Annotated in this window: 41 protein-coding genes, 6 tRNA genes, 2 rRNA genes, 1 other RNA gene, 3 pseudogenes and 1 riboswitch (2 of these 54 cut by a window edge); of the genes and pseudogenes, 48 read left to right on the top strand and 5 right to left on the bottom strand. The window is 39.7% G+C overall.

The genetic code is table 11. The annotated features are described in order from the left end of the window. The 6 genes from G7084_RS08090 to G7084_RS08065 form a co-directional block, all read left to right on the top strand. Positions 1 to 1,791: ribosomal RNA gene (locus G7084_RS08090) — 23S ribosomal RNA — on the top strand; it begins 1,123 nt to the left of the window's first position. 93 nt (positions 1,792 to 1,884) lie between these two features. Beyond that, a 5S ribosomal RNA gene (gene rrf / locus G7084_RS08085) occupies positions 1,885 to 2,001 on the top strand. 9 nt (positions 2,002 to 2,010) lie between these two features. Continuing rightward, positions 2,011 to 2,083: transfer RNA gene (locus G7084_RS08080), tRNA-Asn, on the top strand. Between the two features lie 27 nt (positions 2,084 to 2,110). Next, positions 2,111 to 2,183: transfer RNA gene (locus tag G7084_RS08075), tRNA-Thr, on the top strand. Between the two features lie 274 nt (positions 2,184 to 2,457). After that, the gene (locus G7084_RS08070; RefSeq protein WP_166011630.1) at positions 2,458 to 3,858 is read left to right on the top strand and encodes a C69 family dipeptidase; all 1,401 of its coding nucleotides are present in this window, start codon (positions 2,458 to 2,460) and stop codon (positions 3,856 to 3,858) included. Between the two features lie 269 nt (positions 3,859 to 4,127). After that, on the top strand, positions 4,128 to 5,543 hold the full coding sequence (locus G7084_RS08065; protein WP_166011628.1) for an amino acid permease: 1,416 nt from the start codon (positions 4,128 to 4,130) through the stop codon (positions 5,541 to 5,543). 50 nt (positions 5,544 to 5,593) lie between these two features. Here the strand turns inward: G7084_RS08065 and G7084_RS08060 are convergent, their stop codons facing one another. Beyond that, positions 5,594 to 6,436, bottom strand: a complete 843-nt coding sequence (locus G7084_RS08060) for a MurR/RpiR family transcriptional regulator (protein WP_166011626.1) — start codon at positions 6,434 to 6,436, stop codon at positions 5,594 to 5,596. 180 nt (positions 6,437 to 6,616) lie between these two features. On the opposite strand from G7084_RS08060, the gene gnd reads away from it, so the two are divergent. The 10 genes from gnd to rpoC all read left to right on the top strand — a co-directional run bounded on the left by gnd (position 6,617) and on the right by rpoC (position 19,670). Next, entirely contained in the window at positions 6,617 to 7,525 is a 909-nt protein-coding gene (gnd, locus tag G7084_RS08055; protein ID WP_166011753.1) for a phosphogluconate dehydrogenase (NAD(+)-dependent, decarboxylating), read from the top strand. 265 nt (positions 7,526 to 7,790) lie between these two features. After that, positions 7,791 to 7,863, top strand: a tRNA-Asn gene (locus tag G7084_RS08050). 65 nt (positions 7,864 to 7,928) lie between these two features. Beyond that, positions 7,929 to 8,591 carry a hypothetical protein gene (locus G7084_RS08045; RefSeq protein ID WP_166011624.1) on the top strand — a complete coding sequence of 221 codons (663 nt, stop codon included), beginning with the start codon at positions 7,929 to 7,931 and terminating at the stop codon, positions 8,589 to 8,591. 72 nt (positions 8,592 to 8,663) lie between these two features. Next, positions 8,664 to 8,746 (top strand) — tRNA-Leu (locus tag G7084_RS08040). Positions 8,747 to 8,761: 15 nt separating this feature from the next. Beyond that, positions 8,762 to 8,834 (top strand) — tRNA-Thr (locus tag G7084_RS08035). Positions 8,835 to 8,873: 39 nt separating this feature from the next. Continuing rightward, a tRNA-Arg gene (locus G7084_RS08030) sits at positions 8,874 to 8,947 on the top strand. Positions 8,948 to 9,142: 195 nt separating this feature from the next. Beyond that, positions 9,143 to 9,625: a CtsR family transcriptional regulator gene (locus tag G7084_RS08025; protein ID WP_166011622.1), complete on the top strand. Its 483-nt coding sequence runs from the start codon at positions 9,143 to 9,145 to the stop codon at positions 9,623 to 9,625. Between the two features lies 1 nt (position 9,626). After that, entirely contained in the window at positions 9,627 to 12,083 is a 2,457-nt protein-coding gene (locus G7084_RS08020) for an ATP-dependent Clp protease ATP-binding subunit (protein ID WP_166011620.1), read from the top strand. Between the two features lie 288 nt (positions 12,084 to 12,371). Beyond that, the gene (rpoB, locus tag G7084_RS08015; protein ID WP_484606965.1) at positions 12,372 to 15,959 is read left to right on the top strand and encodes a DNA-directed RNA polymerase subunit beta; all 3,588 of its coding nucleotides are present in this window, start codon (positions 12,372 to 12,374) and stop codon (positions 15,957 to 15,959) included. 63 nt (positions 15,960 to 16,022) lie between these two features. After that, positions 16,023 to 19,670 (top strand): DNA-directed RNA polymerase subunit beta', encoded by a 3,648-nt coding sequence (rpoC, locus tag G7084_RS08010; protein ID WP_166011616.1) that lies wholly within the window; start codon positions 16,023 to 16,025, stop codon positions 19,668 to 19,670. 58 nt (positions 19,671 to 19,728) lie between these two features. On the opposite strand, the gene G7084_RS08005 is transcribed toward rpoC, so the two are convergent. Beyond that, on the bottom strand, positions 19,729 to 20,214 hold the full coding sequence (locus G7084_RS08005; protein ID WP_166011614.1) for a thiol peroxidase: 486 nt from the start codon (positions 20,212 to 20,214) through the stop codon (positions 19,729 to 19,731). A 267-nt stretch (positions 20,215 to 20,481) separates the two neighbouring features. Here G7084_RS08005 and G7084_RS08000 point away from each other — a divergent pair, with 267 nt between their 5' ends. The 18 genes and pseudogenes from G7084_RS08000 to G7084_RS07925 all read left to right on the top strand — a co-directional run bounded on the left by G7084_RS08000 (position 20,482) and on the right by G7084_RS07925 (position 44,317). Beyond that, positions 20,482 to 20,907 carry a GNAT family N-acetyltransferase gene (locus tag G7084_RS08000; RefSeq protein WP_166011612.1) on the top strand — a complete coding sequence of 142 codons (426 nt, stop codon included), beginning with the start codon at positions 20,482 to 20,484 and terminating at the stop codon, positions 20,905 to 20,907. A 205-nt stretch (positions 20,908 to 21,112) separates the two neighbouring features. Beyond that, positions 21,113 to 21,796 carry a deoxyribose-phosphate aldolase gene (gene deoC, locus G7084_RS07995; RefSeq protein ID WP_206212040.1) on the top strand — a complete coding sequence of 228 codons (684 nt, stop codon included), beginning with the start codon at positions 21,113 to 21,115 and terminating at the stop codon, positions 21,794 to 21,796. Positions 21,797 to 21,916: 120 nt separating this feature from the next. Continuing rightward, positions 21,917 to 23,101 carry a phosphopentomutase gene (locus G7084_RS07990; RefSeq protein ID WP_166011610.1) on the top strand — a complete coding sequence of 395 codons (1,185 nt, stop codon included), beginning with the start codon at positions 21,917 to 21,919 and terminating at the stop codon, positions 23,099 to 23,101. Between the two features lie 39 nt (positions 23,102 to 23,140). Continuing rightward, positions 23,141 to 24,439 carry a pyrimidine-nucleoside phosphorylase gene (locus G7084_RS07985; RefSeq protein WP_166011608.1) on the top strand — a complete coding sequence of 433 codons (1,299 nt, stop codon included), beginning with the start codon at positions 23,141 to 23,143 and terminating at the stop codon, positions 24,437 to 24,439. 30 nt (positions 24,440 to 24,469) lie between these two features. Next, positions 24,470 to 25,185: pseudogene (deoD, locus tag G7084_RS07980) on the top strand (purine-nucleoside phosphorylase). A gap of 231 nt (positions 25,186 to 25,416) precedes the next feature. After that, positions 25,417 to 25,746, top strand: coding sequence for a hypothetical protein (locus tag G7084_RS07975; RefSeq protein WP_166011607.1), 330 nt, complete (start codon positions 25,417 to 25,419; stop codon positions 25,744 to 25,746). 26 nt (positions 25,747 to 25,772) lie between these two features. Beyond that, positions 25,773 to 26,591 (top strand): SPFH domain-containing protein, encoded by an 819-nt coding sequence (locus tag G7084_RS07970; RefSeq protein ID WP_166011605.1) that lies wholly within the window; start codon positions 25,773 to 25,775, stop codon positions 26,589 to 26,591. A gap of 55 nt (positions 26,592 to 26,646) precedes the next feature. After that, complete coding sequence (locus tag G7084_RS07965) at positions 26,647 to 27,558, top strand: NADP-dependent oxidoreductase (RefSeq protein WP_166011603.1); 912 nt, start codon at positions 26,647 to 26,649, stop codon at positions 27,556 to 27,558. Between the two features lie 463 nt (positions 27,559 to 28,021). After that, positions 28,022 to 28,720, top strand: coding sequence for a Crp/Fnr family transcriptional regulator (locus tag G7084_RS07960; protein WP_166011601.1), 699 nt, complete (start codon positions 28,022 to 28,024; stop codon positions 28,718 to 28,720). 62 nt (positions 28,721 to 28,782) lie between these two features. Next, positions 28,783 to 32,973 (top strand): MucBP domain-containing protein, encoded by a 4,191-nt coding sequence (locus tag G7084_RS07955; RefSeq protein ID WP_166011599.1) that lies wholly within the window; start codon positions 28,783 to 28,785, stop codon positions 32,971 to 32,973. A 193-nt stretch (positions 32,974 to 33,166) separates the two neighbouring features. Next, positions 33,167 to 34,324, top strand: a pseudogene (locus tag G7084_RS08315) (BspA family leucine-rich repeat surface protein); the annotation flags it as partial. Between the two features lie 195 nt (positions 34,325 to 34,519). Further along, positions 34,520 to 35,419 (top strand): annotated as a pseudogene (locus G7084_RS08465) (MucBP domain-containing protein); the annotation flags it as partial. 306 nt (positions 35,420 to 35,725) lie between these two features. Further along, positions 35,726 to 35,923, top strand: a complete 198-nt coding sequence (locus G7084_RS07945; RefSeq protein WP_166011597.1) for a hypothetical protein — start codon at positions 35,726 to 35,728, stop codon at positions 35,921 to 35,923. A 599-nt stretch (positions 35,924 to 36,522) separates the two neighbouring features. After that, a riboswitch (purine riboswitch) is annotated at positions 36,523 to 36,619 on the top strand. Positions 36,620 to 36,689: 70 nt separating this feature from the next. Next, positions 36,690 to 37,265 carry a xanthine phosphoribosyltransferase gene (locus G7084_RS07940; RefSeq protein ID WP_166011595.1) on the top strand — a complete coding sequence of 192 codons (576 nt, stop codon included), beginning with the start codon at positions 36,690 to 36,692 and terminating at the stop codon, positions 37,263 to 37,265. 132 nt (positions 37,266 to 37,397) lie between these two features. Next, positions 37,398 to 39,287, top strand: coding sequence for a M13-type metalloendopeptidase (locus G7084_RS07935; protein ID WP_166011593.1), 1,890 nt, complete (start codon positions 37,398 to 37,400; stop codon positions 39,285 to 39,287). 289 nt (positions 39,288 to 39,576) lie between these two features. Further along, positions 39,577 to 42,279, top strand: a complete 2,703-nt coding sequence (adhE, locus tag G7084_RS07930; protein WP_166011591.1) for a bifunctional acetaldehyde-CoA/alcohol dehydrogenase — start codon at positions 39,577 to 39,579, stop codon at positions 42,277 to 42,279. A 365-nt stretch (positions 42,280 to 42,644) separates the two neighbouring features. Further along, a complete protein-coding gene (locus tag G7084_RS08370; RefSeq protein WP_281346932.1) occupies positions 42,645 to 43,094 on the top strand; it encodes an FAD-dependent oxidoreductase in 450 nt (149 codons plus the stop codon). After that, positions 43,028 to 44,317 carry an NAD(P)/FAD-dependent oxidoreductase gene (locus G7084_RS07925; RefSeq protein WP_281346931.1) on the top strand — a complete coding sequence of 430 codons (1,290 nt, stop codon included), beginning with the start codon at positions 43,028 to 43,030 and terminating at the stop codon, positions 44,315 to 44,317. Before G7084_RS08370 ends, G7084_RS07925 begins: the two co-directional genes overlap by 67 nt. A 98-nt stretch (positions 44,318 to 44,415) precedes the next feature. Here the strand turns inward: G7084_RS07925 and G7084_RS07920 are convergent, their stop codons facing one another. Further along, positions 44,416 to 45,015 (bottom strand): RNA methyltransferase, encoded by a 600-nt coding sequence (locus tag G7084_RS07920; RefSeq protein ID WP_166011589.1) that lies wholly within the window; start codon positions 45,013 to 45,015, stop codon positions 44,416 to 44,418. Positions 45,016 to 45,202: 187 nt separating this feature from the next. On the opposite strand from G7084_RS07920, the gene G7084_RS07915 reads away from it, so the two are divergent. From G7084_RS07915 to galE, 14 genes are all read left to right on the top strand, one after another. Next, positions 45,203 to 46,036: an energy-coupling factor ABC transporter ATP-binding protein gene (locus tag G7084_RS07915; RefSeq protein WP_166011587.1), complete on the top strand. Its 834-nt coding sequence runs from the start codon at positions 45,203 to 45,205 to the stop codon at positions 46,034 to 46,036. After that, positions 46,012 to 46,875, top strand: a complete 864-nt coding sequence (locus G7084_RS07910) for an energy-coupling factor transporter ATPase (protein WP_166011585.1) — start codon at positions 46,012 to 46,014, stop codon at positions 46,873 to 46,875. The genes G7084_RS07915 and G7084_RS07910 overlap by 25 nt, the downstream gene beginning before the upstream one ends. After that, a complete protein-coding gene (locus G7084_RS07905) occupies positions 46,868 to 47,671 on the top strand; it encodes an energy-coupling factor transporter transmembrane component T family protein (RefSeq protein WP_166011583.1) in 804 nt (267 codons plus the stop codon). Before G7084_RS07910 ends, G7084_RS07905 begins: the two co-directional genes overlap by 8 nt. 31 nt (positions 47,672 to 47,702) lie before the next feature. Further along, positions 47,703 to 48,452 (top strand): tRNA pseudouridine(38-40) synthase TruA, encoded by a 750-nt coding sequence (gene truA / locus G7084_RS07900; RefSeq protein ID WP_166011581.1) that lies wholly within the window; start codon positions 47,703 to 47,705, stop codon positions 48,450 to 48,452. A 29-nt stretch (positions 48,453 to 48,481) separates the two neighbouring features. Beyond that, positions 48,482 to 48,578: signal recognition particle sRNA small type (gene ffs, locus G7084_RS07895), an RNA gene on the top strand. A 127-nt stretch (positions 48,579 to 48,705) separates the two neighbouring features. Next, the gene (gene dnaX, locus G7084_RS07890; RefSeq protein WP_166011579.1) at positions 48,706 to 50,460 is read left to right on the top strand and encodes a DNA polymerase III subunit gamma/tau; all 1,755 of its coding nucleotides are present in this window, start codon (positions 48,706 to 48,708) and stop codon (positions 50,458 to 50,460) included. 32 nt (positions 50,461 to 50,492) lie between these two features. After that, on the top strand, positions 50,493 to 51,092 hold the full coding sequence (gene recR, locus G7084_RS07885; protein WP_166011577.1) for a recombination mediator RecR: 600 nt from the start codon (positions 50,493 to 50,495) through the stop codon (positions 51,090 to 51,092). Continuing rightward, a complete protein-coding gene (locus G7084_RS07880; protein ID WP_166011575.1) occupies positions 51,092 to 51,355 on the top strand; it encodes a YaaL family protein in 264 nt (87 codons plus the stop codon). Before recR ends, G7084_RS07880 begins: the two co-directional genes overlap by 1 nt. 9 nt (positions 51,356 to 51,364) lie before the next feature. Beyond that, on the top strand, positions 51,365 to 52,009 hold the full coding sequence (gene tmk, locus G7084_RS07875) for a dTMP kinase (protein ID WP_166011573.1): 645 nt from the start codon (positions 51,365 to 51,367) through the stop codon (positions 52,007 to 52,009). A gap of 3 nt (positions 52,010 to 52,012) precedes the next feature. Next, positions 52,013 to 52,342, top strand: a complete 330-nt coding sequence (locus G7084_RS07870) for a cyclic-di-AMP receptor (RefSeq protein ID WP_166011571.1) — start codon at positions 52,013 to 52,015, stop codon at positions 52,340 to 52,342. Between the two features lie 26 nt (positions 52,343 to 52,368). After that, a complete protein-coding gene (gene holB, locus G7084_RS07865; RefSeq protein ID WP_166011569.1) occupies positions 52,369 to 53,379 on the top strand; it encodes a DNA polymerase III subunit delta' in 1,011 nt (336 codons plus the stop codon). Between the two features lie 33 nt (positions 53,380 to 53,412). Beyond that, on the top strand, positions 53,413 to 54,297 hold the full coding sequence (rsmI, locus tag G7084_RS07860) for a 16S rRNA (cytidine(1402)-2'-O)-methyltransferase (RefSeq protein WP_166011567.1): 885 nt from the start codon (positions 53,413 to 53,415) through the stop codon (positions 54,295 to 54,297). An 11-nt stretch (positions 54,298 to 54,308) separates the two neighbouring features. Beyond that, complete coding sequence (locus G7084_RS07855) at positions 54,309 to 55,043, top strand: acyl-[acyl-carrier-protein] thioesterase (RefSeq protein WP_166011565.1); 735 nt, start codon at positions 54,309 to 54,311, stop codon at positions 55,041 to 55,043. Positions 55,044 to 55,118: 75 nt separating this feature from the next. Further along, positions 55,119 to 56,120 carry a UDP-glucose 4-epimerase GalE gene (galE, locus tag G7084_RS07850; protein ID WP_166011563.1) on the top strand — a complete coding sequence of 334 codons (1,002 nt, stop codon included), beginning with the start codon at positions 55,119 to 55,121 and terminating at the stop codon, positions 56,118 to 56,120. A 179-nt stretch (positions 56,121 to 56,299) separates the two neighbouring features. Here galE and G7084_RS07845 read toward each other — a convergent pair whose 3' ends face one another. Together G7084_RS07845 and G7084_RS07840 are read right to left on the bottom strand one after the other, a co-directional pair. Further along, complete coding sequence (locus G7084_RS07845; RefSeq protein ID WP_166011561.1) at positions 56,300 to 56,671, bottom strand: hypothetical protein; 372 nt, start codon at positions 56,669 to 56,671, stop codon at positions 56,300 to 56,302. A 55-nt stretch (positions 56,672 to 56,726) separates the two neighbouring features. Beyond that, positions 56,727 to 57,671: the 3' portion of an aldo/keto reductase gene (locus tag G7084_RS07840; protein ID WP_166011559.1), read on the bottom strand. It continues 9 nt past the right edge of the window; 945 of the gene's 954 nt are visible here — the last part of the coding sequence; the start codon falls outside the window, past its right edge — the gene reads right to left on this strand; its stop codon occupies positions 56,727 to 56,729.

The raw sequence follows: 57,671 nt of genomic DNA, 5'->3' as shown, positions 1-57,671 counted from the left end.
ATTTAAAGAGTGCGTAATAGCTCACTAGTCGAGTGATTCTGCGCCGAAAATGTACCGGGGCTAAACACACCACCGAAACTACGGGTGCCACGTAAGTGGCGCGATAGGAGAGCGTTCTATGGGCAATGAAGTCAGACCGTGAGGACTGGTGGAGCGCATAGAAGTGAGAATGCCGGTATGAGTAGCGAAAGACAGGTGAGAATCCTGTCCACCGAATGACTAAGGTTTCCTGGGGAAGGCTCGTCCTCCCAGGGTTAGTCGGGACCTAAGGCGAGGCCGAAAGGCGTAGTCGATGGATAACTGGTTGAGATTCCAGTACCAGGTGAACATGTTTGAACGATGGAGGGACGCAGAAGGCTAATGGATCCCAGCGACTGGAAGTGCTGGGTTAAATCACAAGTTTTGGGAGTAGTTAAATGCTTATCCCTATAAGAACAAGTGATGATGAGGATCGAAATAAAGTAGAGAAGTCCATGATGTCACGCTGCCGAGAAAAGCTTCTAGTTAGTGTTTACCTGCCCGTACCGCAAACCGACACAGGTAGTCGAGGAGAGAATCCTAAGGTGTGCGAGTGAACTCTCGTTAAGGAACTCGGCAAAATGACCCCGTAACTTCGGGAGAAGGGGTGCTCAGCGCAAGCTGAGCCGCAGTGAATAGGCCCAGGCGACTGTTTATCAAAAACACAGGTTTCTGCAAAATCGAAAGATGACGTATAGGGGCTGACGCCTGCCCGGTGCTGGAAGGTTAAAAGGAGTGCTTAGCAATAGCGAAGGTGCGAATTGAAGCCCCAGTAAACGGCGGCCGTAACTATAACGGTCCTAAGGTAGCGAAATTCCTTGTCGGGTAAGTTCCGACCCGCACGAAAGGCGTAACGATCTGGGCACTGTCTCAACGAGAGACTCGGTGAAATTTAAATACCCGTGAAGATGCGGGTTACCCGCGACAGGACGGAAAGACCCCATGGAGCTTTACTGTAGCTTGATATTGAGTGCTTGTGCAGCTTGTACAGAATAGGTAGGAGCCGTAGAAATCGGAACGCTAGTTTCGATGGAGGCAATAGTGGGATACTACCCTCGTTGTATGATCACTCTAACTCACACCACTAATCGTGGTGGAAGACAGTGTCTGGCAGGCAGTTTGACTGGGGCGGTCGCCTCCTAAAAGGTAACGGAGGCGCTCAAAGGTTCGCTCAGAATGGTTGGAAATCATTCGTAGAGTGTAAAGGCAAAAGCGAGCTTGACTGCGAGACTAACAGGTCGAGCAGGTACGAAAGTAGGACTTAGTGATCCGGTGGTTCCGCATGGAAGGGCCATCGCTCAACGGATAAAAGCTACCCTGGGGATAACAGGCTTATCTCCCCCAAGAGTCCACATCGACGGGGAGGTTTGGCACCTCGATGTCGGCTCATCGCATCCTGGGGCTGTAGTCGGTCCCAAGGGTTGGGCTGTTCGCCCATTAAAGCGGTACGCGAGCTGGGTTCAGAACGTCGTGAGACAGTTCGGTCCCTATCCGTCGCGGGCGTAGGAAATTTGAGAGGAGCTGCCCTTAGTACGAGAGGACCGGGGTGGACGTACCACTGGTGTATCAGTTGTTCCGCCAGGAGCATCGCTGAGTAGCTATGTACGGATGAGATAAACGCTGAAAGCATCTAAGTGTGAAACTCGCCTCGAGATGAGATTTCCCATTCGAAAGAAGTAAGACCCCTTATAGATGATGAGGTAGATAGGCTAGAAGTGGAAGTACCGTGAGGTATGGAGCGGACTAGTACTAATGGTTCGAGGACTTAACCAAGTTGAATACGACGTGGTGGTTCAAGGTATGTTGTTAAAATTTATAAAAATATGATTCAGTTTTGAGGGAATTAACTCTCAACAATTAAATCCGTGTCGTGACGATAGCACTGAGGTCACACCTGTTCCCATCCCGAACACAGAAGTTAAGCTCAGTAACGCCAAAAGTAGTTGGAGGATCGCTTCCTGCGAGGATAGGAAGTCGCGACGCATTTATTATTCCGAATTAGCTCAGTTGGTAGAGCACACGACTGTTAATCGTGCTGTCGTCGGTTCGAGCCCGACATTCGGAGTTGTGATTCAGCTTTGCTGACTGACATGCCGACTTAGCTCAGTTGGTAGAGCAACGGTATCGTAAACCGTAGGTCGAGGGTTCGAATCCCCCAGTCGGCATAAATAAAACGCTAGTCTGTTATGGACTAGCGTTTTTTTATTGCCATTTATTTCGAACTTAGCAAAATATTAATTGAAGTTTAACTATCAGATGGAATTATCTTAATATATTTAACTTTGAAAGACCATCATTCAACAATAATCGATAAATTTAACAATAATCGATAAATTTAACAATAATTTTTTTATTTTTGCATATTTTTTATTAAAATTGTTTAATCTAAATTTAATCAAAAGAGTATAATTGAAGTTAAAATGATGGAGGTAGATCTTGATGAATAAAAACTACGAACCAACAGCCTGTACAACACTTTTAATTGGTAAAGGTGCTAGTGCAGACGGATCAACAATTATTGCACGAACAGAGGATTCTCCAAATGGAGCTTTCAATGCTAAAAAAATGATTGTAGTAAAGCCGTCAGAACAGCCGCGCCAATATCAATCAACCATATCAAAGGTTGTGATTGATTTACCTGAAAAACCAATCGCCTATACGGCAACACCAGATGCAGACGAAACACATGGAATTTGGGGTGAGGCTGGCATTAATGCAGATAATATTGCAATGTCTGCAACTGAAACTATTACGACAAATGCTCGCGTGCTTGGTGCCGATCCGCTGATTGAAACAGGAATTGGTGAAGAGGATATGCTAACCCTAGTGCTACCTTACATTCACTCTGCTCGTGAGGGAGTACGGCGTTTAGGTGATTTGTTGGAACGTTACGGAACATATGAGATGAATGGAATTGCCTTTTCTGATGTGAATGAAATTTGGTTCTTGGAAACTATTGGTGGTCACCATTGGTTGGCTCAACGTGTGCCAGATGATATGTATGTGACTGTCCCTAATCAAAGAGGAATTGAAAAATTTGATTTAAATGATCAGGACAATTTTATGGCTTCAGCTGATATGACGGAGTTTATTAATGAAAATCAGCTTCAATTAGACGAAGAATTAAATTCTCGAATTATGTTTGGAACGCATACTGAGATGGATCATGTATACAATACGCCTCGTGCTTGGGCAATTCAAAAGATGTTGACGCCACAGGTTGAACATAATCCAATGGATGACGATATTCCCTTTGCGCAAAAGCCGGAGCATAAATTAACTATTGAAGATGTACACATGGTGATGAGTAATCATTACCAAGGGACAGTCTATGATCCGTATGGTAAATTAGGTGATGAGACTACGAGAAATCTTTTCCGACCAATTGGCATTAATCGGAACTGTGAATTAAGTGTCTTGCAGCTACGACCGAATATGCCATTAGAAAAGATGGCCATACAGTGGTTGGCATATTCAAGTATGCCATTTACTACTTTAGTTCCAGTCTATACAAGGGTACTAGATATACCGGAATATTATAAAAATACGACGGTGCGTGTGACAAGTGAATCATATTATTGGGCTAATCGTTTAATAGCAGCAATGGCTGACGCGAATTATAGTGAGATTATTCCGTTTGTGGAGCGCTATCAATTAAATACTTTGGGTATGGCGCATCAGCATATTCATACAGTAGATCAAGATTCACAAATTAAATTAGAGGATGCAAATCAAAAATTTGCATCTGAAATTAAAGAAGAATTAGAGACTTTGCTGAATCAAGTTTTATTAACAAGGTCCAATCTTATGCAAAATGGGTATTCGCGGTCTGATAATTAATTAGGATCATTTGATGGTTTTATAATAATGATAGTAGAATGATAAAATTATTGTATTCATAATTCAAGAGTGATAACATTAGATTATTCAAGAAAGGTGGAATTTAAATATGACTCAATTTAAAATTATGAAAATTAAAAACACCACCACCTCAACCACTACTTAAATGGTTGGGAATTTTTGGATATCTGAAATTAGATAGTTTGGAACTAACCCAATCAATGCTTTTAGCGCTGATTGGGTTTTTTATATGAAAAAGGGGTAGATCTATGGGAAAAGAAAATGGTGATTTAAATAAAATGGGCTTAAAAGGTTCATTAACATCTGGACAAATGCAAATGATTGCTCTTGGTGGAACGATTGGGGTAGGACTATTCATGGGTTCTGCCGCAACGATTGCTTGGACGGGTCCCTCTGTGATTTTGGCTTATGCCATCATGGGATTTATTTTATATTTGGTGATGCGAGCCCTGGGTGAAATGCTCTATATTAATCCAACCACAGGATCATTTGCAGATTATGCCACTAATTATATCCATCCAGTTGCCGGATGGATTACATCTTGGAGTAATATTTTTCAATATGTGGTGGTTGGTATTTCAGAAGTGATCGCGGTGGGAACATACGTCAACTACTGGTTTCCCCATGTTCCTGGCTGGACCTCTGGCTTAGTAGTTTTGATTTTTTTGACATTGGCTAATTTGGTTTCTGTGAAAACATTTGGACGTTTGGAATACTATTTTGCCATGATTAAAGTGGTCACTATTATTTTAATGATTATCATGGGAATATTGATGATTATTTTTGGTATTGGAAATCACGGTCGTCCGATTGGATTTGGTAACTTATGGCAACATGGAGGATTCTTTACAGGTGGCTTGAATGGATTTATGTTTTCATTAGCAATTATTGCTGGATCTTATCAAGGAATTGAGGTATTAGGAATCACGGCTGGTGAAGCTAAGGAGCCTCAAAAAGCAATTTCTAAAGCCATTCATTCGGTTGTTTACCGAATTTTAATTTTCTACGTTGGCGCAATTTTTGTAATTGTCACTATTTTTCCTTGGGATCAAATCGGGCAAATTGGATCTCCATTCGTTGAGACTTTTGCGAAGGTTGGAATCGCGGGAGCAGCATCAATTATCAATTTTGTAGTTTTGACTGCCGCAATGTCAGGAGCAAATTCAGGAATTTATTCATCAAGCCGAATGTTATTCAAATTAAGTAAAGATGGATTTGTTTCAAAAAGTATTGCTAAATTGTCAAAACACCAAGTTCCATATATTTCTATTATGTCTATCTCACTAGGAATTTTGATTGGAATCATTATGAACGTTTTTCTTCAAAATTTTAGTAACATGGGGACTAAATTGTTCGTAATTGTGTACAGTTCATCAGTGTTACCAGGAATGGTTCCTTGGTTTGTGATTGTCATCAGTGAGTTGCGTTTTAGGCATAGTCATCGTCATCAGTTGATTGATCATCCATTGATGATGCCATGGTACCCATATTCAAACTATTTTACATTAATTGCATTAAGTATCATTTTAATTTTTATGTTTATTAATCCAGATACTCGGATATCAGTTTTGGTGGGGGCTGGATATATTATGATTTTAGCAATGCTTTACGTTATTTGGCATAAAAGACACCCTGAGTTTCATCGCAATTTGAGCCAAGATTAGAAATTAAAAAACAGCTGATTGATGATCAGCTGTTTTTTTAATGATTAAATTTATTCCCGCGTTTGATCGATGGCTTGACGAATTTCTTTCAACACAGCCGTCGTCTTATCACCCATTTGAACCCCTACGAGCGTAAAGAGGGTATCAATGATGGTCAGTTGAGCAATTAACGAGGACATAGATTCACTTCGAATATTAACTTCTTCAGCCGCGCTTGATAAGACAAGATCAGCATTTTTAGCTAACTCGGAGTTGGGAAAGGCGGTGATCGCAATGATTTTAACTCCATGAGCTTGTAGATGTTGCATAACAGCTAGGGTATCATGATTGCGACCAGAGTGTGAAATTACCACTGCTACATCTTGACTGGTCATGCGGACGGCTTCCATTACTTGAATATCATAATCTGGATGTTGAAAACCATCAATCGGGGTACGTAGAAATTTATGGTAGGCATTGAACGCAACTAATGAAGAACCGCCAATTCCGAAGAATCCCACCTTTTTAGCAGAAGAAATCAAGCTGGCGGCGGTTGAAATGTCATCTTCGTTGAGGACTTCTAAGGTCGAACTCAGAGCATTTTGAGCACCTGAAAATACTTTTTGAATAATGTGATGGGTGTCATCACCCTCATTAATTTCACCAAAGAATGTATTATTGTTAGGTGTAGAGATTGCTAAACTTAGTGAAAACTCACGAAATGAATTATAACCGATTCGTTTTACAAATCTTGAAATGGTCGCCGTGGAAAGAGAAGTTGCGTTGGCCATTTCTTGAATTGTCATACTTTGTACTTGTTCTTCATGTGTTAAGATAAAATCGGCAATTTTAGCATCTGATCCATTCAATTGAGTCCGAAAAGAACGAATTCTTGAAAATCCACTTTGTGCCATGATGTTTCCTCGATTCATAAAATTTATATTATTTATCCCTTATTTTACACTATTTCCCCATATAGAGTAGGAAACAAAAGTAATAAAAATCATTCTGTAAATTTTTTACATAAAAAACCCTTGATTTAAGTAAAGATATTTCATATAATGAAAACATAATAAAAAAAGAGGTAATTAATGATGAAATTAGGAATGATCGGTTTAGGTAAGATGGGGCTTGGCTTGTCAGAAAATGCAGTAGACAATGGAAATGAAATTGTTGCATTTGACTTGAATAAGGACTTTGTTAAGGCAGCAACTGACTACTCAGATAAGATTTCTGGTGCAGAATCAATTGAAGACATGTTGGCACAATTGCCATCACCAAAGATTGTATGGGTTATGGTCCCTGCGGGAGCCCCAACGAACTCAACAATTGATGACTTGATCTCAAAGATGGATGCTGGAGATATCATCATTGATGGTGGAAACTCAAACTACAAGGATAACTTGGAACAAAACAAGCGGACCACTGCAGCGGGAATTAAGTTCTTCGATGCAGGAACATCAGGTGGAATGGATGGGGCCCGGAATGGTGGAAACTTCATGATTGGTGGAGATGATGCCAAGGCATGGGAAATTTTGGAACCATTGTTTGAAGGAATCGCTCAAGAAGGTGGATACCTTTACACTGGACGATTGGGATCAGGACATTACTTGAAGATGGTTCACAATGGAATCGAATATGGAATGATGCAAGCGATTGGAGAAGGATTTGAAATTCTAGAAGCTTCACCATTTGATTACGACTTGGAAAAGGTGTCACATTTGTGGAACCACGGATCAGTGGTTCGATCATGGTTGATGGAATTGGCCGAAGAACAATTCGGTAAGGATCCAAAGTTGGACGATATCACAGGACGAGTGGTAGCAACAGGAGAAGGAAAGTGGACTGTTGAGGAAGCTTTGGACAACCAAGTACCAGCACCAGTAATTGCAATGTCATTGATGATGCGTAACCGATCATTGCAAGCTGATACCTTTACTGGAAAGGTTGTTTCAGCCTTGCGGAATGGTTTCGGTGGTCATGCCATGGAAAAGAAAGACTAATTTTTTAAAGATATAATTTGGGGAAATTATATTTAAATAATTTTAAATTAGAATTTCACATAATGTTTCAATTTTGGGGAATAAGATAGAGGCCGTTCAGTTAACACTGAGCGGCTTTTATATTATTTTAAATATTATTTATACGAGAGGATTATTAAAAGTGATCTATAGTTACATGGAGCGACGTTTGATTCAACAAAAAGAAGAAACGTTTGACAATGACAAAACAAACCCTTAAAATAAATAGATGTAATTTAGTTAACATTCCGAATTAGCTCAGTTGGTAGAGCACACGACTGTTAATCGTGCTGTCGTCGGTTCGAGCCCGACATTCGGAGTATGTGGAAAGTGGTTGGTCTTGTTTTAAAGGCTGACCATTTTTATTTTAACAAGGAGGTTTGAAATGGTTAAGCAGGGGAAGTTCGCGCAAGTTCAGCAGGTGAAGCATCAAAAAAATCATGTTAAATGCCAACTAGTTAAGAATGGCCAATTAATTGCACCGAACCAAATTGCTGAATTTTTAACCGTTCGCTATCATTTAACCAATCAACAAAAGACCACGCCAGTCGTAGCAGAAACGATGTTAAGATTTTTGAATATTTTGATTGATCAATTTGGAACACAGACGATTTGGAGTTTAGAAAGTGGATTAGAACAGAGTCTAAAAATAATTGGTAATCAAGTGCCTTGGCAGTTTTATTATGTATTAAGCTTACAAAAGCAAACATTGATCAAATTTTTAAAGCGCGAAGGACCAGCCGTCCCGTTAGAGCACCGATTAATTGTAACTGATCTTGAGACAGCGGTTTTTGATCAAATTTTGGCTCGACATTTAGCTTTGAATTGGTTTGCGGAGCAGTATCGCGCAGATCCTGAAAAATTAAAACAGGTTCAACTAATGCAAATTAATCAACTCCAAAAAAGTTTTATTCAGAAAGAAGGACTTGATTGGAAATCGATTCAGGTGTTATACTTAGAACAAGTTGTGGTGGGTGATATGGATTCTGTCGACTCACAAACGCATAGTTGGATTGGAGCCTTACAAAAAATTAAAATTAATTTTTAAAATATCGTTGACACTTAGCTATATAATTGTTATGATATGTAAGTTGTTTCGGTTAATACATAAAACATCTATGCGGATGTGGCGGAACTGGCAGACGCGCAGGATTTAGGTTCCTGTGTCCTTGTGACGTGCAGGTTCGATTCCTGTCATCCGCATTTTATATCTATCAAGCCGACTTAGCTCAGTTGGCAGAGCGCTTCACTAGTAATGAAGAGGTCGCTGGTTCGATTCCAGTAGTCGGCATTGGCTTGATAAATATGATAGCCCACAATTTAAAATTTTGCACCTATAGCGCAATTGGATAGAGTGTCTGACTACGAATCAGAAGGTTGCAGGTTCGACTCCTGCTAGGTGCATTAATATCTTTCAATAAAAGAGATTGGATTTCCAATCTCTTTTATTGTCGTTATATTATTTTTATCGATAAACGTTAGAGTAGGTTAAACTTTTTAGTATAATGATATTTAAACTAGTTAAATCGGGGACGTTTTAGTTTTTTTAAGGCTAAAAATGATAAAATTAACCTAATTTCAATAAAAAAGGAATATAATATGACTTCTAAAAATATGACAGATATTATTGAAGCGTATTTACTGCAATTGTTGCAAAGTCAATCCGTCGTGGAAATAAGAAGGGTTGAATTAGCGCAACGCTTTGAAGTTGTACCTTCACAGATTAACTATGTACTTCGGACACGCTTCTCTACCCATCGTGGATATTTGGTGGATTCCAAACGTGGAGGAAGTGGCTATATTAAGATCGCTCGAATTGATGAAGATGCACGATCACATCAACTAAAAGCGATGCTAAAAATGGTTTCTCAACAAATGACTGTGCAAACGAGTCAGGAATTATTGCAAATTATACAAGATATGGAACTTATGACTGCACGAGAAGTTGAATTGGTTGCAACGCTTTTAAGACCCGCGAGCCTTAATCGAAATAGTGCAAAAGATGGCGATCAAACGCGGGCTCATTTAATGCAAGAACTCATTGAACGGTTGCGATTTGAAATTATTCAGGAGGGTGAATAAAATGGCAGAAAATTATACAAAAAGTGCGCAAAATGTCCTTGAATTGGCACAAGAACAAGCTCGTTATTTCAGACATCAAGCTGTAGGGACTGAACATCTTTTGCTGGCATTAATTTTGGAATACGATGGTGTTGCTAGTAATGTCTTGCGTTCGTTTGATTTATCAGTGGAAGCCGTTCAAGAAACAGTGGAAGGTTTTATTGGTTATGGAAATGCCAAACGTTCTGATTTAACTTACCGTCCGTATTCACCAAAGGCTGCAGAAATGTTGCAATTAGCAGCACAAGAAGCGCAACGTTTGAATGCAGTTCAGATTGGGACGGAGCATATTTTGCTTGCATTGTTAGCAGATGAAAGCGTCCTCTCTTCACGAATTCTATTTGAGTTAGAGGTTAATCCGAGTGATGTTAGGCGACAAGTAATCCAGATGTTAGGGATTGATGAAAAGCCACAAAGGGATCGCCGGCGAACTAAAAATAATGAAACACCGGGGGGGACGCCAACTTTGGATAATTTAGCACGCGACTTAACTGCTCAAGCAGTGGCGGGTGAGATGGATCCAGTGATTGGACGAACTGACGAAGTAAAACGAGTTATTCAAATTTTGGCGCGCCGAACTAAAAATAATCCAGTATTGATTGGAGAACCAGGAGTCGGTAAGACGGCCATTGCAGAAGGGTTGGCTCAACGTTTGGCTCAAGGAGCTGTTCCGGCAGATTTACTTGGTAAACGTTTGATGATGTTGGATATGGGTTCTTTGGTGGCCGGGACTAAATTCCGGGGTGAATTCGAAGATCGTTTGAAAAAGATTATTGAAGAGATTCATCAAGATGGTAAAGTGATTCTCTTTATTGATGAGCTACATACCTTGATTGGAGCTGGTGGTGCAGAAGGTGCCATTGATGCCTCTAATATTTTAAAGCCGGCTCTGGCGCGAGGTGAGTTGCAAACCATCGGGGCGACGACTTTAAATGAATACCAAAAGTATATTGAAACGGATGCTGCCTTAGAGCGTCGATTTGCTCAGGTGACGGTGAATGAACCAAGTGAGGCTGATGCGGTTGAAATTTTACGTGGATTAAAATCACGTTACGAAGCACATCACCAAGTCGTAATAACCGATGCTGCGATTGTGGCAGCTGTTAAATTATCAAGTCGGTATGTTCCGGATCGATTTTTGCCAGATAAGGCGATTGATTTGATGGATGAAACGGCCGCGAAGGTGCGAATTGATCAAATGGGAGTTAAGACACCCTTGGTGAAATTAGAAGCTAAACTGCAGACGTTACGTGCCGAAAAAGATCTGGCGTTAGAACAACTTGATTTTGAATTGGCGGCACAAATTCGTAAAAAGGAAATGACCCAGAAGAAGCGGCTAGATAAATATCGACAGGAACAAACAGAGGTGGGTCAAGGGTGGTTAAGCGTGGAACCAGAGATGATCGCTGAAGTCTTAGCAGAACAAACTGGAATTCCTGTGCAGCAGATGACTAAGAGTGAACAACAACGGCTTTTGAATCTTGAAAAAGAGTTGCATGAACGCGTTGTCGGCCAAGATGAAGCTATTTCAGCGATTGCACGCTCAATTCGCCGTGCTCGCTCGGGACTAAAGGACCCTAATCGTCCCATTGGTACTTTTATGTTTTTGGGCCCCACCGGAGTTGGTAAAACAGAATTAGCTAAAGCATTAGCAGCTTTAATGTTTGGATCCGAAGATAACATGATTCGGGTGGATATGTCTGAATTTATGGAGTCATATTCAACTAGTCGGTTGATTGGCTCAGCGCCCGGTTATGTGGGTTATGATGAAGGTGGGCAGTTAACCGAAAAAGTTCGCCGTAATCCATATTCAGTGGTTTTGCTAGATGAGGCGGAAAAAGCCCATCCAGATATTTATAATTTGATGCTACAAGTCTTTGATGATGGTTATCTGACGGATTCCAAGGGACGTAAGGTTGATTTCAGAAATACAATTATCATAATGACTTCCAACTTAGGGGCAACACGTCTGCGAGATGAAAAGTCCGTTGGATTTGGGGCGGATAATAGTTTTGGCAATTTTGAAAAAATGAATAATGTCATGCGAAAGACTTTAAAAGAAACTTTCCGACCTGAATTTATTAATCGAATTGATGAGGTTGTAGTGTTTAAAGCTTTGGCCGAAGGAGAAGTGCAACAAATTGTACGTTTGATGGCAAATCAAATGATTGAACGGATTGCTAATCAAGGCTTTAAGGTTAAAATGACACCGGCGGCCATTGCAGTGGTGGCAAAAGTTGGATTTGATCCCGAGTATGGAGCGCGTCCGATTCGTCGGGCTCTACAAAATCTAGTAGAAGACCGCCTAAGTGAAGAGTTGTTGGCGGGCAAAATCACGGTTAATGACCAAGTGACAATTGGCGCGAAAAAGGATGAAATTACCTTGGGTATTAAACCGGCTAAGAAGGTTGAAATTTAAAAAATAAGATTAACTTAAATTATTGTGTCGTTCATTGAATTGTAATGATAAAAAAGCTAATCAGTTGAAAAAAAGGGGTAAAACTGTTATATTAGGGATAGTTTAACTGTGTATTTAAAAAGTTGTTCAGGAAATATTGTCCCTGAATGGCTTTATAGCAAGGATAATAGCATTTTAGATAAGATGATGCTATTATCTTTTTTGCGCTTAAAAATGAGTGGAATACACGATTTGTAACTAAATAGTAATATTTCATTTGGTGCACAGCGGACCAAAATTCAGAGTGAGGTGGAAAACTTGGCAGAACATCATTTAGTTAAGTATGGTAAACACCGGGTACGGCGTTCGTATGCACGGATTAAAGAAGTCTTGGACTTACCAAATTTGATTGCGATTCAAAAAGATTCCTATGACTGGTTTATGGATGAGGGATTGAGTGAAATATTTAATGATATTTTACCCATCGAAGACTATCAAGGTAAGTTAACCCTTGAATTTGTCGACTATAAGTTGAAGGATGAAAAGTACAGTGTTGAAGAAGCTCGGATGCACGATGCGAATTATTCAGCACCCTTAGAAGTGACACTGCGTTTAACTAACCATGAAACGGGTGAAATTCAAGAAGATGCTGTGTTCTTTGGTGATTTCCCAAAGATGACTCCAAGTGGAACTTTCATTATTAATGGAGCTGAACGAGTAATCGTTTCACAACTTGTACGTTCACCAGGGGTTTACTACAATGTTGAAAACGATAAAAATGGGCGTCCACGTTATGGAACAACTTATATTCCATCACGAGGAGCTTGGTTAGAATATGAGACCGATGCCAAGGGATTGAGCTACGTTCGAATTGACCGGACACGAAAGTTACCGGTTACGGAATTAGTTCGTGCATTGGGTTATGGATCCGATCATGAAGTTTTGCAAATCTTAGGTGATCAATACGATTCAATCAACTTGACCTTGGAAAAAGATGTCCATAAGGTTATGGATGACTCACGTGTTGAGGAAGCTTTGAAAGATATTTTTGAAAAGCTACGTCCAGGGGAGCCAACTACAGTTGATGCCTCAAGAAATCTATTAGTGGCACGTTTCTTTGATCCAAAGCGTTACGACTTGGCACCGGTTGGACGTTACAAAATTAATAAGAAATTGGCAATGGAGAACCGGTTACTTGGTTTGACATTAGCGGAAACATTAGCTGATCCTGAAACAGGTGAAGTAATTGCTCCAAAGGGGACAGTTGTTGATAAGAAGGTCTTAGGACAATTAAAGCCTTATCTACAAGATCCAGATTTCAAGACCACAACTTATACGCCATCTGATGATGCAGTTGTGAATACACCAATGACTCTGCAAACTATCTTAGTTATGGATCCAAATGATCCTGAAAAGAATTTGCCAATTATTGGGAACGGTCAAATTGATCCAAGTGTTCGGACAATTCAACCAGCTGATATTATCGCAGGAATGAATTATTTCTTGAATCTTTCTTATGGAATCGGAAATGTTGATGATATTGATCACTTGGGGAATCGCCGGATTCGTCGAGTTGGGGAATTGCTTCAAAACACTTTCCGCATCGGTTTGACCCGAATGGAACGTGTGGTTCGCGAACGAATGACTACGTTGGATCCTGAGACAGTGAAGCCACAACAGTTGATTAACATTCGACCTGTGGTTGCGTCAGTCAAGGAATTTTTCGGTTCATCACAACTTTCACAGTTCATGGACCAGACTAACCCTTTGGGCGAGTTAACTAACAAGCGACGACTATCAGCCCTTGGACCTGGTGGTTTGACGCGTGATCGTGCCGGATATGAAGTCCGAGACGTGCACTATACGCACTATGGTCGAATGGATCCGATTGAAACACCTGAAGGACCTAACATTGGGTTGATCAATTCTTTGGCAACGTATGGAAAAGTTAATAAGTACGGATTTATTGAAACTCCATACCGTCGTGTTTCATGGTCTGATCATAAAGTAACAGATCGAATTGATTTCTTAACGGCCGATGAAGAAGATAACTTTACCGTGGCACAGGGAAACTCAGTTTTGAATGAAGATGGTTCATTTACGACTGACACGGTCTTGGCACGTCGAGGTGATGAGAACTTAGAAGTTTCCATCGATCAAGTCGATTACATGGACGTCTCACCTAAGCAAATTGTCGCCGTTGCCACTGCTGCAATCCCATTCTTGGAAAACGATGACTCAAATCGTGCCTTGATGGGAGCCAACATGCAACGACAGGCTGTTCCTTTGATCAAGCCGCATGCTCCACTAGTTGGAACTGGTATTGAATATAAGGCTGCCCATGACGCGGGAGTTGCGATGATCGCAAGTAATGCGGGAACAGTTGAATATGTTGATGGTCGTGAGATCCGCATTCGTCGAGAAGACGGTTCACTTGATAACTACAAGTTGATGAAGTTCCGTCGTTCAAATGCTGGAAAGAACTATAACCAACGGCCAATTGTTAATGTTGGAGATCAAGTTGATGCTGATGAAGTAATTGCTGATGGACCTTCAATGGAACAAGGTGAATTGGCATTGGGACAAAACCCATTGATTGCCTTCATGACTTGGCAAGGATATAACTTCGAAGATGCCATCATTATTAACGAACGTTTGATTCGTGATGATGTCTATACTTCAATTCACATTGAAGAATATGAGTCAGAGGCTCGTGATACAAAACTTGGCCCTGAAGAATTCACCCGTGAAATTCCAAATACTGGTGAAGATCAGTTAAAGAATTTAGATGAAGATGGAACAATCCGGATTGGAGCCGAAGTTGAAGACGGTGACATTTTGGTTGGTAAAGTGACACCAAAGGGTGTGACTGAACTTTCTGCGGAAGAACGTTTGTTGCACGCAATCTTTGGTGAAAAGGCGCGTGAAGTTCGTGATACATCATTAAAGGTACCGCATGGTGGAGGAGGAGTTGTTCAAGACGTTCGTGTCTTTACTCGTGAAAACGGGGATGAATTGGCTCCTGGTGTCAACCGGATGGTCCGAGTGTATATTGCGCAACGTCGTAAGATTCAAGTTGGTGATAAGATGGCCGGTCGTCACGGAAACAAGGGAACTGTTTCCGTTATCGTTCCTTCAGAAGACATGCCATATATGCCAGATGGAACACCAATTGATATCATGTTGTCACCCATGGGTGTGCCTTCACGTATGAATATTGGGCAGGTTTTGGAATTGCACTTAGGAATGGCCGCACGTGAATTAGGTATCCACGTTGCTTCGCCAGTCTTTGACGGGGCGCGGGACTCAGATATCTGGGAAGCCGTAAAGGAAGCTGGTTTGCCAGCTGATGGAAAGTCAATCTTGTATGATGGACGGACCGGAGAAGCCTTTGATAAGCGTGTTTCTGTTGGAATTATGCATTATATGAAACTAGCGCACATGTCAGAAGACAAGATTCACGCTCGTTCAATTGGTCCTTACTCATTGGTTACTCAACAACCTTTGGGTGGTAAAGCTCAATTTGGAGGACAGCGTTTCGGAGAAATGGAAGTTTGGGCCCTTGAAGCTTATGGGGCAGCACATACTTTGCAAGAAATTTTGACTTATAAGTCCGATGACGTGATTGGTCGTGTGAAAACTTATGAAGCGATTGTTAAGGGTGAACAAATTCCTAAGCCTGGAGTGCCAGAATCATTCCGTGTGTTGGTAAAAGAATTACAATCACTTGGTTTGGATATGAAGGTTCTTGATGGAGATAAGCAAGAAATTGAGTTGCGTGATATGGATGAAGATGATTCAGTCGTCAACATTGAAGTTGCAACGGCACAAGCTCAACGTTTAGCTAAAGAATTTGCAGATGAAGGTGACAAAAAAGACGTCCCAGCAGCAGATTAATTTAATAAACGGTGGGATTAAACCTCATATGAATATAAGGAATGATTGAAAGGGGTCAAAACATTGATTGATGTCAATAAATTTGAAAGCATGCAAATCGGTTTGGCAAGTCCAGACAAGATTCGTAGCTGGTCGTATGGTGAAGTAAAAAAGCCTGAGACAATCAATTATCGAACACTTAAGCCCGAAAAGGATGGGTTGTTTGATGAACGGATTTTCGGACCAACTAAAGATTATGAATGTGCTTGTGGTAAGTACAAGCGGATTCGTTATAAGGGAATCGTTTGTGATCGATGTGGTGTTGAAGTTACTTCAGCCAAGGTTCGTCGTGAGCGAATGGGGCACATTGAATTAGCAGCACCAGTTTCACATATCTGGTATTTCAAGGGAATTCCTTCACGGATGGGATTAGTTCTTGACATGTCACCACGGCAATTAGAAGAAGTAATTTACTTTGCTTCTTACGTCGTAACTGATGGTGGAGATACACCATTGGTTGCTAAGCAACTATTGTCTGAACGTGAATATCGTGATAATAAAGCTAGTTACGGAAACCGTTTTGAAGCCCAAATGGGTGCCGAAGCAATTCGTACATTATTACAAACAGCAGATCTTGAAGGTGAAGTTGATCAACTAAAGGCTGACTTACGTGAAGCGACAGGTCAAAAACGTATTCGCGCCGTTCGTCGGTTGGATATTATTGAAGCCTTTGTTAAATCAGGAAATAACCCTGACTGGATGGTTATGGACGTGATCCCAGTGATCCCGCCTGACCTACGACCAATGGTTCAATTAGAGGGTGGTCGTTTTGCCACTTCTGATTTGAATGATTTGTACCGTCGGGTAATTAACCGAAACAATCGATTGAAGCGTTTGTTAGAGTTGAATGCGCCTGGAATTATCGTTCAAAATGAAAAGCGAATGCTGCAAGAAGCCGTTGATGCTTTGATTGACAATGGACGTCGTGGACGTCCTGTGACTGGCCCAGGAAATCGACCATTAAAGTCTTTGTCACACATGCTTAAAGGTAAGCAAGGACGTTTCCGTCAAAACTTGCTAGGTAAGCGTGTCGATTATTCAGGTCGTTCAGTTATTGACGTTGGACCTTTCTTGAAGATGAATCAAATGGGATTGCCAGTGCAAATGGCTATGGAACTTTTCCGCCCATTTATTATGAAAGAATTGGTATCACGTGAATTAGCTGGAAATATTCGAGCTGCTAAGCGTAAAATTGATCGTAAAGATGAAGATGTCATGGACGTTTTGGAAGACGTGATTAAAGAGCATCCTGTGCTTTTGAATCGAGCTCCAACGTTGCACCGTTTGGGAATCCAAGCATTTGAACCTGTTTTGGTTTCTGGTAAAGCGATGCGTTTGCATCCATTGGTTACCGAAGCTTATAACGCCGATTTCGATGGAGACCAAATGGCCATCCATTTGCCTCTATCTGATGAAGCGCAAGCTGAAGCTCGGTTATTGATGCTAGCTGCTGGTCACATCTTAGCACCTAAAGATGGAAAGCCAATTGTTGCTCCATCACAGGACATGGTTATCGGAAACTATTACCTAACGACTGAAGAAGCTGGTCGTGAAGGTGAGGGAATGATCTTTAGTGACATTAACGAAGCACGGACTGCCTTGCAAAATAAGTATGTACACTTACATACACGTGTCGGGGTTAAAACTGCTGCATTTGCTGCTGCTAAGCCGTTCACCGATGAACAACGTAGCAAAATTATGGTGACCACAGTTGGTAAGTTGATCTTTAATGATATTTTGCCAGTTGATTTCCCATACTTGAATGAACCAACAGAAGATAATTTGCATAAAATTGACGACAAATTCTTCTTGGAACCAGGGCAAGACATTCATGAATACATGAATGAAACGCCTATTTATGGTGCCTTTAAGAAGGGATATTTGTCAGACATTATTGCGGAAGTCTATAAAATTTATAAGGTTACAGAAACATCATTGCTTTTGGACCGAATGAAAGACTTAGGATATGCTGAATCAACTAAGTCAGGTTTGACCGTTGGAGTCTCGGACGTTACTGATTTGAAAGAAAAGCCAGAAATTATTGAAGCCGCGCATGCGAAGGTTGCAACTGTTTCAAAGCAATTCCGTCGAGGGTTGATTACTGACGATGAGCGTTATACGCGTGTTATTGATATTTGGAACAAGGCTAAAGATGACATCACTGAAAAGCTGATTGAACACTTCGAACCAGATAATAATATCTTTATGATGTCGGATTCTGGAGCGCGTGGAAACATTTCTAACTTTACACAGTTGGCTGGAATGCGTGGATTGATGGCTGCTCCGAATGGAAAGATCATGGAATTGCCAATCATCGCCAATTTCCGTGAGGGTCTATCTGTTTTGGAAATGTTCTTCTCAACCCACGGAGCTCGTAAGGGAATGACCGATACGGCTTTGAAGACGGCCGATTCTGGATATTTGACACGTCGTTTGGTCGATGTGGCCCAGGACGTGATTATCCGTGAATTGGATTGTGAGACTGATCGTGGACTTGATGTTTCAGCCATTATGAATGGAAATGAAACAATTGAACCACTGTACGATCGAGTTCTTGGTCGTTACGCCCAAAAGACAGTATTCAATCCTGAAACTGGGGATGTTATTGTGGCTCACAATGGTTTGATCGATGAAACGATCGCTAAGGCGATTGATGCAGCTGGTGTTAAGACGGTTAACATTCGCTCAGCCTTTACTTGTAACACAGAACACGGAGTTTGTGTGCACTGTTACGGACGTAACATGGCGACTGGAGATGTGGTTGAAATTGGTGAAGCCGTTGGTACGGTTGCTGCACAATCAATCGGAGAACCTGGTACTCAATTGACTATGCGTACTTTCCACACCGGTGGAGTTGCCGGTGATGATATTACGCAGGGACTTCCTCGTGTGCAGGAAATCTTTGAAGCTCGTAATCCGAAGGGACAAGCTAAGATCTCTGAAGTATCTGGAATCATTGAGTCAATCGAAGAAAATCCAGCTGATCGGACGAAGGAAGTTACAATTAAGGGTGAAACTGATACTCGAACATATACTCTTCCAATGTCTGCTCGAATGAAATATGCCGAGGGTGATCATATTCATCGTGGAAAGACCATTAGTGAAGGTTCAGCTGATCCAAAGGAAATTATTAAGGTCCGTGATACGATGGCAACGGAAAACTATATTGTTGAACAAATTCAACAAGTTTACCGAATGCAGGGAGTTGAAATTGGTGATAAGCACATCGAAGTTATGGCACGTCAAATGTTGCGTAAGGTTCGTGTGATGGATCCGGGAGCAACTGAATTATTGCCAGGAACTTTGCTTGATATTGCTCAATTCCGTGAAGCTAACGTATCAGTCTTGAAGTCTGGAAAGTTACCAGCCACAGCACGTCCTGTTTTGTTGGGAATTACTAAGGCATCATTGGAAACTAATTCATTCCTTTCTGCAGCATCATTCCAAGAAACAACCCGTGTCTTGACCGACGCAGCTATTCGTGGAAAGAACGATCCATTAGTTGGATTGAAGGAGAACGTTATTATTGGTAAGCTTATCCCAGCGGGAACAGGAATGCCAGAATATCGTTCAGTTAAGCCAAAGCTTGATGCTGATCCAGTTGTTTCAACAACTGAAGAAGGTGCAAGTATTCCATCTATTTCAGATATCGAAAATTCAATGAATTTGTAATATCTGTAAATGATAAATAAAAAGCAACGCTGAATTTATTAGTCAGCGTTGCTTTTTTTTACAATTGTTTGAGTGCCTTAGCGTAATTAGGTTCTTGACCTTGATCAGTTAGGATTTCTGAATATTTAATGGTTCCATCCGGATCGATAATCCAGACCGAGCGTAAATCAAGCTTGAGTTCAGGTACAAAGAGCCCCATGGCATCGCCAAAATGATGATCAGCATCCGAAAGCATCCGCATATTTTTAACATTTTCGGCTGCACACCAGTCTTTTTGCTCTGCAATTGTATTGGTTGAAATTGTTACAAAATTTACGTTGGGATGTTGATCAACAGCTTCATTAAAATGTTTAGTTTGCAGCCTGCAAACTGAAGTGTTGATATCGGGTACGACACTAATTAACAAAATTTGATCGGTCAATAAGTTTTCAGAGGTAATGCTTTGTTGATTGACATTCATAACGTCAAACTTAGGTAGTTGATCACCTACTGCGGGGCGTGCTCCTGGAACATCTACAGGTTCATTATTAAAACTAAAAGTCATATAATTTATCCTCCGTTTGATCTAGTTTGTTTTAAAGTGATAGGTTATTTATATCTATCATACGTTAAAATAATAATTTCGACAATTAATCATTAATTATAGTATAATCTTAAAAATATCATTAATTAACGTTATTAAATTTTTAAAAATGAATTTAAATGATGGAAGTGCACATTAAAGTTCCAATTAATGTGTATCATCTATAATCATAATTGTTTAATTCAAATTAATTTTGAATTTTAACTGATTAAAGAAAGAGGAGTGACAATGATAATTAAAAGTGGGAACGGTGCAAGCCAAGTCAATATGGATGCACTCTTAATTCGCGACACAGTTTTTATTGGTGAACAGGGAATTGACCCAGCTCTAGAGCATGATCAAATGGATTATGAACGAACCCACTTTGTTGGTTATTTGGAACAGCAACCAGTGGTTACCGGACGAATAAATGCCAACCAAAATAGTTGGCATTTAGAGCGAGTCGCTACGCTAAAAAATTATCGAGGGCGTGGGTTTGCCCAGGAATTACTAAAATTCATTATGGATCAAGCGCAAAAACAAGGGATACAAAGCGTTGATTTAAATGCACAAATGAGTGCCCAATCCTTTTATTTTAAGTTAGGGTTTGAAGCATTTGGGCAACCATTTTATGAAGCTGGGTTAGAGCATATTAAAATGCACAAAAATTTTTAATAAATAGATTTTAAAGTCGAATTATTTCGGCTTTTTTAATTTGTTGTAAAACCTTTTAAGGCATGCTAAAATAATGTATGTAAGCGTTTACAAAACATGTTTGAACGTCTGCGGGTTGGTAGTGAAGTGGCGAGGAGACTACCAGTGCTAGGAATTTGGGCATTCCTAAAAATAAAAATTATTTTTTTGAAAGGTTGATATTATTATGTCACTAACAAAGCACGAATTAGCAAAGTACATGGATCACACGCTCTTAAAGGCGGATGCCACTAAAGCAGAGATCCAAGCCATTATTGACGAAGCCAAAGAATATGATTTTGCTTCAATCTGTGTTAATCCATACTGGGTTGAATACGGTGCCGCTGAGTTAAAAGATACAACGGTTAACGTATGTACAGTGATTGGTTTCCCTTTGGGTGCCAATACTACGGCCATTAAAGTAGCTGAAACTATTGATGCCATTGAAAATGGGGCAACTGAAGTTGATATGGTAATCAATATTGGCGAATTAAAGGGTGGCAATGATGCAATGGTTATCGACGAAATTTCACAATTAGCCCAAGCTGCCCATGATCGGCAAGCTATTTTGAAAGTAATTATTGAAACGGCGTTGTTATCAGAAAAGGAAATAATCCGCGCCTCAGAGGACACTGTTAAAGGTGGTGCTGATTTTGTTAAAACCTCAACTGGTTTCTCAACGGCCGGAGCTAAATTAGCGGATGTTAAGATTATGCGCGAAACTGTCGGTCCTGATTTTGGGGTTAAGGCATCTGGTGGGATTCATTCACGGCATGAAGCAGATGAAATGATTGCGGCCGGTGCAACTCGACTAGGGGTTTCAGCTTCAGTTGCAATTATGAATGATGAAGTTTCAGACAGTAACTATTAAAATTTAATGCAAAAATTGTGATGTTAAATCACGATTATCAACGAAGGTAGTTAAGCACCTGGATACTAATCGTGTCGAGGTGTTTTTTTGAGCATAAATGTGAGAAATGAGGAATGTAACATGTATAAGCGAGTCTTTGGAATTGTGTTAGATTCAATTGGAATCGGAAGTGCACCTGATGCAGCGAAATATGGTGATACCGGGTCGGATACGTTGGGGCATATTGGTGAGTATTTTAAGGGTGAATGGTCGCTCCCTAATTTACAGAAAATTGGGTTAGGAAATATTAGAGTGGAAAATTCGATTCCGGGGGTTCCTCCAATTGAAAATCCATTAGGATATTATGGAAAAATGACAGAAATGTCAGCTGGAAAAGATTCCCTAGATGGACATTGGGAAATGATGGGCTTACCAATGATGTATGAATTGAGTACCTATCCCAATGGCTTTCCACAAGATCTACTAGATAAAATTGGGGCCTTTGCGGGCCGTAAAATTATTGCTCAAGGTCCATACTCTGGGACTGAGGTGATTAAGGATTATGGTGAAGAAGCGGTACGAGATGGAGCATTGATTATATATACTTCTGCTGATCCGGTTATGCAAATTGCAGCCCACGAGGATGTGGTATCCGTTGAAGAATTATATAAAATTTGTGAATATGCCCGTTCGTTAGTAAATGAGGCGCCAAATATTATTGGTCGAATTATTGCGCGTCCATTTATTGGCACCAAGGGGAGTGATTTTAAAAGGACAGCTAATCGACATGATTTTGCTTTAGCTCCAACGGGCACCACTGATTTAGTTCGACTTCAAACTGCAGGACAAACTGTCATCGGTATCGGGAAAATTAATGATATTTTCTCAGAGCAAGGAATTGATGAGGGTTATCATAATGAATCAAATCGCGATGGCATGGATCACGTTGATCGAGTAATGCAGCAAGATTTCACAGGATTTGCATTTACTAATTTAGTTGATTTTGATACGTTGTATGGTCATCGAAGAGACCCTGAAGGGATGGGGAAAGAATTGATGCAATTTGACCAACGTTTGGGACAAGTGATGGCCGCTATGCAGCCAGACGATCTGCTATTAATTACAGCTGATCATGGAAATGACCCTGGCTTTAAGGGGTCTGATCATACTCGTGAACAGGTTCCAGTTTTGGCATATTCACCAAGTATGCAGACCCATGGTTCCCTTGGGGTTCGATCGACATTTGCTGATTTTGGGGCAACTGTTTTGGATAATTTCAAACTTAATGTTTCAGTCGGAACTAGTTTTTTGCAGGAACTAAAATAAAATCGAGGCCGTACATTCAAATAATTGAGGTGAAAAGCGATGACAATGCTAGAAACGTTGATGAAAAAACGAAATAATGAGGAATTATCTGCCATCGAAATCGAGACAATGATTCAAAATTTCACAGATGGCAAAATTCCTGATTATCAAATTTCTGCCTTTTTAATGGCTACTTATTTTACGGGAATGACTATTCCCGAACTCACGACACTAACTATGGCGATGATGCATTCAGGCGATGTACTTGATTTAAGTGAGATTCCAGGTATTAAAGTTGATAAGCATTCGACCGGAGGTGTTGGCGACAAAGTGAGTTTACCGTTAGCTCCGATGTTGGCGGCCTTAAATATCAAAGTGCCTATGATTTCTGGGCGAGGATTAGGGCATACCGGCGGAACCTTGGATAAGTTAGAAGCTATTCCTGGGTATCAGGTTGAAATTAGTGAGGATGCTTTTAAAAAACAAATTAATCAAGTTGGGACGGCGATTATTGGTGCGACTGGAAATATTGCTCCGGCAGATAAAAAAATGTACGCCCTCCGGGACGTTACCGCCACGGTTGATTCAATTCCGTTAATTGCTGCATCAATTATGTCTAAAAAATTAGCCACTGGGAATAATGCTTTAGTCTTGGATGTTAAAACTGGAGCGGGCGCTTTTATGAAGAAGCAAGATCAGGCGGAAGCTTTAGCGCAAATTATGGTTAAGATTGGAAAAGAAGCAGGGATGCAGATGCAGGCGGTCATTTCTGATATGAATCAGCCATTGGGAAGTAAGGTCGGAAACACCCTTGAAATTGAAGAAACTCTAGATACGTTGAAAGGTCAAGGTCCAAAAGATTTGTTGGAAGTAACCCTTGCGCTAGCAGCTCCTATGGTGGTAATGGCCAAAAAGACTGATAGTGAAATGGTTGCTCGAGAGATGTTGATGGGGACGATCACTGATGGTTCAGCTTTAGCTAAATTTGGTGAAATGATTGCAGCTCAGGGTGGCGATATTGGCGTTTTAGACGATTATCAGTTAATGCCACATGCTAAATATGAAATAGAAGTACCAGCGCTTACTTCAGGTTATCTCAATCGTCTGGATGCTGATGCGGTGGGAATAGCTTCGATGCGTTTGGGCGGTGGTCGAACGAAGAAGGATGATCTTTTGGATTATGGGGTTGGAATTACTCTCCATAAAAAACTAGGTGATGCTGTGAAAGCAGGAGAAAGTTTGATGACAATTGCGGCCGAGCAAGCGGATATTTCTGAGATTATTGATTATTTGCAAGCGCACTTAGCAATCGGCGTAGAAGTAGCAGCGCCTACGTTAATTCATAAAATTATTAAGTAAAACGACTAAAGGGAAAGTGAGAAAATAATTATGGCAACTCCACACAATGAAGCAAAAATGGGCGATTATGCTGAAACAGTTCTCTTACCAGGAGATCCGTTACGCGCGAAGTATATTGCTGAAAATTTCTTAGAAGATGTTGTACAGGTCAATGGTGTTCGGGGGCTTTAGGGTTTACAGGGACCTATAAAGGTCACCGTATTTCGGTTCAAGGTTCTGGGATGGGAATTCCATCAATGTCGATTTATATTAATGAGTTAGTAAAGGAATACGGCGTCAAGACGATCATGCGGGTGGGTTCATTTGGCGGAATGGCCCCTGAATTAAAGTTAGGGGATGTCGTTTTGGCTTCTGGAGGATCGACGGATTCAGCAGTGATCGCTAATACATTTGGACCAGGTTTGTATTATTCAACGGTCCCTGATTTTGGATTGTTAGACACGGCATACCATACCGCCTTAGATTTAGATATTCCTGTGACAGTTGGCAATATTTTTGCTGCGGATCGATTCTATAATGATGAAATTGATATGCAAAAGTTGACTGATTATGGAATTCTAGGCACAGAAATGGAAGTAGCTGGTCTCTATCTGTTAGGGGCTAAATTACACATTAAAACCTTGGATATTTTGACATGTTCTGATCATATCTTCCGTGGTGAGGCCTTGTCATCAGCTGAGCGACAGACTTCTTTTGCAAACATGATGAAGGTTGCATTGGAAACTGCCATTAAAAACGCAGGATGATGGTTGAATTGAACCGTCGATAAGTTTGATGAAATGAAAATGGCTAAGAATCAATTTAATTGAATCCTTAGCCATTTTTGTTGCCATTTAGGTGTCAGACAATGGTGTGCTTTTACACATGAAGAAGCGTGGAAAAGTCTGAGTAAACTTTCGTGTTGGTTCCATTTGTAACTAATTTCAATGGATACACATGTTATAATCAACTCAATATGGGAAAGTAGGAGGGCTTACATGGCAAAAATTAGCTTAGAGCTACCAGATGCAATCTACCAGCGGATTCAAGCCAATGCTAAGTATCAGCAACTATCACCTGAAGATTATGCGATTGGTCTTTTAAAAGAAGTAATGGCAGTTAAAAGTGACGTGACTTTTGAGGCGCGTCAGTTTCGGGCCAAGCAGGTGGCTGGAAATAAATTTGATCGGGAACATGCATTGGTTTTAGTGGATGGGATTAATTATCGCTATGAATTAATTGGTGGGGATGTTATCAATCCGACCGATATTTATGAGGTAGTAAGCGCGCAGGGAAATGTTTTGAAAATTAAAAAAATGGAAGACTAAATCAATTAGTCAGAATGGAGCTTTAAATGCCTTTTGGAATTAAAATTGTACCGCAAAATAATGTTGGATTACGGGAAACTTTAGGAAAATATCGCACCACGCTAGATTCAGGAATGCAATTTTATGTGCCTTTTTTTCAAAAAATAAGACGCGTTAGTATGGCGATGAAGCCGCTCCGATTACCTAATTATTCAGTGATTACTAAAGATAATGCAGATGTTTCAGCAAGTGTAACGTTGAACTATCATGTTACCGAAGCTGTTAAATATATGTACGAAAATACCGATTCTGTAGAATCAATGGCGCAGTTAGTACGGGGACACTTACGCGATATTATTGGTCGGATGGAGTTGAACGAAGCCCTGGGTTCAACGGCACGGATTAATCAAGAGTTGAGCATTGCGATTGGTGATTTAACAAATACTTATGGAATTAATGTTGATCGAATTAATATTGATGAACTCACACCATCTCGCGCAATTCAAGAAGCGATGGATAAGCAACTAACAGCTGATCGAGAGCGCGTCGCAGCAATTGCTGCCGCCGAAGGGCAGGCACGTTCAATTGATTTGACGACTAAAGCCAAAAATGATGCCTTGATGTCAACTGCCAAAGCGGAAGCCGATGCTACTAAGACGCGAGCGGATGCCGAAAAATATCGAATTGATACGATTCAAGATGCCCTCCAAAGTGCGGATCAAAAATACTTCCAAAACCAATCGATTGAAGCATTTAAGAAATTGGGTGAAAATCCGGCCAATACGGTGGTTGTTCCGAGTGATCAAGCGCATGAATATGGACAAATTCCGGTTATTGGTAAATTATTGAAAGATCAATTACACTAGGAATAGATTTAGAAAATTAATGAATTGAACTGTTGATGTGGAAAGGAGTTTTGAGATGAAGGCGATTCAAATTGAAAAATTTGGTGATGTTGATGAGATGAAGATGCAAACCGTTGGTATTCCAGCTCTGGGCAAGAAACAAATTTTAGTTCAAAATAATGCAGTAGCGATTGATCCATATGATATTAAGTATGTCATGGGAATCTATGGTCCAAATGATAATTGGCCGATCATTCCTGGTTCTAGTGTGGCAGGTACGGTGATGGAGCTTGGTTCTGAGGCAGAGGGTTTTAAGCTTGGTGAGCGCGTGGTTGCGACCCGTCATTTAAAAACGTATGCTGAATTAGTCCCGATTGGGCAATCGGCATTAGCTAAAATCCCCACCAATGTTTCTGATGAAGTTGCGGTAGCATCCGCCCTAGGAGCTGCCACCGGTTATCAGATGATTGTAGACAGGTTAGCGATTCAAGCAGGTGAACGTGTGTTGATTCATGGTGGTGCCGGTCAAGTTGGTGCCATGGCGATTCAGGTTGCTTTATTAAGGGGCGCTCAAGTTGTTGCCACGGCGAGCCCTGATGATTTTGAATTTGTACGCAGTTTGGGTGTGCAAGCGGTTTTGGATTACCATAAAATTGGTTGGGAATCTTTAGATGCGTTTGATGCAATTTTGGATCCCATTGGTGGACAGATGACTGAAAAATCGGTTAAAGTGTTAAAAATGCATGGTCGATTGAAAACGTTAGGTGCGATTCCCGAAACTTTACAAAGTGGTGCCGATGTTGAAGCCGTTTATGCTGATATTAAACGACCGACTTTAGATGCTTTGTTAGCACTACTTGCTGATAATCAAGTCCAGATTCGATTAGGTGATATTTTATCATTTACGGAAAAAAATATTCAACAAGCACATTTAAATGGGCGGCAACACAGTTTGCATGGTAAAACAATCCTAAAATTTACAGATTGAAATATTATTGATGTGAAAACGCTTTAACTTAATTGTTAAGGCTTTTTTTGTATGCAGATTTATCTAGATAAAACGATAACATTTGTTACTAGAAAAAATATTTTTTATCATTTTTTCGAACAAAACCTGGTCATGAAAAGGGAGCAATTAATAATATAATAGGTCTCGATAAGATAATTTAAAAATAAATTGACAAATTTATAGGAAGGAACACATAATGACGAAGCACAGCACAGCACAGCACAGCACAGCACAGCACAGCACAGCACAGCACAGCACAGCACAGCACAGCACAGCACAGCACAGCACAGCACAGCACAGCACAGCACAGCACAGCACAGCACAGCACAGCACAGCACAGCACAATTAGTGTTCTTTTAGTGTGTCCTAATATAAATAATTATGCATGGTTAGACCAATGATGGTTTTAACTGTGCTTTTTTTGTTGCGAACGAGGTAGGTTATGAAGATAGAAAATAAAAATAAAATTTATATTGAGCATCTTTTAGAAGTAATCGAAAAATTACCATTAGAGGAGAAAATAACGGTAAAGCTCTCGAAAAATGCGTATCTAACCCGAGCAAATGACCCTGAAGCAAATATATATGTGTTAGTTCAAGGTGTGATCATTTCGTCCCTTGTAGGGACGGACGGGGAGCGGATTAATCTAGCATATATGAATAGTCCTGACATTGTTTCGTTGCTAAGAGGTGAGGATGAGAAGGTGGTTGAACAACCCTATGACATCAGGGTTGATTCACAGATCGCCACATTTTATCAAATTAATCGCGTAAAATTTTGGCAAATTGTGAATAATGATCCATTACTAAGTCAGTATGTGCGCATTTATTATCGTAAAACGATAAATAAAAATACGCATCAAATGAGGCAATATATTGGCAATAGTAAGTCAGGACAAGTTTATTCATTTCTATATGAATGTACAAAAATCTTTGGAGTGCAAAATATGTGTACGGGTAACATTTTAATTAACCATCGAATTACACATCAGACAATCGGTGAATTTTGTGGTATTCGTAATCGTAGCTCGGTTACCAGAATTATGAATAAATTGGCGAAAGCCGATGTCATTGAACAACAGTTAGGCTTTATTAAAGTTAAAGATAGAGCGTATTTAGAAAAATATGCCAAAAGGATTTAACAATATTTCAGACGCCAATTACTCCTGTGGAGTGATTAAAATATTAAAGGATGGATGATAGGATGAATTATAAAAAATCAATTTGGGTGATGTTACTGATTCTGTGTTCCTCAATATTAGTAACGCCCCTGACGAGTTTTGGTGCGATTAGTGCTGATGCTAATCGTGCCACGGGATCTTTACAAATGGATGATCCCAATCAAGACAATGGAGAACATCCGGAAAAAGCGATTCGCATTTATTCCAAAGTTGATGTTCCTGGTGATGCCCCAAACTTAGAAAATGGTCATATTCGTGTGGCAGTTCCCAAAAATACGGTGTTCAAAGCTGTTACTAATCAGGATATTACAACTTCGGCGGCATCATTAAAGCAGGCGGAAGTGACAGATGATGCGAATAACTACTATATTGATTATTATTTGAATACAGTGGGAAGTGGAAGTTCTGTGGCTTTACCGTTTTCGGTTTATTTTAAGAAGCCAAATGAAAATCAAAAATCAGGAGTGATTACCCAAACGATCTTAGATAGTCAAAACAATGTTTTAGACACAACGACTAAAACATTAACAGTCCAAACACAACCTAATACATATTATACTTACGATACTACGCGGACCTATGGTGACGGTGAGATAGACACGAATGGGAAAAGTAAGAGTGATGTTAGTGTAACGATGAGTATTTATAGCCGACAATACTATGGAGAAGATGAACGTGATCAAAAAATTAGCATAATCTTACCGAATAATATTGATTTTAATACGGCAAATGCGGGTAATTGGGTTTATGATCCGGCTACCAGAACCGCGTCGATGATCATTCATGCCGGGGCATCGGTACCAGTATTGCCAATTACTATTAAAGCTGGGGTTCCAGTCCCAGGAAGTGATAATATTAAAATGGTAACGACATATGTTAATCCAAAGGTTGGTGAACAACCGGACTCCCAAGACATAACTTATAATTATCGGAGAGTGTCACCGGTGACCGATAGTGTTTCAAAGCGAGTGACATTTGGTAGTGATTGGCAAATGAATGCTAAAAAGATTGATGCGAATACCGAGTTACAATCAATCATTACACCCAATGTAGGGAGCGAAAATCATCGCTTAAGTTCATTAACCGATGAGAATAATGATGATATGACCAGTTATACCGTTCAAAGTGGAGCGGTTTTAAATGGTAGTTTAACGGCAGATCAAAAAGTGAACCAATTAGTTGGAACAACCTTAGATGGTCAAACGGTGATTCTAGCGAATAATTTGGACAATGGGCGGATCAATTTTAAAACTGACCAGGTTCAAAGTTATAAATCGTTAAAATTAACTTTTACTAATGCTACGGAATTGAATAATAGTTTGAATTTAACGATTTTTAGTAAGTTCAAAATGGATCAAGTTCAAGCGTTTAAAACAAGTGACAGTACCCGGCAACAGTTAACTGATTTAGCGCGTGCGGATTATAGTGGAAACACAGTCAATTCATCTGATTATGGATATATGACTAAATCAATTCCAACGGTGAGTGGTTATTCTATTTCTTTGGATAATAAAAATTTGTATAAAGGCCAGATTAGTAATATTGATGCTGAATTTAGTTTAAGCAATTTTAATAATACTAATGTTAATTTGAAAAATCCTCGTGTCACGTTTATAGTTCCCAATGGGGCCGAACTTGCCAAGGGCGATAATGCCAAAATTAAAGGCTTAAAAGATGTTAGTGTTCAAAATAATATTAATGGAACTGGAAAGACCGCGATTACTGGAACTCCCACGATGGATTTGAATGCGAACAGCTATCCCGAGTTTAATGTACCAATTCAAGCGAATAATAATTTGAGATTAGGTCAGAAGTATCCAGTCGAAGTTTATTTGACATTTACTAATAATGATGGAAACTATACTAACTACGGCAGCGATAATATGATGTCTGCGATGACTAAAAATATTAATGACCTATATAATTTAACGGCGAATACGAATGCGCCAGGAAAAGCGGCATCATTAACATCAGACTTTAATTACAATCCCCCTCGCGAGCTGATTACTTCTAAGAGTGTCAAGGGACAAGGGGCAGATGATTTTGTTTCAGATACTGGTCTGACCGAAGATGCTGGTAGTGTTGAAACATATCGTTTAAATGCCTTTAATAATGGACTTGATGACGTTAAGAATTTTGGGCTCATTGATGTTTTGCCACACGTTACAGATAAGAATGGCTCTCAATTTAAATTGAATTTGAAGAGTAAGATCAATATTGATGATGCTAATTATCAAGATAAGTTTAATATTTACTATTCAACGGACAAACCAAGTGGGGATACATCAACTTTGTACAACCATGCAAAGTGGGTTACCGATCCGACTGATCTTTCTAAGGTCACAATGATTAAAATTACTTTGAAAGATGGTGAGAAGTTAAAATCAGGAGATGAAGTGAATTTTGATTTTGAAGCACAAATTCCAAATGACTTAACGATTAAGGACGGTGCTAAAGCTGTTAATATCTTTGAATCAACAACCAATGAAGGACAGACCTTCATTGATTCTCCTTCAGCGACAACAAGTGTTAATTATAAAACGAGTGCGGTGAATGTCACTAAGGTAGCGGTCCAAGATCCAAACCTGAAGTTAGCCCACGCTAAATATCAATTGTATGATTATGATACAGACCAGTTATTAAATGACGGTAAGGAATATGAGACCGATGAAAATGGACAATTTACGATTGATCATTTGAAGCCAGGACATTATTATATGCGTGAAACAGTGGCTCCCGATGGCTATCTAATTGCGGGAAATGCAACCACTGAAAAGCAACAAACCCAGTTTGAAATTGTACGGAATCAAACGGATGCAACAGCAGTCACATATACTGACGTACCAAAACATTCATTAGAGATTGATAAAATTGATGCCAAGAGTCAAAAAGCTTTGGCTGATGCTGAATTTGAGCTCAAAGATCAAGCTGGAAATCTGATCGCAAAACAGGTTAAAACAAATGCCTTTGGACAAGCATTTGTATATGATTTAAAGCCGGGAACTTATGACTTAAAGGAAACCAAGGCCCCAGTAGGATATAAACTTAACCAAAAGATCTTTAAGATTGAGGTGAAAGATGATACAACTTTGATTAAGCAAGAGGTTGAGGATCAAGCAATTGCAGCGACGATGGTGCTTAAAAAAGTTGACCAAGGAACGAAAAACCCTTTGGCGGGAGCAAAATTCTTATTGAGCGACGATGATCCCAAGACTAAGGATCAAACTTTGACATCTGATGCTGCCGGAATGGTTTCAGCTGTTAATTTAACAGCTGGGAAGTACACAATTAAAGAAATTGCAGCACCTGATGGTTACGAATTAGCGGCAAATTCAAAGAGCTTTACGGTTGATAGTAAGACCGATCAGATCGACTTAGGTGCGGTTGATAATAAGCGTCATGTGGATCCGATTGTGAAAGGAACGGTTCATGTTAAATATGTTGATGAAAAAGGGCATGAAATTGCACATCCAATGACATTAAATGGGGTCGTTGGCACACAATATGTCTCGGAAAAGAAGACGATCAAAGGTTACACATTCCAGAAGATGGATGGGGCAGCCAGCGGTAAGTTTACTAAGGCCGATCAAACAGTAACTTACATCTATCAAAAAGATGTTCAAAAAGCTGGTAATGTTACAGTTAAGTATGAAGATGAGACAGGAAATGAAATTGCCAAGGCTGAAATTTTAACTGGTAAAATTGGTGAAAAATACCAGACAAAGCAAAAAGCTATCACCGGCTATGTTTTCCAAAAAATGGATGGATCAGCTAGTGGCAAGTTTACCGATAAAGAACAAACTGTCACATATGTTTATACTAAGCATACTGATACAACAAATGCCGATGTAACTGTGCAATATGTAGATGAAAAGAGTCAAGAAATTGCTAAGACTGAAACTAAACATGGTAAAATTGGTGAAAAATATACAACTGAACAAAAAATGATTAAGGGTTATACTTTTAAGGAAGTGAAGGGAAAGACATCTGGAACATTTACGGATCAAGCGCAACGTGTAATTTATATTTACACGAAGGATGGTGATGTGAATCATGTAGTTAATCCTGATGCGCCCAATGACGCCGGAACAATCACTAATGTAATACATTCGTTATTGCCTCAAACTGCGGCACAAAAGATAACATTGATCGGTATGATTAGTGTGATTTTAGCTACTTTAGCTGGTGTAATTGTTTGGAAGAAGCGGAAGTAAATTTAGACGATAAGACGATCTCGTTACGGTGAGATCGTTTTTTGTTGGATTAAAAAGTTACAAATGTAACCGTTTTCTGATCGGAACTTGTTATTAATAATACAAAAAATGAAATTTATACCATGATATTTCGATATATAATTTATTTGTCAACAATAAGTATGAATTAAATATAGATTTAGGGGTAGATCAAATGAAAATTAGTAAATATTTATTATTAAGTACAACGATTTTAGGGTTGGTTAATCCCCTGGTAGTTTTAGCTGATCAAAATGCTACTACGCCATCGGTAAATTCAAAACAAAGTTCTGAAAATAAAAAAGAATCTGATCTCAAGAATGATTCTTCAAATCAAATAATTAATACGAATGTAAAAAGTAGTACATCGAATTTCAACCGGAATAAAACGGCTTCTACGGGGCAAGAAATCACATATGGGGCTGTTACCTTAACACTTGATGATAATGGAGTTCTTACGATTCCTGATGGAGTTAGTCCTAGAGGTACAACTGATTATTTGTCGCGAGCATTGGATGACGCTGGGGTTTTGGAACAGGTTAAAACGGTTAAATTTTTAGGTGGTATTAATTTCCAAAATATGGGGGAACGAGCAGATACACTGACCAATGGGTTGACCAATGTCGAAAGCATTGAAGGTTTAGAAAAATCTGATTTTTCGAAACAAACAAACTTTACAGCAATGTTTGGTGCTAATCATCATTTAAAAAGTATTGATTTAAGTGGAATTGATACATCCAGTGCAACTAATATGTATGGAATGTTTGGGGGCACGGATGATTTAACTAGTTTAAATCTTAATAAGCTGAACACAAGTAATGTAACTAGGATGGATGATATGTTTGATGGTTCGGGAATTCAGACGTTAGATATGTCTGGAATGGATCTTGGGCAGGTAGATACGATGTCATACATGTTTAGTGAATCTAAGTTGCAAAAATTTGATTTCACGAGTTTGAACCTACCGAACCTAACTAATATGGCCTTCATGTTCTCTCAAGCGACTGATTTAACGGATGTTAACTTAGGAAGTGGTTTTGGAGCGCATAAACTTGAAATGCTGAGTGCCCTATTTCAAAATACGGCAATTCAACAGTTAGATGCATCTAAATTGGATACTTCAAATGTTACTAGTATGGCTTGGATGTTCCAAAATATGCCTAAGTTAACCGACTTAAATGTTAATGGTTTAGATACTTCTAAAGTTAAGTTGATGAACCAAATGTTTACTTACGATGCTAGTTTAGAAAAGTTGGATTTAAGTAGTTTTGATACCTCTCAAATTGAAGAATTAGATATGGGGACCGATGGTGGCATGAATTATATGTTCTCCAAAATGACCAATCTAAAAAGTTTGACTCTGGGACCAAAGTTTGTCTTCCAAAAGGAAACTGCCACAGCTGGAATTGGTAGCCAACACACTGATCCAAATTATGCATGGCATAATCAGGGTGATAATGGTTTGCCAAAAGATAAACATATGTGGTCTTCTGATGATTTTATTAATAATTATGATGGTAAGCAAGATGCTGATACGTATGTTTGGCAACCAAATGCAGTTAAAGCGGCAGATGTAACGGCTAAATATGTTGATGGAAATGGTAAAGAGATTGCCAAATCAGAAGTGCAGTCCGGAAATATCGGTGATAAATATAAGACTGAGCAGAAGAAAATTGCGGGTTACACCTTTAAAGAAGTGCAGGGCAATGCGGCCGGTGACTTTACAGACCAAGCCTAGACGGTCACGTATGTTTATACGAAAAATCCAGTTAAAGCGGCAGATGTAACAGCTAAATATGTTGATGAAAATGGTAAAGAGATTGCCAAATCAGAAGTGCAGTCTGGAAATATCGGTGATAAATATAAGACTGAGCAGAAGAAAATTGCGGGTTACACCTTTAAAGAAGTGCAGGGCAATGCGGCCGGTGACTTTACAGAACAAGCCCAGACGGTCACGTATGTTTATCTGAAAAATCCAGTTAAAGCGGCAGATGTAACAGCTAAATATGTTGATGAAAATGGTAAAGAAATTGCCAAATCAGAAGTGCAGTCTGGAAATATCGGTGATAAATATAAGACTGAGCAGAAGAAAATTGCGGGTTATACCTTTAAAGAAGTGCAGGGCAATGCGACCGGTGACTTTACAGAACAAGCCCAGACGGTCACGTATGTTTATCAAAAAAATGATAATAATTCGGGCGAACCAGCTCAACCTGGTACACCAGACACACCAAATCATGCAGGTGATGTTAATCAACCGAATCAAGACGTAAATCCAGGAGTTAATGATGATTTGATTGAGGAGGTAACGGATGGGGTTAAAACGTTATTACCTCAAACTGCAGTACAAAAATTGACGATAGTGGGTGTAATGAGTTTGATCATAGCAACGTTGACCGGCTTGGTAATTTGGAAAAAACGAAAATAATTAAATATTTAAAGTTGAAAACTAAGGAAACAGCGCCTTAGTTTTTTTAATAGAGCATTGAGATGAATAAATTTAAAAAATAAGCTAACATAAAAATTTTAGGGCTGAAACGATTGTTAATGTAAATTTGATTAAAAAATAACACCCTTTTAAGAGATTGATCTACTTTTTAATCCCCCCGCAATGACCATGTGAGTAAGTATGTAGTACTTAAGTCAGAAGTAATTACAAGTTTCTAAATAAACAGTATAATGAAACTGTACATTTTAAAAATGGATTAATTTATTGTCCAAGGGAGGAGATCATATGAATAAAATCTTTAAAGCTGGATGGTTAAATTCATTTGAGTTAGCCATTTGGGCGACTTTTATCTTACGACTTTTAAAAATATGGTTATTAAAAAATGATGATGGTAATTTTTTGATTTTGGTTATTGTCCCTGTGTTGCTTCTAACAATTATTATTCATGGGTTCAAAGGAATTTACTTTAAATATCATCGATGAAGCAAACATCTATGGTTTTCTAAAAAACTTACCATTTATAAATTGGATAGAGAACAAAAATGAGAAAATTTAATCAAAAACTATATCTCCTTTTGAAGTAGCAGCATATACTATGATCATGTTAATTTTCGGCTGTGTAAGTATCGGTATAAGTATGTCTTTTTTAAATCATGAAGTATATTTTGAACAATCTTCAGCGACCGTGACCATGGTTTTTAGCCAATATAAATAAAGTGGTGGTTATCATTCATACGGGCAAAAATATCAGCAAACTGATGCGAGTATCGTATTTAAGAGTACTGGCAAAAGAAGTTGATCCGGTTAGATCATATGAAGCTGAATGGGTGGATCGATCGAGGAGAAAATATTTTAATATATTGGAATGGTAAAAATATTAAGAGTATTAAGCAATTTTATTCGTACCGCGATAATATATTCGGAGTAATTTCGTTATTGACTGGCTTATGGGCTGTTAGCATCTCCGTTGACTTTATTTATAACCGGAATTATTATCAAAGCATAAGTTAAAAGAAAAATTTATCGAAGTATTAGCTAATTTATGGTTGCTTAATTGTAATTTTTAATTTATATTGAATTAATCATATTAATAAACTTAACCTAGTATAATCGTTGGAGAATGGCTAACGAGATCTACCTGCACCTAAGCTGCGGACTACTAGTTTTAAGGGATGAGTCCATTCGTTAATGGACTCATTTTTTTATTTTAGATTAAGTAGAGCATTAATTAATTAGAGGAGCTGGATGAATGAAATTATTAGAGGAACGTATTGAACAAGATGGTCGAGTCATTGGGACTGAATTACTTAAAGTCGATAATTTTTTGAACCATCAAGTTGATCCAGCTTTAATGGAAGCGATGGGCCAAGAATTTGCACGCTTATTTAAAGATGAAAAAATTGATCGGGTTTTAACAGTTGAATCGTCGGGGATTGCACCGGCAGTCTTTACGGCCTTAGCGCTTAATGTGCCAATGGTATTTGCCCGTAAGAAGCAGTCTTTGACATTGACGGATGATAATTACGTGGCCGATGTTTATTCATTTACCAAGCAAGAAACGAATCATATTATTGTTGATAAGCGATTTATTCAAGCTGGGGAACGAATTTTATTAATTGACGATTTCTTAGCTAATGGACAAGCCGTGCAGGGCATGTTAGAAATTGCGAAAGCTGCGCAGGCTGAAGTTGTGGGAGCCGGGATTGTCATTGAAAAGACTTTCCAAAAAGGACGAGCGCTCTTAAATGAGCAGGGCTTACGTGTAGAGTCATTGGCACGGATCAAGGCATTTGAAAATGGTAAGGTTATTTTTGCCGAAGCCTAGGATTCGCTGTTCAATAGTTTCAGTTAAAATAAAAGACGGTCTCATTGCGATATAGTAAAGCATGCGATCGTTTTTTATTTATCGTAAAAAGCGTATAATTTGGTTTAAAATATGGATAAAAAAGGTGATAAAATGCGAAGACAAGATGATTTTTATGAAGCCATTAATGGTGAGTGGGAAGCACAAGCCCAAATCCCAGATGACAAGCCACGAACAGGTGGTTTCAACGATCTGAGCGATACGATTGAAGAATTAATGTTAACAACGACAGCGCAATGGCAAGCTGGTGAGAATGTACCAAATGATGTAGTATTACAGAATTTCATTAAATTACACCGACTAACTGCGGATCAAGCACAACGAAATGAAGTTGGTATAGCTCCAGTTCAAGCAATTGTTCAAAAAATTAATGACCTGAAATCTTTTACAGAATACACTCAACATTTGACAGAGTTTGAAAAATTAGCATGGCCGAATGCAATGCCCTTTGGCGTGGCACCAGACTTTAAGGATGCACGGATGAATGTTCTATGGGCGGATGCTTTAGGAACGATTTTACCAGATACAACGTATTACGCCCCAGGCCATGTTAAAGGAGCAGAGTTACTAGCGGCGTATCGTAAAACAACGTTACCTATTTTAATTAAATTTGGTTATTCTGAAAATGATGCGAATGATTTGCTAGATAAAAATATTGCTCTTGATGCACGTATTGCGCAGTATGTGTTATCAAATGAAGAAAATGCTGAATATGCAAAACTTTATCATCCATATCAATGGGATCAATTTATTGAAATGGTTAAGAATTTACCATTGGCCGATTTTATGGGAGCCATGCTTGGAACCCAACCAGATATTGTCATTGTACCGGAAGAACGTTTTTGGCAACATGCAGATCAATTTTATTCTGAGGAAGCTTGGCCGCTATTGAAAGCACACTTATTGATCGAAACGATGCTAAGTTATACCAGTATTTTGACCGATGAATTACGGGTGATGGGGGGAGCGTATGGTCGAATGATTAGTGGAACGCCAGAAGCTAGTTCCATTCCAAAGGCTGCCTACTATCTAGCGGCCGGTCCGTTTAATCAAGCATTAGGCCTATGGTATGCGCGAAATAAATTCTCTGAAGAGGCTAAAAATGATGTTGAAGCAAAAGTTGCGACAATGATTGAGGTATATAAAGAACGTTTGCAAAATAACACGTGGTTAGCAGACCAAACTCGTCAAAAAGCGATCCAAAAATTAGATAAAATTGTAGCACATATTGGATATCCGGCGACTTTACCGCAACGCTATTATGATAAGATTATTGATGAAAATCAGAGTTTATTTGATAACTTTCAGCGACTAAGTGAACAATCGATCCAATATGCGTGGTCGAAATGGAATCAACCAGTTGATCGGACGGAGTGGCATATGCCAGCGCATATGGTTAATGCCTATTATGACCCACAACAAAATCAAATTGTCTTTCCGGCGGCGATTTTACAGGCGCCCTTTTATGACTTACAACAAAGCTCATCAGCTAATTATGGCGGGATTGGGGCAGTGATTGCCCATGAAATTTCGCATGCTTTTGATACTAATGGCGCTTCTTTTGATGAAAATGGAAGCTTGAATAATTGGTGGTTAACGGCTGATTATGCGGCCTTTGAAGAGCGAACACAAGCGGTGATTAACCAATTTGATGGTCTAGATTCCTATGGTGTCAAAGTGAATGGTAAATTGACGGTTTCAGAGAATGTAGCTGATTTAGGTGGACTATCAGCTGCTTTGGCAGCGGCGAAACGTGACGATGACTTCTCAGCGACTGCTTTCTTTATTAACTGGGCTACGATTTGGCGGATGAAAGCCCGTCCTGAATTTATGCAAATGATGGCGAGTGTAGATGTGCATGGTCCGGCAAAGTTGAGAGTGAATGTGCAGGTAGCGAATTTTGATGAATTCTTTAAAGCATTTGATGTTCAAACAGAAGATCGAATGTGGCGTGACCCTTCCGCGAGAATTCAAATTTGGTAATTATTTGAGGCTAGGATTTAACTCCTAGCTTTTTTAATGCCGTTCATTTAAAATATTTGAAATATGTTTCACAAAATCCTGAAAATAAAGAACTAGTTAATTCGTTGATGAAAACGCTACCAAAATTAAAAGTTTCACAATCGTGAGGTTAAATCGCGTTTTAAATGGTGTTTTATATTAATTTAATTAGTTTTATTTGCTTGACAATCAGATTCATGTTGTTATAATTAACATTGTTAATAAATACACAAACGAAATAAATAATCCAACAAATATGGGAGAATTTAACATGGCTGAAACAAAAGTACCCAAAAAAGCAAAAAAAGTTTTAACACCCGAAGAGAAGGCTGCCCGGATGTACGCGGCAGTTAAAATGACAGGGGAATTAGTAGAAAAGGCACAGAAGGCCGCCGTTGAATTTTCAACTTATACACAAGAACAAGTTGATAAAATTGTTGCCGCAATGGCCTTGGCTGGCTCAGAAAATTCACTACTATTAGCTCATGAAGCTGTTGAAGAAACAGGACGTGGAGTAGTTGAGGATAAAGATACTAAGAATCGGTTCGCTTCAGAGTCTGTTTATAACGCCATCAAAAATGATAAGACAGTTGGTGTTATCAATGAGGATCGTGTCACTGGTAAAGTTGAATTAGCCGCTCCACTTGGGGTGTTGGCTGGAATTGTACCTACGACTAATCCAACTTCAACAGCTATTTTTAAGTCAATGTTGTCAGCTAAGACACGTAATACGATTGTCTTTGCTTTTCATCCACAAGCGCAAAAGTCATCATCACATGCCGCTAAGATTGTTTACGATGCAGCCGTTGCGGCTGGTGCACCAGAAAACTTCATCCAGTGGGTCGAAAAGCCTTCACTTGAAGGAACAACGGCTTTGATTAAGAATCCTGGCATTGCTTCGATTTTGGCTACTGGTGGTCCATCAATGGTCCACGCCGCCTTAACTTCAGGAAATCCATCAATGGGTGTTGGAGCAGGTAACGGGGCTGTATATATCGATGCAACTGCAGATGTTGAGCGTGCCGTTGAAGATTTGCTACTATCAAAGCGATTTGATAATGGAATGATTTGTGCCACTGAAAACTCAGTTGTAGTAGCCAAGGAAGTTTATCCAGCCTTCATGAAGCAAATGCAAGAGCAAGGTGCTTACTTAGTGCCGGTAAAGGATCACGAAAAGTTAGCCGAAGGTGTCTTCGTGAAGAATGCTGAAGGCTTTGGAGTACAGGGTCCTGTGGCTGGAATGTCCGGTCAAAATATTGCAAAACGGGCAGAAATTAAAGTGCCTGCTGACAAAGATGTTTTGATGTTTGAGCTTGATAAGAAAAATATTGGTGAGGCATTATCATCAGAAAAGCTAAGCCCATTATTGTCTGTTTACCAAGCTGGTTCACGTGAAGAAGGAATTGAAATTGTTCGCGCTCTCTTGAACTATCAAGGCGCTGGACACAATGCAGCTATCCAAATTGGAGCACAAGATGACCCATTTGTGAAGCATTATGCTGATGCAGTTGAAGCATCACGAATTTTGGTAAACCAACCTGATTCAATTGGTGGGGTTGGAGATATTTATACTGATGCCTTGCGTCCATCATTGACACTTGGTACTGGATCATGGGGGAAGAATTCATTGTCACATAATCTTTCAACTTACGATTTGTTAAATATTAAGACGGTTGCCCGTCGACGTAATCGTCCACAATGGGTCCGGTTACCAAAGGATATTTACTACGAATCAAACTCAATTACTTATTTGCAAGACTTGCAAGACGTTTCGCGCGCATTTATTGTGGCTGATCCAGGAATGGTTCAATTTGGATTCGTCGATAAGGTCTTAGATCAATTTAACTTAAGTACAACACCAGTGAAAACCTCATTGTACGGAACGGTTCGTCCTGATCCCACAATTAGCCAAGCTGTTGATATTGCTCGTCAAATGGCGGCCTTTAAGCCGGACACTGTAATTGCACTTGGTGGTGGATCAGCTTTGGATGCTGGTAAAGTTGCTCGCTTCTTATACGAGTATTCAATTTCACATCCTGGTATCTTAGAGGATGATCAAGCTTTGATGGGATTGTTTGGAGAACTACAACAGAAGTTTATGGATATCCGTAAGCGAATTGTTAAGTTTGAACAGGCTCGTTCAACGCAATTGGTTGCCATTCCAACAACTTCAGGAACTGGATCAGAAGTAACACCATTTGCGGTGATTACGGATGATGAAACACATGTTAAGTATCCTTTGGCAGATTATGAATTGACGCCCCAAGTGGCAATTGTTGATCCTGAATTTGTTATGACCGTACCAAAGCGGACAGTTGCTTACTCAGGAATGGATGCCTTGTCGCACGCATTGGAATCATATGTTTCAGTGATGTCTTCAGAATTTACACGTCCATGGGCTTTGCAAGCAATTAAGTTGATTTTTGAAAACTTGGTTACATCATATAAGTATGATCCAAGTCACCCAACCCTTGAAGGACGTGACGCACGAACTAAGATGCATTATGCTTCAACTTTGGCCGGGCAATCATTTGCGAACGCCTTCCTAGGGATTAATCATTCATTAGCTCACAAGACTGGTGGAGAATTTGGTTTGCCACACGGTTTGGCTATTACAATTGCGATGCCACATGTGATCAAATTCAATGCGGTGACAGGTAATGTTAAGCGAACACCTTTCCCACGTTATGAAACATATACTGCACAAAAGGACTATGCTGATATCGCTCGTTACCTTGGTTTGAAGGGGCAAACAGACGCAGAGTTAGTTCAATCCTTGTTAACTGAAATTAAGAAGCTAACAGATGCTTTAGATATTGATACCACCTTATCAGGTAACGGTGTTGCTAAGAAGGACTTGGAAAATTCAGTTGATAAGTTGATGGACTTAATTTACAACGATCAATGTACTCCAGGAAATCCTCGTCAACCACGTTTGGAAGAAATTCGTCAACTTTTGATGGATCAATTCTAATCAAATAAACGTTTAAGAAGAAGTTTAGGTGCCACCTAAACTTTTTTTTTGCTTAAATTTAGTAAAAAAATAAAACTCTTACTGAATTTGGTAATTTTAAGGTTATAACGTTATGCTTAAAGCGATTGAGCAATTTGATTAATTTTAAAGTTTAAATTCTGGGAATCTTGGATAATAGTACCCGTTAATTAGGGAAATACGGTAAAATAGAGACCAAGGTTATATTGAAATAAGGTGGAAATCAGCTTAGTCATAAATGGGCTGATTTAAAAGAATAGGGCATACCGAAATGCGCTGTTAAGGATTAAAAGAAGACCTCACGAAAACTAACAACTACATTTTGAAGTAAAGACGAGGGGGAAATGATGAAAAAGCGAATTATTATTGTTGGAGCTGGATATGCTGGAGTCATGACGGCGCGCAAATTAGCTAAAAAATTTAATCAGAAATCTGAATATGAAATTATTTTGATCGACGAACATCCCTTTTTTACATATCGGACCAGTTTGCATGAAGTAGCAACGAAACGAATTGAACCTAGTGCCGTTCAATTTGATTTGCGCCAGCTTTTCATGCATCAAAAGAACGTTAAAATTGTCACTGCCCATGTTGAAACAGTGAATGCTGTACAACATACTGTACAAACCTCCGTGGGAAACATTAATTATGATAAATTGATTTGGGCTGGTGGAGTTGAAGCGAAGGTCGATATTCCTGGGGGGCCGAGTATGGATTCCCTTTTTGGAGTTTGGATCAAGCGACGTCATTGCGGGTACACATTGAAGAAATCATTCGTCAAGGAGCGATTGAGTTAGACGAAGATTTGCATCACCAAAAACTACGGTTGGTTGTTGTCGGGGGTGGTTATTTGGGAATTCAAATTCTGGGAGAATTACTGGATGAACGCCGTATTCTAGCGAAAGCCAATCAGTTGCGTCCGCGTGAGATTGAATTGATTTTAGTAGAAGCTCATGGAGAAATTCTAACTGACCTAGATGACATTAAAACCAGCCATAAAGTGGAAAATTATTTAAAACACCAAGGCGTGAAAGTTCGTAAAAATATAACCGTAACGGAAATTTTTGAAGATCATCTCGCTTTGGATGATGGAACACAAATTATGACAAATACTGTGGTTTGGGCTGGCGGAACACAGGGACGGACCCAGATGGGTGATTTGAATTTGCAACAAGATGAGGCCCGTAAAGTTCGGGTTAATCCAGAAATGCGAATCTTAGATGAAGCGGATATTTATGCTTTGGGAGATTCAGTTGTGCAACCTTTGCCAGATCAACTAAGTAACGGTCAAGGGGCGGAAACCTTGATGCCTAAAAGAGGCGAAAATCGTTATTTTTGGCCACAAAATGTGCATACCGCCGTCAACCAAGCAGATAAAGTGGGAAATAACGTTGCCGTCAAGTTACTCGATCATGGAGATTTAAATGCTTTTAAGCCACGTCGACAAAGAATTTTTATCTCGGTCGGTTCACGTTATGGGGTGGCAGTCTTTAAGAATCGATTCACCATGACAGGCTTTTGGGCCCATGATTTGAAACATTTAAGTAATTTACATTTTTTGGCGCAATTAGGTTCAAACTATCAAATGTATCGCTACCTTCAGCGTGAAATTTTTTCAACACCGCAACACATTATTTCAGGTCAGGGGAATGTTTCAAACGTAGGGAATACCTTATGGTCAGTACCTTTGCGTTTAGCAACAGGGATTTTCTTAATTATTACTGGGGTTGCCGTTGGTGGTGGGATTGGTTCAGTTTTTGCAGGAGTGGGGTTAGCGTTGTTTGTCGGCTTTATGACCACCCTAGCAGGCTTCATGACTTTCTTGTTGTCGTTAGTGATGTTAGGAACTTCCTTTTCAATTTCGGCCTTGTTATTACCATTTGTAGGTATCGCCTTAATGAATGGGGCGGGGCGCTCGTTTGGACTGGATTATTGGTTGGTCCCTTTTATTCAAAAAAACTTGGGCATTTTAATTACTGGGGATAGCCAAGCCGGTTATAATGATTTGGATGAGAAATAAAGTTTTAAATCAAAAAGGGAGCTCGGAATTTTCCTAGCTCCCTTCGTTTCAAAAGGTGTTATTCTATCAAAAATAATCAAATTTTATGCGCTATATTTCTAAAGATTTGGATGTTGCGCCGCATAGAAAGCTAAAACAATCCCATGGGCAACTGAAACGTTGAGCGAACGAACACTACCGGCTTGTGGAATGAAAAGCATGGCATCGGCGGCTGCAATTAGTTCATCTGCCAGTCCGATTTGTTCTTCACCAAAAATAAATGCAGCTTTCTGATCTAGTTGGGTTTCAAACAGGTTGGTGGGATGATAAGATTCAATGTTATCGATCGCATAAATAGTGTAACCTTCGGTATGCAGTTGATCAAAAACGGCTTGATAATCAGTGACACGATGATGTTCGATATGTTCGTAATTGTATGTGCCAACTGATCCACGCCGATCCCATTTCTTGGAACCTTCTGTTCGATCAGGGAAGGATTGGTTGACAGGATTTAGAAAAATTAGTTTACGAGTCGCAAAGGCATTGCTATTTCGGACGGCAGTGGCCTTGTTGAAATCATGGGTTAAGTTTTGCATGATAGAAACGGCAGCGTTCCGTTTATCGTCTAAGTCAGCTCGAATCGCTTCATCCGACATATTTTTATAGTAGTCAGTCACATTTCGATAATCATTGGAATGGTTGAGATCAATCTCGGTCATGGTTATTTTTTACCTCGTTTAAATTAAATTTAAAGACACTGCATTGATGGATTGGTTATGGATTAAATTGATACGCAATCAATTCATGAATACGCAGATATGCAGTACAATACTTTTATTGTAACAAGAAGCAAACGATATTTGGTAGAATATCGTTGAGATTAAAATTTTTAAGGATGTATGAACGATGATTGATATTCAAAATTTAACATATACATATCCGAATCGAGCTGAACCAGCGTTGAATCAATTAACCTTTAAGATTGAAAAAGGAGAGTGGGTCGCTGTGATTGGTCATAATGGGTCTGGTAAATCAACTTTGGCTAAATTATTGACCGGTCTTTTAACGACTGAAACTGGACAGATTAAAATCAACGATTTAATTATTAATGAGGAAAATATTTTTGAAATTAGAAATCTGGTTGGAATGGTTTTTCAAAATCCAGATAATCAATTTGTTGGGGCAACAGTGGAAGACGATGTAGCTTTTGGTCTAGAAAATCGACAAATTGAGCGACCTGAAATGAAAACACGGGTCAAAGAAGCTTTAGGCCGCGTAGGTATGTTAGAATTTGCAAAAAGAGAGCCAGCTCATTTATCTGGTGGTCAGAAACAACGCGTGGCATTGGCCAGTGCTTTAGTAATTGAGCCGCAAGTCTTAATCCTGGATGAAGCTACTGCGATGTTAGATCCTAAGGGGCGGCGAGAAATGATTGACTTAGTTCGTGCCCTTAAAATTGAATTAGGAGCTGAGTTAACGGTGATCTCAATCACTCATGATATCGATGAAGCCGCTCATGCAGATCGAGTCATTGTAATCAATGATGGACAACTTATAGAAAAGGGACAACCAGCACAAGTTTTTAATAATGCAGCAAAATTAATTGAATTAGGGCTGAATGTTCCTTTTGCCGAACAACTGAAAGCTAAGTTGGCCCAGCGTGGGGTGAAGGTACCGCAAACTTATGAAACAACGGATGGGATGGTGAATTGGCTATGGCAATCAATTTCCAAGCAGTAGGGTTTACATATCAATTTGAATCACCGTTTGCAGTAACTGGCGTCCATGATGTTAACTTTTCGATCTTAAAAAATCAGTTTACGGCGGTGATTGGGCACACTGGTTCAGGTAAATCAACGATGTTGCAGCTTTTGGATGGTCTGATTTTGCCGCAAACTGGGCGGATTAACATATTGGATCAGACGGTCACGCCAACGACCAAATTAGCTGCGACCAATGAAATCAGACGCCACGTGGGAATGGTATTTCAATTTCCCGAGGCGCAATTATTCGAAGAAACTGTCTTGGCGGATGTGATGTTTGGACCGAAAAATTTTGGACATAGCATTAAGGAGGCCGAAATTTTGGCGCGGAAAGCATTACGCTTAGTTGGGATGCCTGAAAAATTTGATCAACAATCACCTTTTGATTTGTCGGGTGGCCAAATGCGCCGGGTAGCCATTGCTGGTGTGCTGGCACTTGAACCTGAAATATTGGTGCTAGATGAACCAACTGCCGGATTGGATCCGCAAGGTCAACAGGAATTGATGCTTCTTTTTAGACAGCTTCAAAAAGAGTATGGGATGACAATTGTTTTAGTAACTCATCAAATGGAATTTGTGGCACAATATGCCCAAAAAATCTTAGTGTTTGAACACGGCACGGTGGTTAAAGCGGGAACACCGGAGGAAATCTTTTCTGATCCAGAGTGGTTGATGGCAAAACAGTTGGATGTCCCTATGGCTAAAGCTTTTGCTGATAAGTTAGCACAAAAAGGCATTGTTTTAGAACAGATCTTGGATATTGATGCATTGGCTGATCAATTAGCCTACAAAATCAGGGAGGCTAATGATGTTTAGTAAGATTTTGATTGGCCGATATTTACCAGGTAATTCATTGATTCATCGACTTGATCCAAGGGTGAAATTAGTTTTAAGTATCGCTTTTATTTTTATGATTTTTCTGGCAACCAATTGGCCTGGTTACCTCTTAGCCACGGCAATGACGCTGCTTGTTGTTAATTTAACGCGGTTGGGACTGGGAGTTTTTATTCGCGGAGTTCGACCTTTGATTTTTTTGATGTTGTTCACTACGCTTTTACAAGTGCTTTTTGTGACGACTGGGCATGTTTGGTGGGCATGGGGGTGGCTTAAAATTACAACGGATGGTTTGGTGAATGGTGGAGCAATTTTTATTCGGTTTATGTTGATAATTATGTTTTCAACCGTTCTAACGCTCACGACGCCGCCATTAGATATTGCGGATGCATTGGAAACCTTACTACGGCCTCTGCAAAAAGTGAAAGTTCCTGTAGCTGAGTTGGCTCTAATGGTTTCAATTGCTTTGCGATTCGTACCGACGTTATTAGATGAAGCGGAAATGATTATTAATGCTCAGCGGGCACGAGGGGTTTTGTTCAATGAAGGGAATTTAATTAAACGGGCTAAGGCGTTTATCCCGGTTTTAATTCCTCTTTTTATTAATGCGATTAAGCGAGCAATTGAATTAGGGGATGCCATGGAAGTGCGGGGTTACCGGGGTGATGTAGAACGTTCGAAGTATCGGCTACAAACCTGGCAACGTATTGATACTTGGGCAGTACTCGTTTTTATTATTTTTGCGATTTTATTATTTAATTTTTATTTTGTATTTTAAAATTTATTTACTGATGAAGGAGAATAACTCAATGCCTAGATACCGAGCCATTGTCGCCTACGATGGAACCGATTTTTCTGGTTGGCAGGTCCAACCAAATAAACGGACCGTCCAAGGTGAACTAGAAAAGGCTGTTAATAGAATGGCTAAAAATCCGATTCAACCGATTCGAGTGCAAGGTTCCGGGCGGACGGATGCTGGAGTTCACGCTTTAGGACAAGTGGCGCATTTTGATTTACCATTTGACATTCCGGTAATAGGGGTGCAAAAAGGATTAGCGACGATGCTGCCGTTTGATATTGAGATTAAGACGGTTGAAAAGGTTGATTCAGATTTCCATGCGCAATATAATGCACATACTAAAACATATTTGTATCGTCTTTCAAACCGAAGCTTTAGAGATCCTTTTAAGCGTAATTACACGGGTTATTGGCCGCGCTATTTGGAACCTAGTAAAATGGAACAAGCTATTAATGATTATTTAGGAGAACATGATTGGCAAAGTTTTGCAGCGGCAGGATTTCAAGCTAAAACGACGGTACGTACAGTCACCGCGGTTAAGTTTTCAAATGATGTTGAGCAACAAGAATTAATTTTTGAATTTACAGGCACGGGTTTTTTGTATAATCAAATTCGTATCATGGTAGGAGTTTTACTAGAAATTGGCGGTGGTAGTCGTCCGGTAGATGATATTCCACGTTTATTAGCTCAAAAGGATCGTCAGCAAGCCCGCTTAACTGCACCGGCTAGTGGTTTGTATTTGAAATCGGTTGATTATTAAAGTGGGAACGTGTTACAATATTAAATGTCGAAAGACAAAGGCAAGTTTGCACTTCGAACCGTGTCAGGGTCGGAAGGCAGCAGCACTAAGGAGATCGTAGACTGTGCCTTATATATGATTTTAATGAGAGGTTCGGAATTTTGTGTTCCGAGCCTCTTTTTGTAAATATTTTTACCAAAATAATTAGTTTGAAACTGGTTAAATTTTGTTAAAATAAAAGATAAGATTATAAATTAGAAACGGAGGGTAGCAGATGGCTTATCAAGCACTTTATCGGACCTGGCGTCCACAAAAATTTGCAGATATGGTTGGTCAAGAGGTGGTGACAAAGACCCTCCGGAATGCTTTAATGACGGAACAAATTTCGCATGCATATTTATTTACCGGACCACGCGGGACTGGGAAAACATCAGCGGCAAAAATTTTTGCTAAAGCGGTGAATTGTCTTCATCCAGTAGATGGGGAAGCTGATGGTACTTGTGAAATTTGTCAGGCGATCGACCAAGGGACCTTAGGCGATATTATTGAATTAGATGCCGCTTCAAATAATGGCGTTGATGAGATTCGAGAAATTCGAGAAGATGTTAATTATGCGCCCACATTAGCTCAATATAAGGTTTACATCATTGATGAGGTGCATATGTTATCAACGGGTGCCTTTAATGCACTTTTGAAAACCCTAGAGGAACCACCAGCCAACGTGATTTTTATTCTAGCTACTACGGAACCACAGAAGATTCCGGCAACAATTATCTCACGTACTCAACGATTTGATTTTAAGCGGATTGATGCTACGGCTGCTTATGATCGAATGATTTATATTTTGAATCAACGTGGCAATACCTATGATGAGACGGCGGTGAAAGTGATCGCCAATGCGGCTGATGGTGGAATGCGTGATGCCTTAAGTATTCTAGATCAAGCTTTATCATTTGGAAATGGACATGTGACGTTAGAAAACGCCCTGCTGGTGACGGGATCGGTCACTCAGACCTTATTAGGCGAATACGTGATGGCATTAGTCGATCATGATTCAAAACGTGCCTTAGCAAAGCTTTCTGAAGTCTTAATTGCGGGAAAAGATGCAGGCCGTTTTATTGAAGATCTCATTAGTTATGCCCGTGACTTGTTGTTAAATACGGAAGCGCCTGATTTAATTGCGTTGGTTCCGGATGATAATTTTAAACAATTAGCGAAGAATCAGGCAGCCGATATTTGGTATCAAATGATTGACTTGCTCAATGAAACACAACAACAATTACGTTTTACAAACCGGCCTAGTATCTATTTAGAAGTTTTAACGGTTAAGTTAAGTCGTCTAAATCAAGAAGTGTCGCAAATCAAACAACCGGTACAAACCAAAGAATTGGTGAGTCAGCCTAATCCAGCACCTGTCAGGGATAAACCAATTTTAACGTCGCCACAAGCGGAAACTACACAATCGACAACTTCTACTGTGACACCTGTCACTAAACCGATTAAAATGGCACATAAAGCCAGCACTGAACAAAGTCATGTTTTTGCTATTTTGGGCGAAGCAACCCGTGGCGATTTGAATCGCTTGCAAGGAGTGTGGGCTGATGTCGTGGCACAATTAAATGTCTCCCAAAAAGCCATTTTAAGTACCGCTAAACCATTAGCAGCCTCGGCTAATGGGGTTCTTTTGGGCTTTGATTTTGAAATTTTCCGTGATAAAACGAAAAAAGATCAAACGCTAGTGGATACATTAAATGAACAGATTCGTAAGTTAACCGGTGCAGAAAATGAACGAGAGCTGGGCTTAGTTACCAATGATGAATGGCCTATTTTAAGAAAACAATGGATTCAACAACATCGTCAAAATCAAACGGTTCCTGAACGTGCAGCTGCTAGTACGGAAGTAGAAATGACCGCGACTGATTTACCAGATGCGATTGAAAATGACGGAGAATCAACACAGACGCATGAGATTGTTCAAGCGGCTAAAGATTTATTTGGGGATGATTTAGTTGAAGTTAAAGCTGATTAACGAATATTTATATAAGGAGTGGGGGAGTTTTGATGCAGTATCCAGAACCAATTGCAAAATTAATTGATAGCTATACAAAATTACCAGGAATTGGAATTAAAACAGCGACACGGTTAGCATTTTATACGATTGATATGCAAGAAGATGATGTCACGCATTTCGCTCAATCCCTGATATCAGCTAAGCGAGATTTAAAATTTTGTAGTATTTGTGGGAATTTAACTGAAGAAGATCCTTGTTCAATTTGTCAAGATGAAACCCGAGATCCCACTGTGATTTTAGTTGTTGAAGAAGTTAAAGATTTAATGGCTTTAGAAAATACAAATGAGTTTAGAGGTCGTTACCATGTCCTACATGGTGTTTTATCGCCACTCGCGGGAAAAGGACCGGATGATATTAATATTGATTCGCTCGTGAAACGACTCCAAAAAAATGAAGAAATTCAAGAAGTGATTGTGGGTACAAATGCGAACGCTGAAGGTGAAGCAACTGCGATGTACCTGAGTCGGCTCTTAAAGCCAGCGGGTATTCATGTATCGCGCTTAGCAACCGGTTTGGCGGTAGGGAGTGATATCGATTACGCGGATGAAATTACTTTGATTAAGTCCGTAGAGGGGAGGACTCAGATGTAATGTTTGGATTAAAAAAGTTGAAATTAAAGCCAGAAATTTATGATGCAGAATTATTAGATGCAATTGATGACGCTAAATATGATTATGAGAAAGCCAAAGCTTCTGAGATAGCCCTCTTTGAAAGTGAAATTGATCCACGTTGGATTAAAGCTCAAACGGCATTTGCCAAACAAAAATATTTTTTCTTATTACGAGCTGCGCGCACCCGAAAAATGAAAGGGCAGTGGCAACGATCAATTATTCGTTCAGAGCAATTAGACTAGGGGGTTGCAATGGTTGGTAAATTTATTAGTTTTGAAGGTCCAGAAGGTGCTGGCAAAACGAGTGTCTTGAAAGTTTTGATGCCACGCTTACAAAAACAATATGGTTCACAGTTGTTAATTACTCGCGAACCTGGTGGAACTGATAATCCAGTAGCTGAGGCCATTCGCGACGTAGTCTTAAGTCCGGCCTATCCAACGATGGATATTAGAACTGAGGCGCTTTTATATGCCGCTTCACGACGTGAGCACGTTCAAAAAACAATTAAACCGGCATTAGCCGCGAACAAAATCGTTTTATCTGATCGGTTTGTGGATAGTTCGATCGCCTACCAAGGTGCAGGGCGAGAGCTGGGCATGGATAACGTTAGGGCACTGAATGATTTTGCTTTGGAAGGATTCTTGCCGGATTGTACGGTATATTTTAATATCCGACCAGAAATTGGTTTGGAACGGATTCAAGCTCATCGACAGAACGAAATCAATCGGCTCGATCTGGATTCGATTGAATTTCATCAGCGCGTCAGTGCGGGATATCACCAATTAGCTCAACAAGATCCCAAACGAATTGTTGTGATTGATGCGGAGCAACCGTTGGAACAAGTGATTGAGGATGCTTGGCAAGCTGTTAACCGCGTTTTGAAAATGGAGGAATAAACCATGAAAATGATTATCGCCGTGGTACAAGATAAAGATGCAAATAAATTAGGAACCGAATTTATTAAAAATAATATTCGAGCAACGCGAACGGCCACGTCAGGTGGCTTTCTGCGGTCCGGAAATACAACCTTTATGATTGGGATTGAAAATGATCGCGTTGAAGATGTTTTGGAAATTATTAAAAATAATGCTAAGGCACGTAAACAATTTATGGCCCCTTCAGCTAGTTTAGATTTATCATTTGAGGCCACAACCGCTATGCCGATGGAAGTGCAAGTTGGTGGGGCGACGGTCTTTGTTCAAGATATTGAACAATTCCATCGTTTCTAAGATTAGATAAGATTAAGGAGAAAAGCATGGAAGCTCAAGAAATTGTGAAACGCGCTTATTTACAGCAATCAGCGCTCGTGGAGCGATTAAAGTTGGCGATTGAGAGTCAGCAATTAGCACATGCTTTTTTATTTGCTGGTCCAAAAGGCCAAGGCCAAGCGGATGTTGCCACTTGGTTAGCGATGCGGTTGATGTGTGAGCATCCAACGCCGAATGGTGATCCTGATTTAGTTTGTTCACATTGTCAAAGAATTGCTGCACACGAGCATCCAGATGTGATTGAGATTCAGCCAGATGGCCGGTCTATTAAAATTGATCAAATTCGGTATCTACAAGATGAATTTAATAAGACAGCGGTCGAAGGACGACAAAAAGTCTTTATTATTAGTGCGGCCGATACGATGACCGATAATGCTGCCAACGGGCTCTTGAAATTTATCGAAGAGCCGGTGGGTCAACAAACGGCCATTTTGATGGTTGAAAATCGACAACAAGTGTTGCCAACCATTATCTCACGAACCCAAGTGATTGATTTTCACGCGATCGAACCTCACGTTTATCAAAAGGGATTAGTAGAGTTAGGTTATCCGCGAACGCAGGTAGAACTTATTGCGACCCTAACGAATAGTTTAGAGACGGCAGGAGAATGGTTGGAGGACGATTGGTTCAAGCAAAGCTACCAGGTGCTGGGTGATTTGGTACAACGAATTCTGCGCCTAGATCCGCAAGCATTTACTCAAGTTCAAATTCAATTAATGCCGCTCGCTCAAGATAAAAATCGGCAAATGGTATTATTAAACTTATTAGCAGCAGCGTGGCGTGACGTATTATTGATGATGGATGGAGCGATATATACACCGCGAATTGAAGATGCTACAAGCTGGCTGGCGCTCGCTGAACCATTTGGGTTTAATAAGTTATTAATGGTGCAAGAGCTGTGCTTGAAGGCTCCGCAGTGGCTAAATAGTAATATAAGTTTTCAAACGGTCGTAGAGACGTTAGTTTTAAAAAGTCAGTTTATTTTAGCAAATGATTAATGCAATACTTTAGCCGTAGAATTGGAGTCAGGGATGCAAGTACAAAAAAGTTTTATTAAGCAAATGACTGGGACCCTTTTTTTAGTTCCCACCCCCATTGGTAACTTAGGTGATATGACACAACGTGCCATTGAAACATTGAAAACAGTGAATTTAATTGCCGCTGAAGATACCAGACACACAGCACAATTATTAAATCAATTTGCTATTACAACTAAACAAATTTCATTTCATGAACATAATAAAGAAACACGAATTCCAGAATTAATCGATCGTTTGCAACAAGGTCTGGATCTCGCTCAGGTTTCTGATGCTGGGATGCCATCAATTTCAGATCCTGGGCATGAATTGGTGTTAGCAGCCTTAGATGCTGATATTCCAGTTGTACCAATTCCCGGTGCATCTGCAGGAATTACGGCTTTGATCGCATCTGGGTTAGCTCCGCAACCATTTTTGTTTTATGGTTTCTTGCAACGTAAGCCGAAAGAACAACAAGCCGAACTGGTAGCATTGGCTCGGCATTCTGAAACAATGATTTTTTATGAGGCCCCTCACCGGCTGGCGAAGACATTGGCTAATATTGCTAAGATTTTGGGGCCTGATCGCCGGGTGGTCCTGGCCCGGGAATTAACTAAACGGTATGAGGAGTTTTTGCGGGGAACTGCCGAAGAATTAGTACGATGGTCTCAGGATAATCAAGTGCGAGGCGAGTTTGTGATCGTGATTGAAGGGGGCTTAGAGGTTGAGTTAGCTGCGGAGCTTCAAGATCCACTAGCTGATTTATCGAACTTAGAGGCCGTAGATGCATTGGTGAAGCAAGGCTTGAAAACTACCGCTGCGGTAAAAGAAATTGCTAAAAAACGCCAATTAGACCGTCAAACACTATATTTGGCTTATCAAGAACAGAATGAGGGATAATAAAAACAAAGATGCGAATTTTTGAAACAAAACATGAAATTTTGGATTTTGAAGGGGATATGTCAGGGAAGTTGATGCTTCCAAATATTCTAAGTTTAGCGATTATGGGATCAACCAAACAATCCTTAGCGTATGAAGTTGGACCTGATTATACGCATGCCATGGGACTAGGCTGGATTGTTTTACAACATGAAATTATAATCTACCGGCGACCATCTGTGGGAGAGACGGTAACCATCCAAACGCATGGAAAAGAATTTAACCCATTTTTTGCGAAACGCGATTATACATTTTTAGATGAAGATAGTAATAAAATTATTCAAATTGATTCAATGTATGCCATGCTAGATATGGAAAAAAGGAAAATGGCGCGGATTCCAGATGCATTAGTACAAGCATATCAACCTGATTCAGTTAAACGCGTGCCACATCTTGCGAAACCATTGCGATTTACTAATGAAGAAGCAGCAGACCTAACACGGCTATATCAAGTTCGATTTTCCGATATTGATTCTAATCAACACGTCAATAATGCTAAATACTTAGATTGGGCGCAAGATCCACTAGGTCGTGATTTTTTGTTGGAACATGAACCCCAGTTGGTTAATATCAAATTTGAGCACGAAGTTTTGCTGGGTGAGACCGTTGTGTCTAAAGTCATTCAACAAAAAAATCAAACCAAACATCAAATTTGGATGGGGGATGAGTTGGCGGCTGAAGTAGGGATCAAATGGACTGAAAACTAAAGAAGTAGTATGATGGATGTGATCAGCAAGCTGGTTCATAACATTAATTATAAGGGTTTTAGAAGGAGAACAGACATGAGTACTTTGGTATTAGGTGGGGCAGGATATATTGGATCGCATATGGTTGATTCATTACGTGCTCAAAATAAGGCAGTGGTAGTTGTGGATAATTTGGCGACAGGGCACCGACTAGCTGTGCCTGAAGATGTTCCTTTTTATCAAGTTGATATCCGTGATAAGCAAGCGTTGTCAGCGGTTTTTGATCAAGAAGAAATTGACCAAGTTGTTCATTTTGCGGCCTCTTCAATTGTGCCAGAATCGATGACCGATCCGTTGAAGTATTTTGATAATAATACGGCGGGAATGATTGCGCTCTTAGAAGTGATGCTGGAACATGATGTAAAGCAAATTGTCTTTTCTTCAACAGCAGCTACCTATGGGGATGCTAAAGAAAGTCCAATTAAAGAAACGACGCCTCAATTACCAATTAACCCGTATGGCCTTTCAAAGCTACAGATGGAACAAATTATGGCTTGGGCTGATAAGGCGTATAATTTGAAATGGGTGGCCCTACGTTACTTTAATGTAGCAGGAGCTAAGCCAGATGGTTCAATCGGTGAAGATCATCCGACTGAAACTCATTTGGTACCGATTATTTTACAAACAGCACTCGGTGAGCGTGATGCCATCACGATGTTTGGGGATGACTATAACACGCCTGATGGCTTCAACGTCCGTGACTATGTGCATGTGATGGATTTGGTTGATGCGCATGTCTTGGCTCTTGATTATTTGGCAAAGGGTAACGTTTCAAATCAATTTAATTTGGGAACGGCTAATGGATATTCAGTGAAACAAATGGTGGAAGCGGCTCGTGAAGCGACGGGGATGGAAATTCCGGCTACAGTTGGGCCACGCCGTGCTGGTGACCCCGATTCTTTGATTGCTGATTCAACCAAAGCTCGTGAGGTTTTGGGGTGGACTCCACAATATGAATCAGTACAAGAAATTATTAAGACTGCCTGGACTTGGCATCAAACGCATCCTGAGGGATATCAAGATCGTTCAAAAAATTAAAATTAAGCTAAAAGACGACCAACCTGAATTTTATTTCTGGTTGGTCGTCTTTTAATTATGTGAAATAACTTTTATAAATCAAATTATTATTTAACTCTAACATGATGATTTGATTAGAGTTATCCGAATAATGCATGGAAATTAATTTACGATCTAGAAGTAGTGAATTGTGGTAGGAATTAATCAACAAGTGTGACTGAAGCGTCCTTAATCTTCATAATATCATGACCAATCCAATTATAGGGTCCAAGAATGGATTCAGCCCATTCAAAATCCATATCAACAAAAATATCAGTAGGTAGTTCTTGATCGGTCAATAAAAATTCATGTAAATTATTCATGGCATCATTACTGGTTTGAATCATTGTCGATTTAACTTGATAATTGGCAGCCAATTCATTCGGTAATTGTTCCAAATCTAATTTAGGAGTATTTAAATCAGTTTGGATGGCAATTTTTAATTGAATTTCAGTATTTTGGCTTTGAGCTACCACAATTGGTCCGATTTTATCAATGTGTGCTTGTTTAAAAACTAAAACTAAATTATTCATTAGGAGCCTGACTTTCTAAAAATGGTTGAGTAGTCAAGAAATGATAAGCATGCGTTTATGGTAAATCATTCCCCGCTGCCAAATAAATATCGTACCATTCTTGATTGGTAAGATGGACTTGATCAGCATCGGTCATTTCATCAATACGATTAATGTTCATTGACCCTAAGATGACTTGCATATTGGCAGGATGGTAGGTAATCCAAGCTACAGCTACGGCATTTTTACTAGTATTATTTTTATCTGCAATTTCTTGCAACTTTGCATTAATTTCAGGAAACTTTGGATTATCAATGAATGGTCCTTCGAAGAAACCATATTGGAATGGTGACCAAGCTTGAATGGTCATTTGTTGGAGACGTGAGTAGGCTAAAATTCCGCCATCATGATCAATTGAACGCGGGTCTTGCATGTTAACGTGGAATTCCGCATCAATCATACCGGTGTGCATGATACCAAATTGAAGTTGATTTGCGACTAATTTTTGGTTCAAAGCACTTTGTAGTAATTCAATTTGCCATGGATTCATATTTGAAACTCCGAAATGCCGAACTTTTCCAGCTTGTTGTAACTGATTGAAGGCCATCGCAATTTCAGCTGGATCTTGTAGGGTATCTGGTCGATGCAATAGGAAAGAGTCTAAATAGTCGGTATGTAGACGTTGTAGTTCAATGTCAACGGCGGCAATTAAATGCTTGGCATCGAAATCATAACGCGGACCTTTGAGTCGGTCACCGTTAATTTGCCCTTTTTCTAAAATGATCCCGCCTTTTGATTGCAAGAAATATTGATCACGGGTGAGAGAGCTAGCGTCTAGCGCTTCTCCAAAGACCGTTGATGATTGCCCACTTCCATAAATGTCGGCAGTATCAAAAAAATTAATCCCCTTCATAAACGCTTTTTCGACAATTTGCGTCGCTTCTTGCGTTGATTTTTGATCCATTCGCATGACACCAAGAGCAGTGTCGGAAACTTGAAGGTCAGTTTGGCCAAAATTAAT

Origin of the sequence: Weissella coleopterorum, from assembly GCF_011304355.1 — a bacterium.
Lineage (GTDB): Bacteria > Bacillota > Bacilli > Lactobacillales > Lactobacillaceae > Weissella > Weissella coleopterorum.
The sequence above is the reverse complement of the archived record's forward strand: the minus strand, read 5'-3'. Positions and strand labels throughout refer to the sequence as shown.

What these genes read in the sequence shown, in the direction of transcription:
- G7084_RS08070 (WP_166011630.1), top strand. Translation starts at nt 2,458, where the DNA reads ATGAATAAAAACTACGAACCAACAGCCTGTACAACACTTTTAATTGGT.
- G7084_RS08065 (WP_166011628.1), top strand. Translation starts at nt 4,128, where the DNA reads ATGGGAAAAGAAAATGGTGATTTAAATAAAATGGGCTTAAAAGGTTCA.
- G7084_RS08060 (WP_166011626.1), bottom strand. Translation starts at nt 6,436, where the DNA reads ATGGCACAAAGTGGATTTTCAAGAATTCGTTCTTTTCGGACTCAATTG.
- gnd (WP_166011753.1), top strand. Translation starts at nt 6,617, where the DNA reads ATGAAATTAGGAATGATCGGTTTAGGTAAGATGGGGCTTGGCTTGTCA.
- G7084_RS08045 (WP_166011624.1), top strand. Translation starts at nt 7,929, where the DNA reads ATGGTTAAGCAGGGGAAGTTCGCGCAAGTTCAGCAGGTGAAGCATCAA.
- G7084_RS08025 (WP_166011622.1), top strand. Translation starts at nt 9,143, where the DNA reads ATGACTTCTAAAAATATGACAGATATTATTGAAGCGTATTTACTGCAA.
- G7084_RS08020 (WP_166011620.1), top strand. Translation starts at nt 9,627, where the DNA reads ATGGCAGAAAATTATACAAAAAGTGCGCAAAATGTCCTTGAATTGGCA.
- G7084_RS08005 (WP_166011614.1), bottom strand. Translation starts at nt 20,214, where the DNA reads ATGACTTTTAGTTTTAATAATGAACCTGTAGATGTTCCAGGAGCACGC.
- G7084_RS08000 (WP_166011612.1), top strand. Translation starts at nt 20,482, where the DNA reads ATGATAATTAAAAGTGGGAACGGTGCAAGCCAAGTCAATATGGATGCA.
- deoC (WP_206212040.1), top strand. Translation starts at nt 21,113, where the DNA reads ATGTCACTAACAAAGCACGAATTAGCAAAGTACATGGATCACACGCTC.
- G7084_RS07990 (WP_166011610.1), top strand. Translation starts at nt 21,917, where the DNA reads ATGTATAAGCGAGTCTTTGGAATTGTGTTAGATTCAATTGGAATCGGA.
- G7084_RS07985 (WP_166011608.1), top strand. Translation starts at nt 23,141, where the DNA reads ATGACAATGCTAGAAACGTTGATGAAAAAACGAAATAATGAGGAATTA.
- G7084_RS07975 (WP_166011607.1), top strand. Translation starts at nt 25,417, where the DNA reads ATGGCAAAAATTAGCTTAGAGCTACCAGATGCAATCTACCAGCGGATT.
- G7084_RS07970 (WP_166011605.1), top strand. Translation starts at nt 25,773, where the DNA reads ATGCCTTTTGGAATTAAAATTGTACCGCAAAATAATGTTGGATTACGG.
- G7084_RS07965 (WP_166011603.1), top strand. Translation starts at nt 26,647, where the DNA reads ATGAAGGCGATTCAAATTGAAAAATTTGGTGATGTTGATGAGATGAAG.
- G7084_RS07960 (WP_166011601.1), top strand. Translation starts at nt 28,022, where the DNA reads ATGAAGATAGAAAATAAAAATAAAATTTATATTGAGCATCTTTTAGAA.
- G7084_RS07955 (WP_166011599.1), top strand. Translation starts at nt 28,783, where the DNA reads ATGAATTATAAAAAATCAATTTGGGTGATGTTACTGATTCTGTGTTCC.
- G7084_RS07945 (WP_166011597.1), top strand. Translation starts at nt 35,726, where the DNA reads ATGAATAAAATCTTTAAAGCTGGATGGTTAAATTCATTTGAGTTAGCC.
- G7084_RS07940 (WP_166011595.1), top strand. Translation starts at nt 36,690, where the DNA reads ATGAAATTATTAGAGGAACGTATTGAACAAGATGGTCGAGTCATTGGG.
- G7084_RS07935 (WP_166011593.1), top strand. Translation starts at nt 37,398, where the DNA reads ATGCGAAGACAAGATGATTTTTATGAAGCCATTAATGGTGAGTGGGAA.
- adhE (WP_166011591.1), top strand. Translation starts at nt 39,577, where the DNA reads ATGGCTGAAACAAAAGTACCCAAAAAAGCAAAAAAAGTTTTAACACCC.
- G7084_RS08370 (WP_281346932.1), top strand. Translation starts at nt 42,645, where the DNA reads ATGAAAAAGCGAATTATTATTGTTGGAGCTGGATATGCTGGAGTCATG.
- G7084_RS07920 (WP_166011589.1), bottom strand. Translation starts at nt 45,015, where the DNA reads ATGACCGAGATTGATCTCAACCATTCCAATGATTATCGAAATGTGACT.
- G7084_RS07915 (WP_166011587.1), top strand. Translation starts at nt 45,203, where the DNA reads ATGATTGATATTCAAAATTTAACATATACATATCCGAATCGAGCTGAA.
- G7084_RS07910 (WP_166011585.1), top strand. Translation starts at nt 46,012, where the DNA reads ATGGCAATCAATTTCCAAGCAGTAGGGTTTACATATCAATTTGAATCA.
- G7084_RS07905 (WP_166011583.1), top strand. Translation starts at nt 46,868, where the DNA reads ATGTTTAGTAAGATTTTGATTGGCCGATATTTACCAGGTAATTCATTG.
- truA (WP_166011581.1), top strand. Translation starts at nt 47,703, where the DNA reads ATGCCTAGATACCGAGCCATTGTCGCCTACGATGGAACCGATTTTTCT.
- dnaX (WP_166011579.1), top strand. Translation starts at nt 48,706, where the DNA reads ATGGCTTATCAAGCACTTTATCGGACCTGGCGTCCACAAAAATTTGCA.
- recR (WP_166011577.1), top strand. Translation starts at nt 50,493, where the DNA reads ATGCAGTATCCAGAACCAATTGCAAAATTAATTGATAGCTATACAAAA.
- G7084_RS07880 (WP_166011575.1), top strand. Translation starts at nt 51,092, where the DNA reads ATGTTTGGATTAAAAAAGTTGAAATTAAAGCCAGAAATTTATGATGCA.
- tmk (WP_166011573.1), top strand. Translation starts at nt 51,365, where the DNA reads ATGGTTGGTAAATTTATTAGTTTTGAAGGTCCAGAAGGTGCTGGCAAA.
- G7084_RS07870 (WP_166011571.1), top strand. Translation starts at nt 52,013, where the DNA reads ATGAAAATGATTATCGCCGTGGTACAAGATAAAGATGCAAATAAATTA.
- holB (WP_166011569.1), top strand. Translation starts at nt 52,369, where the DNA reads ATGGAAGCTCAAGAAATTGTGAAACGCGCTTATTTACAGCAATCAGCG.
- rsmI (WP_166011567.1), top strand. Translation starts at nt 53,413, where the DNA reads ATGCAAGTACAAAAAAGTTTTATTAAGCAAATGACTGGGACCCTTTTT.
- G7084_RS07855 (WP_166011565.1), top strand. Translation starts at nt 54,309, where the DNA reads ATGCGAATTTTTGAAACAAAACATGAAATTTTGGATTTTGAAGGGGAT.
- galE (WP_166011563.1), top strand. Translation starts at nt 55,119, where the DNA reads ATGAGTACTTTGGTATTAGGTGGGGCAGGATATATTGGATCGCATATG.
- G7084_RS07845 (WP_166011561.1), bottom strand. Translation starts at nt 56,671, where the DNA reads ATGAATAATTTAGTTTTAGTTTTTAAACAAGCACACATTGATAAAATC.